Source organism: Limosilactobacillus pontis DSM 8475, assembly GCF_001435345.1.
Lineage (GTDB): Bacteria > Bacillota > Bacilli > Lactobacillales > Lactobacillaceae > Limosilactobacillus > Limosilactobacillus pontis.
In genome coordinates, this window is sequence record NZ_AZGO01000065.1 from 195,478 (window position 1) to 239,156 (window position 43,679).

Here is a 43,679-nt window from a genome sequence, read left to right on the forward strand (position 1 = left end):
TTTATCCCTGGCCCGGACTTTCCAACCGGTGGGATCGTCCAGGGGGTCGACGGGATTAAGAAGGCCTACCAGACGGGGCGGGGACGGATTGTCGTGCGCGCCAAGACAGCGATTGAGATCCTGCGCGGTGGACGCCAGCAGATCAACGTTACCGAGATTCCCTACGAGGTCAACAAGGCCCAGCTGGTCAAGCGGATCAACGACCTTCGCCTCGCCAAGAAGGTTGAGGGGATTGTCGAGGCCCGGGACGAGACCGACCGCAGTGGCTTACGAATCGCCATCGAGCTCAAGCGGGGCGTCAACGCCCAGGGGATCCTCAACTACCTGCTGAAGAACACCGACCTGCAGATCAACTATAACTTCAACATGGTGGCCATCGACGACCAGCGGCCGATGCGGGTCGGGTTGAAATACATCCTGGCCTCTTACCTGGCCTTCCAGAAGCAGGTGGTCCGGCGGCGGACCCAGTTCAACCTGACCAAGGCCCAGCACCGGCTCCACATTGTCACGGGGCTGATCAAGGCCCTGTCGATCCTCGATGAGGTCATCAAGACGATCCGGGCCAGCAAGAACCGCAAGGACGCCAAGCAGAACCTGGTTGACCAGTACCAGTTCACCGCCGAGCAGGCCGAGGCGATCGTCACCCTCCAGCTCTACCGGTTGACCAACACGGACGTTACCGAGCTGGAGGATGAACAGGCTAAGCTAAGCAAGCGGATCGACGAATTCAAACTGATCTTAAACGATGATCATGAGCTGGCGGCGGTTCTGCGCCGTGAGATGCGCTCGGTCAAGAAGGAGTTTGGTAACCCGCGACGGACTAAGATCGAGGACCAGGTTGAGAAGCTTGAGGTCGATACTAAGGTCACGGTGGCCAAGGAGGACGTCATGGTCCTGGTTTCCCACGCCGGCTACATCAAGCGTAGCAGCCTGCGGTCATTCAAGGCCTCGGCCCTGGATGAAAACGGCCTGCGCGAGGATGATTACCCGCTTCTAATCCAGCAGACCACCACCCTGGCCCACCTCTTCATGTTCACCAACCTCGGCCACGTCATCTACCGGCCCGTTCACGAGATTGCCGATGCTCGCTGGAAGGACACCGGGGAACACATCTCCCAGACAATTGGCCTGGCGGATGATGAGGAGATCATCACGGCAAAGATATTCGACCGTTTGGACCTGCCGGGGACCCTTTTGATGGGAACCAGCGATGGTCAGGTCAAACAGTCGGCCTTCACCGACTACCAGCCGGGTTCGCGCTACCGGAGTCATGCCAGCGTCGCTATCAAGCTGAAGAGCCCTAATGCGCGCCTCGTCAGTGTTGACTACTATGAACCAGCCGACAAGAACCAGTCGTTGCTGGCGATCAGTCGGGATGGGTACGCTGTTCGCTTCGACGTTGCCGACGTGCCAGTTACCGGGATTCGGACGGCCGGGGTTCGGGCAATCAACCTGAAGGACGATGATGTCATGGCCGACCTGGCCCTGGTCACTGACGGTCAACGGATCGCCACGATCACCCAGCGGGGAGCCTTCAAGGAGATGCCACTCGAAGAAATTGCGGTTGGTGCCCGGTCGCGGCGGGGTGAGCTAGTTCTCCACCGCCTGAAGCGCAACCCCCACCAGATTGCCGACTTCCTGGCCTACGATGCCGACTTCACCGGTAACCTCGAGGTGATCACCGACCGGCCGATGTTCCAAGACATTGCGATCAGTGACCACCACCTCGGCTCGGTTAAGTCGAATGGAACCTTCGTCATCGACACCGACACCCAGGGGACACCGGTCAAGATTCGCCGTAAGCAGGCGAACATCCTACAGGAAGTAGGCAGCGCGGTCGAGGATTCGGCCAGTAAATAACCACGCTAGTTGCGCAAGAGAAACGAGGGATGAGGATGAAACAAGCGTGTGAGGGCCCATTCCGTCTGCCCCGGTACGCGGAGTTGCCGACGATGGGCCTCTACTTAGAGCAGGTGACGGCCTACCTGAACACCCAGTTGGCACCCCTGGAGGATGTTCGATTGACCAGCGCAATGGTCAGCAACTACGTCAAGCACCACCTGATCACCGGACCGGTCAAGAAGCTGTACGGGCGTGACCAACTGGCTGACCTGATCTTCATTGCGGTGGCTAAGAACATCCTGCCGCTGGGCGATATTCGCGTGGCCGTTCGGGTCCAGCAGAACAGCCGCGGCGACCGGGCCAGCGCCCATGATGGTTTCTGTGAGGAGTTGGAGGCGGCGGTAGAAGTCGCTGGTAACGATCAACCGCTCTTTGTCCCGGTTACCCGGACTCCGGCCCAGCAGATGCTGCACGACCTGGCCCTGGAGGCGGCGTATAAGGCCAATGTTGACCGCTTCTTCGCCGTTACCCGGGAAGCGGGAGATTAAGGAGGAATTGTAATGGCATATATCAAGGAAATTCGTGATCTGGTGGGCCACCGACCGTTGATCTTGACCAGCGCGTCCGGGGCCCTGGTGACCAAGCAGGGGGCGGTCCTGCTCCAGGAGCGGGCCGATACCGGTGACTGGGGTTTCCCGGGCGGCTACATGGAGTTTGGTGAGACCTTTGCCCAGACTGCGGTCCGCGAATTCAAGGAAGACGCGGGGATCGTGGTCCAGCCGGTGAAGCTGCTGGGGATGTTTGATAGCGACACCTACACCTACCCAAACGGTGATCTGGTCCAGCCGGTCAATGCCTTTTACCTGGTCAACCGGGTCGATGACCACCAGTATGCGACTAAGCTCAGCGAGACGGTGACGACCCGCTACTTCAGCCTGCATGCGCCGGCACCGCGTTTCTTCAACCGGCAGCACGCCGAGATGTGGGCGGCCCTCAAAGAATATCTGGCCAAGCATTAGAAAGCTATGCACGTTTACTGTTATTCATGATAGAATGACTATTAGAGACTGGTTCACGCACGGAATGGATCGGTGCAAAATGTGAACAAACAGGAGGAATCTTTTATGGAAAAAGAGTTAGTTTTTGGACACCAGAAGCCGGATACCGATGCGATCACGGCGGCGATGGCGTTCTCATACTTCCAAAACCAATTGGGTTACGAGACTGAGGCCGTGGCCCTGGGCGAACCAAACGATGAAACCAAGTTTGCCTTAAACAAGTTTGGTATGCAGGCACCACGGGTAGTTAAGACCGTTGCTAACGAGGTCGACAAGGTAATGCTGGTTGACCACAACGAACCCCAGCAGAGTGTCAGTGATATCGACAAGGTTACGGTGACCCACCTGGTTGACCACCACCGCCTGGCCAACTTCAACACGGCCCAACCACTGTGGGCAACCCTGCGCCCATACGGCTGTGTCAGCACGATCCTGACGGAAATGTTCCAGGAAAAGCACATCAACATTCCGGCCAATCTGGCGGGGATGATGCTCTCTGCCATCATTTCCGATACCCTGTTACTAAACTCCCCAACGACCACGGACCACGACCGGGAAGCCGTTAAGTACCTGGCTAAGGTTGCCGGTGTTGCGGACTACAAGGAGTACGGGGTTGCAATGCTGAAGGCCGGTGCCAACGTGGATGCCAAGGATGATGCTACCATCGTTGACGGCGACGCCAAGACCTTCGAACTCGGCGGCACTAAGATGCGGATCGGCCAGGTCAACGCCGTGGAACTCGATGACGTCTTCAAGCGCCAGGACGACCTGGAGAAGAAGATGCACGAACTGATGGACGAAAACGGCTACCAGCTCTTCATCCTAATCGCTACCAACATCTTGAACAGCGACTCCGAGCTGCTGGTTGTTGGTGACGACACGGACAAGGTTGAAGAAGCATTCGGCCACAAGCTTGGCGACAACAAGCGGATGAATCTGCCAGGGGTTGTCTCCCGGAAGAAGCAGGTGGTTCCGCCATTGACCAAGGCCTTCGAAGGCTAATCAGATATTAAATAAGTGGTCTGTTAACGCAGGCCGCTTTTTTATTTGCGGCAAAAATTTGTGGAGTGTTTATTAAACGACTACAATAGGGGTAGTCACAAGTTAATTGGATAAAAAGGAGATCTTAAGATGGCATGTACAACAATCTTGGCCGGTAAGCTAGCCACCGCGGACGGCTCGACCCTGGTGGCCCGCAACGAGGACTTCGGTCACGCCTATAACCCGAAGCGCTTCGTCGTGGTCGAACCGGACCAGCAACCCCGTGCGTACCAGGCGGTAACCAACAAGGCCAAGTTCGCCTTACCGGCTAACCCGTTGCGCTACACGGCGGTGCCGGAAATCCCGGCCGTCGCCAAGAGGATGGGGGTCTGGGCTGAGGCCGGGATCAACGCCGCCAACGTCACCATGTCGGCCACCGAGACCAGTACCACCAACCCCCGGGTGCTCGGGATCGACCCGCTGGTCAAGCAGGGGGTCGGTGAGGAGGACCTGGTGACCCTGGTCCTGCCCTACATCCACTCGGCTAGGGAGGGGGTCCAGCTCCTGGGGAAGTACCTGGCCAAGTACGGGACCTACGAATCCAACGGGGTGGCATTCTCCGACAAGGATGAGGTCTGGTACATGGAGACGATCGGTGGTCACCACTGGGTTGCCCAGCGGGTCCCTGATGACTGTTACGTGGTGGCCCCCAACTGGTTTACGGTGACCGACTTCGACTTCCGGTCCCAGGACGCGATGGCATCCAATGACCTGGAACAGTTGATCCACGATCACCACTTAAACGTCGATGGTGGGGACCGTTACAACCTCCGCCATATCTTCGGCAGCCACAACGATTCCGACTACCGTTACAACATTCCGCGGCAGTGGTACGTCCAGCGCCTCTTCAACCCGGGTGCCAATGTCCAGCCTGATGATCCGGACCTGCCGTTTGCCCGCCGACCGGAACATAAGCTAACAATCGAGGACGTCAAGTACGCCCTGAGTTCGCACTACCAGCACACCCCATATGATCCGTACAGTGACCTGGGGACCCCGGCCCAGCAGCACGCCTTCCGGCCGATTGGTCTCCAACGCAACTCAGAGGTTCATATCCTCCAGATCCGGTCGGACGTGCCGGAGAAACTGGCCGGGATCTGCTGGCTGGCGTTTGGCCCCAACGCCTACAATGCTCTGGCGCCGTTCTACACGAACGTCACCGCCACCCCGGAGGCCTACCGGAACACCGAGGAACACTTCAATATCGCCAACATGTACTGGCTGACCCACGCCCTGGCGACGATCGGCGACGAGCACCCGAAGCGCTACGAGGCGGCCATCGAGGAGATGAAGCAGAACACCATCGCAGCTGGTCGGCATATTCTGCTGACCACCGATGTGGATGCTGCCGGGCTTGATGGGGAGGTCCTGGAAAACAAACTGACGGCGGCCAACGACCAGATCGCTGCCCAGGCCCACAAGCTGGCGATGAAGTGCCTGGGCTCGATGGTCGAGACGGGATCCCTGCAGATCCGGCTGAACTACTGAAAAGACTACGTTAACTTTTGCACAATAATTGTCAAGAGGGGCTTGGCTCCTGGCGAATAACAGGTATAATTATGTTGTAGGAGGGGATGCAGAATGTCATTAATGCAAAACACGTCAGATATTAACAAGACTGGCCAGCAGGTTTACCTGGTGACCCTGCTTCGGGAGAGCACCGACCAACCAATGTATCTTGACCAGATGGTCTACGAGTCCGCTGCGGCCGGTCAGAAGTTCATGGCTAACCTGGCCACGGCCTTTGTCCGGGCCGGCTACCGGAAGGAACAGGCTGACGCTGACCATTACAAGTTGAACAACGGTCTGGATAAGATTTCCCTGACTGGTAAGCAGCAGGATGTCTTTGAGGATTAACCTAGTTTTTGGGAGTGAAGCAGAACTAGCTTGCTAGTTCGTTTTCGAACCCCCGCAAGCACAAATAGGCCTCTCGTGTTCGGCTATGCCGGGCACGGGAGGCCATTTGTGTACTGCACTGTTTGTATTTTATCTAGGCTGTAGTGCTTATGTTACAACCCCTTTTAAAATTTCTCCTTGCAATTTATCCATGGATCATGCATAATAATACTTAATTTAGCAATACAATTAATTCCACTTGTATATTGTTAAGATAACTTGATTACGTAAGGATAGGTCCCCAAGCGGGCCGATTTTTTTTACGGCGAAATCAGCAAAATACTTGCATCCTACCCGCAACGTAGTAGAATAGTTGTCGTGGGTTGGTTAATGCCGCCCACGAAGCAGAATTACAAGTTAAAGAACCGTATTATGAAAGTTTTAGCGCGTCTTTTGGAACGCGTAGTTATGGAAGGGTTCAAGGAATAGATTTGCATGGCGGGTATCGTCTACCCTGATTAAAGTCCATGCAGGTTTGTTTTGTATACCTTCCATACCACTAAAGCTCTCATAATACGTTTTTTTGTGTAATTCTGCTTTTTTAATTGTTGCTAACGACTTCTGGGGAGGAAAAAACGATGAGAACACCAAAGATTGCCAAACTGATCTTGAATTCCGAGAACTTTGAATCCTTCACGATCCCGGTGAAGGCGATCATCGACCTGAAAATCGGCGGCATCACCATTGCGATCGCGGTTGATGATGCTGGCCAGCTGACGCGGTCCCGGGACTGTCGTGATCTTGTACTGCGGGTTGATCTGGCTTACCTGCACCAGTTACCCACTGATGCCTTCGATGACGAGGGGTGCCAGCTGATGCTGGATGACCGGCTCGCCCTCATGCCCGACCTGGTTGATGTTGACCTGGTAGACACAGCAGGGGAGACGACCACCGTGCGCCTCCCCTGGCGTGACGGGGATGTCGATGATATCAACGCGGCAATTAGGGTTCAGGTCAGCCCGGACCGGGGACAACTGGAGATGATTATTGAATAGGTACGAACGAGTTTGACGGTAACAAAACACGAAAGGATGGTTCTAGATATGCAAGCAATCGGTTTTCATAACACTGATAATCCACAGGTAACCCCCACACCATGGACGAAGGACTACCGGCAGGGCGCGACGATCTTTGGGGAGCAGACCTTCCTGCCAATCGACTATCACCAGGCGCGCAACGATAATACCCTGGTCGTTGGCTCCAGTGGAACCGGGAAGACTTATTCCTTTGTGGAACCCAACGTCCTTTCTGCCAATGCTAACTATGTGGTGGCGGACGCCAAGGGGGATATCCTCGCCGATACCGGGATGAGTTTGCGGGCCCAGGGCTACCAGCTTCAGGTCCTCAACCTAATGGACCTGAAGCACTCACAGACCTATAACCCCCTGCACTACATGCACGACCAGCTCGATGTGGTTGCCTTTGCCTATCAGGTGATCGGTGCCGACATCACGGGCAACGATAATCACCGGAGCTTCGACGATCCCTTCTGGACCAACGCTCCCGCAACCCTGCTGGAGGCACTGATCATGTTTACCAAGGAGTTTTTGCCGACCGCCGAGCAGACGATGGGGACGGTGACCCGGTTGTTTGAGCTCATCGACCGCACCGATGAGGACGTTAACGCGGTCCTAGCAAGCCTGGGGTACTCAGCGGCCACCCAGTACGCGTTCGACCACGACCAGGACGAGTACGGCAATGCCCTGCCAGTCAGCCTGGGTGAACGGCTCTTCGCCTGGGTTGCGGGGGAGAAACCGGACTCAGTGGCCTTGCGTCTCTGGAACAGTGTTGCCCGGAGCAAGGGGTCGGAGAAGACCTGGAGCAGCATCGTCGGCATCCTGGGAACGGCCCTGTCACCATACATGGTTGCCGATGTCGACAACCTGCTGGCCAGCAACCAGCTGGACTTTGCCCGCCTTCTCCAGCCCAAGGCGGCCCTATTTGTCCTGTACGACGATGCCGACCCGGCGAAGAACTTCCTGGCCAACGTCCTCTACAACCAGCTCTTCAGCTTCCTCTACCACCACGCCTTCCACCAGCCGGCGGGGCGGTTGCCCGTCAAGATGCGCTTTTTTCTGGATGACTTCAAGAACATCCAGGTGCCGCACTTTGACGACTACCTGGCAACGGCCCGGAGTCGGAACCTCTCCCTGTGCATGATGGTCCAGGACGAATCCCAGCTGCGGGCCAAGTTCGGGGAGAATGCTGGCAGCGTCATTGGTAACTGCGGGGCCTATCTGATGACGGGGACAACCGACCTGACGATGGCCAAGGTTGCGGCCGACCGCTTCAACCGCGATGTCCAGGCCATCCGTCAACTTGGGGCCACCACCTTCCTGGTTGACGTCAGTGGTCACCTGACCGCAACGCGGCGCTACGATTTTCACGACCACCCTAACTACCGGCCGGGGAAACTCGCCGTCGCCGCCACCTACCAGACCCCGCGGGCGGCCACCAATCGGGAAGCGTTGGTGCAGATCCTCCAGCAATTGCCGGGTGAACATCCGGTGACGCGTGGTGATGAAGCCGTCGACCTCTTCGATGGGCTGGACGACCTACCGATGTGAGTAAACGAGACCGGATTGGGAGGCCATTTGTGTGTTGCGCTGTACGTATTTTATCTAGGTTGTAGGGCTTATCCCACAGCCCCAATTTTTTGTTAGAAAATTATAATTTCTCCTTGCATTATCCAGATAACCGTTATATTATAATGATAATCAAATTAAGAAATGCTTAGAAAAGATGAGTAACATTCTAATGCAGTTACAGAGAGCCGCACCTGATGAGAAGTGGTACTGACGAGGGATGTGAAGATGGTCTTGGAGCAAGTGCGAGTTGCGAGCCGGTTGGTAAGCAGCTCCCGGGTGGCGCCCGGTACAGCGCCCGGGTCTACCAGTAGTGGTGTACCCAGTAAGGGTGTGGTCGTGAGGCTACACCGAATTAGGGTGGTAACACGTTAATCATTGAAAATCATTAACGTCCCGCGGAACAGTCAAGAATGGCTCGTTCCCCGGGACGCTTTTTTTATCCACCAGGATCTCATTTTATTCTCATTAAGCATTGAAAGGATGGCTTCAACATGACAGAAAACTTACGCGCACCATATCGTTACGACATTGTCGGCAGCTTCCTCCGGCCGGCCAAGCTTAAACACGCTCGGGCCCAGCTGGCAGCCGGCGAAATTGACCGGGCCGCATTGACTAAGGTGGAGGATGAATATATCACCGACCTGGTCAACAAGGAGAAGGCACTTGGCCTCCACGCGGTGACCGATGGCGAATTCCGCCGGAGCTGGTGGCACCTCGATTTTCTCTGGGGGTTGAAGGGGGTTGCCAAGTACGACTACCAGCAGAGTTATAAGTTCCAGGGGGCCAAGACTCGGACCGATAACGCCGAGCTGGCTGGCAAGGTGGCCTACAATCCCGACCACCCATTCTTCAAGGCCTTTGAATTCACCAAGCGATTGGCGGGGGACGACGCGGTGGCCAAGCAGACCATCCCGTCGCCGACGATGCTCTTCCGGGATAACCGGTCGGACAACTGGCCGGAATTCTACGACAGCCGGGCCGACTACCTGGCCGACCTGGCGAAGGCCTACCGGTTGACGATCAAACACTTCGCCGACCTGGGCTGCAAGTACCTACAGATCGACGATACCACCTGGGCTTTTTTGATCAGCAAGCTCAACGCCAGCAAGGATGACCCGGCTGCCCACGCCAAGTACGTCCAGCTGGCGGCGGATGCAGTGACGGTGATCAACGGGGCCCTCAAGGATCGGCCAGCGGGCCTGACGATCACCACCCATATCTGCCGGGGGAACTTCAAGTCGACCTTCCTCTTCTCCGGGGGCTATGGGCCGGTCGCCAAGTACCTGGCCCAGCTTGACTATGACGGCTTCTTCTTCGAATACGATAGCGACCGGGCGGGGGACTTCTCCCCGCTGGCCACCATCTGGAACCAGCGGCCGGATGTCCGGATCGTCCTCGGCCTGGTTACCTCCAAGAGTGGCGACCTAGAAGACCGGGCGGCGATCATCCAGCGGATCCATGAGGCGGCCGCCCACGTGCCGTTGGCCAACCTCTGCCTGAGCCCCCAGTGTGGGTTTGCATCAACGGAAGAAGGTAATATCTTAACGGAAGATCAGGAATGGCAGAAATTAAAGCTCATTAAAGACGTTGCCGATGAAGTTTGGAACTAGGAAATATACGAAAAGGAGATCATTATTATGACTAAAGTTGAAAGTTTTACGTTAGATCACACCAAGGTAAAGGCACCATACGTTCGTTTAATCACCGTCGAGGAGGGGGCCAAGGGCGACAAGATCAGTAACTACGACCTCCGCCTGGTTCAGCCAAACGAGAACGCCATCCCGACGGCGGGCCTGCACACGATTGAACACCTCCTGGCGGGCCTGCTCCGTGACCGGCTCGACGGGGTGATCGACTGCTCCCCATTCGGCTGCCGGACCGGCTTCCACCTGATCACCTGGGGCGAACACTCCACGACCGAAGTGGCCCGTGCCATCAAGTCCTCGCTGGAGGAGATTGCTTACAAGACCAAGTGGGAGGATGTTCAGGGGACGACCATCGAGTCCTGCGGGAACTACCGGGACCATTCCCTCTTCTCCGCCAAGGAATGGTCCAAGAAGATCCTCAGCGAGGGGATCTCGGACCAGCCGTTTGAACGCCACGTCGTCGATTAACGACAGCAACTAATTAGGAAAGGAGCGGGTTCTATGCGGAAATCACGAAAGAAACGCACGATTTGGTGGTGGGTAGTTGGGATCATTGCAGTGGTCGCCATCGGCCTCGGCCTGAGCAGCGCAGCCAACGGTGGCCCCCTGGGCAAAAAGACCATCACCCTGGGAACAATCGGCCCTGACGTCCAGATCTGGCAGCACATTGCCAAGTCCGACCAGGCTAAGAAGGCGGGACTGAAGATCCGGGTCAAGAGCTTTACCGACCCGGTGGCCCTGAACAAGGCCACGGCCAGCGGGGAGATCGACGTCAACGCCTTCCAGTCCTGGTCCTATCTTGAGACCTACAATAAGGAGAACAAGAAGGCCCAGCTGGCGGCCCTAGGGACGACCTACCTGGAGCCAATGGGGATCTACTCTGATCGCTACCACAAGCTGAGTCAGGTGCCGGACGGGGCGACGGTGGCAATTGCCAACAACCCGGCTAACACTGCCCGGGGCCTGCTCCTGCTGCAGAGTGCCGGTCTGATCACCTTGAAGAAGAGCTTTGGCCCGACCAGCGGTACCGAGGCGATTGCGTCCAACCCGAAGAACCTCAAGTTCAAGGAGATCGATGATACGACCGGCCCACGGGTACTAAAATCCACCGACCTCGTCCTGATCGGCAACACGATCGCCCTGACTGGGCACCTGAACGTACTCAAGGATTCAATCGCCCACGAGCAGGTTGACCAGAGTACCAAGAACAACATTAACGTGATTGCGACGGCCAAGAAGAGTCGTGATAACAAGAACTACAAGAAGCTGGTCACCCTCTACCACAACCAGCAGATCCAGCAGTGGATCAAGCAGAAGTATCAGGGGACCAAGGTGAACGTCGATAAGCCACTCAGCTACCTGACCGACTAGGGGATGATACGATGAACATTGCCCACAACCTCGATACCAACCTGTTGGAGATCAAGGAAGCCAGCGCCAAGCGCGCCCGGCCGCGACGTGGCTGGTTAGCCGCCTTATTCGGCTAAATCAATCCCAAAACAGCCCGACGAATGCGCTCGCCGGGCTGTTTTTTTGCAATTGAATGTCAAGTCGTGATTTACTCTAACCGAAAAACTAAACAAAATGGTCCCCCAAAAAGAGAACCATCAAAACCTTACTTCAGCTGGCGCGGATCGAAACGGATGGCCGTGCCCGCGATGATGAACGCAAAGACGAACATCAATACGAATGCGTGCTGGGTGCCCAGCGCGGTAGCGGCTGCACTTTTACCGACGCCGACCTGGCTCTTAGCGACGATCATCGCCACCAGGGAGGTCCCCATCGACCCAGCAAACTGTTGCAGGGTGTTGAGGATGGCGTTTCCCTGGGCCTGCTTGTCCCGGGGGAGGCTGGCGAGGGCGCTGGTCATGATCGTCCCCATCAAGGACCCCATCCCGGCCATGTAGAACATGTAGACGATCATGATGGTCAGGTTACCCATGGCCCGTGAACAGGTTGTGAAGACCAGGATAGCAACGGTCATCAGGAGTGCGCCGGCCAGAATGGGCTTCTTGGGACCGTACGTGTCCAGCAGGCGTCCACCGATTGGCGCGAGGATTGCACCGCAGAAGCCGGCCGGCATCACCACCAGTCCGGCAACCAGGGCCATGTTGCGGTTGACCAGCTGGATGTAGTTAGGTAACAGGAAGGCAAAGCCCAGCGAACACATCTGGGTCAAGAAGAAGATCAGGACGTGACCAGCGAAGCGGTGGTTGGCAAGCAGGTGCAGGTCCAGAATCGGTGTGGTAATGACGAGGGATCGCCAGCTCAAGAGTCCCATGGCAACCAATCCGGCGAGAATGGCCCCGCCAACTTGCCAGCTTAACAGCGGCAGGGCGGCCAGGTTGCTGAACCCGTAGACCAGGCCGGTGAACATGACAGCAATCAGCAGGCAGCTGAGGACGTCGAAGTGCTGCCGGGTGGTGGCGGACTTCTGCTGGATCCCCCAGGAGCCGAGTAGGAGAGCGACGATCAGGACGGGTAGGAGGGTGTAGAAGATCCACCGCCAGCCCAGGCTGGAGACGATGATGCCCCCAAAGGTTGGTCCAATGGCCGGGGCGATCCCGGTGATTAGGTTGCCGAAGCCCATCATCAGACCGATCCGCTGGCGGGGGACCTGCTCCATGATGATATTAAACATCAGCGGCAGGGAGATCCCCGTCCCGATCCCCTGAATCAGCCGACCGAGCAGGAGAAGCGGAAAACTCGGCGCCAGGGCATCAGTGACCGCCCCGACGATGAAGAAGGTCACCGCGGTCAAGAAGAGAGGCTTGGTACGAAAGGCCCGTTTCAATAGTGCCGACAGGGGGACGATGATGGCCACAATCAGCAGGTAGATCGAGGTCATCCACTGGACCACATTGGTTGTCACATTAAATTTGGCCATTAGCTTGGGGAAGGAGACGTTCATCGCTGTTTCAACGATGACCCCGCAGAACGACAGCAGGCCAGTGGCCACCACCGCCGCGATGACCCTTGCTGGAATCTTAACATTATCTTTTGCCATTAATTATTCATCCTCCTTGATGTACCTTAAGACCCGGGCGACGGTGGCCAGCTCCTGGTTGGTGAAGCGGCTGGTCAACCGGCGCTCCTGTTTTTGAATGTAATCGTGCACGACCGGGACCAGCTCCTGGGCGACTGGGGTCAGTTGAACCTGGCGCTTACGGCGGTCATCGGGGTCGACGATCCGCTGGATTAGGTCCCGCTTCTCCATTCGCTGGAGGACAATCGTGGTGGTCGACCGGCGAATGTTGAATTCGTGCTCGATGGCCTGCTGGTCGGCGGCCACGTTTTCCTGCCGGCTCAGAAAGTCAATGACGTTCATCTGGGTCCCGGTCAGGTCGTTTTGCCGCGCCAGGTCGTTCATCTGCCGGGTAAGACTGATGTCAGCCTGCTTGATCAGGCGACCGATGTTGATCATGGTGTTCGCCACGTTAATCATTCCTCTCCAATATTGTTCATCTGGAATTATATTTAGTAATTAGTTAGCTGTCAAACTAAAAATAGGTATCACCACTAGCACGTTAATTATTATAAAATTAAGCAGCTGCGAGCGGACGGGCTTCAGCGCCGCGAAGATCTTTCCAGGGCTCGGGAGCCTGTTTTACTATCGCTGATATTCAGATATAATGAGCCTCGTAACGTTTCTTATTTTATTTGCCACCGCCCCAGCCAGTACTTGGTGGGCACGACCGATTACACCAGGAGGAATATTTTATGGCAACGCTAGAAGTCAAAGACCTACACGTCTCCGTCCAGGACGAGGAGCAGAAACAAGCAAGGGAAATCCTCAAGGGGGTCAACCTGAAGATGCAGACTGGCGAGATTCATGCCATCATGGGGCCGAACGGGACCGGGAAGTCGACCCTGTCGCAGACGATCATGGGTCACCCCAACTACCACGTCACCCAGGGGGATATCCTGTTGGACGGGGAGAGTGTCCTCGACATGCCAGTCGATGAGCGGGCACGGCGGGGACTGTTCCTGGCCATGCAGTACCCCGCTGAAATTCAAGGGGTCACCAATGCCGAGTTCCTGCGGGCCGCGATCAATGCCCGTCGTCCAGACGATGACCAGATTTCGGTGATGGACTTCATCAAACGGCTTGACCGTAACCTCAAACTGCTTGATATGAGTGAGTCGATGACGGAGCGCTACCTCAACGAGGGTTTCTCTGGTGGGGAGAAGAAGCGTAATGAGATCCTACAGCTACTGATGATCAATCCCCACTTTGCCCTGCTCGACGAGATCGACTCCGGCCTGGATATCGACGCCTTGAAGGTGGTGGCCAAGGGGGTTAACTCGATGCGCGGCGACAGCTTCGGCGCTCTGATCATCACCCATTACCAGCGCCTGTTGAACTACATCGTGCCCGACACGGTTCACGTCATGATGGACGGCCGGATCGTCAAGACCGGGGGCCCTGACCTCGCCAAGAAGCTGGAGGACGAGGGTTACGCTGGCCTACGGGACGAGCTGGGGCTTGACATCAAGCTCGTCGATGACGAAGACTAGGGGGCGGCAATGATGACAGACGAAAAGCAACGACGGGTCCAGTTAGCGGCCGCCAGCCGGCAGAACAGCGAACCGGATACCCTGCGCCAGCGGCGGTTACGGGGGCTGGAACTGATGGGGCAGCTTCCCCGGCCACGGATGCAACGTTTTCGTTTCCAAGACTGGCCGCTGATTGCCGACCGGCCCCTGAACTGGTGCCAATCGTCGGCAACTAATTTGGCGTCAACCAGGCTGGACGAGGCGGTGGTTCGGGTGACCCAGCTTGGTCGGACCACGGTCAGCCTGTCCCTTCCCCAACCCCTACGCGACCAGGGGGTGATCCTGACTGACATCTTCACCGCGGCCCGTGACCACGCTGACCTATTTGATAAGTACTTCATGTCCGCCATCCGGGCCGATGAAAACAAGCTGACGGCCTACCACCAGGCCTACCTGAATGCCGGCCTCTTCCTCTATGTTCCGAAGAACGTGGTGGTGGAGCAACCGATTATGGCGGAGCTCATTCAGGACAACACCCAGGATGAGCCGCTAGTGTCACACATCCTGGTGGTTGCCGACCAAGGGAGTCGGGTCAAGTTTATCCAACACCTCACGTCGATTGGGGATCACACCAACCCGGCCAACATGATGGTTGAGCTGATCGCCCGCGATGGCAGTGAGATTGACTTCTCCTCCTTGGACGAGTTGGGCCCCACCACCCACACCTACTTCAAACGTCGGGCCGACATTGGTCGCGACGCCCACGTCGAATGGGCAGTCGGGGTCATGAACGCTGGCGATACGGTCGGCGACATGGATGCCGAGCTGCTCGGTACGGGCGGGTACGCTAATTCAAAGGTGATCGCGGTCACCACCGGTAAGCAGCGGGTTGGCATCAACAACCGAGTCACCAACCGCGGCAAGCACACAACCGGCCTGATCAACCAGCGGGGGGTGATCCTCGAACAATCTGAGCTGATTTTCAACGGGATTGGTCAAATCATCCACGGGGCACACGGCGCCCAGGCCGACCAGCAGAACCGGGTCCTGATCATGTCACCCCAGGCCCGGGGGGATGCCAACCCGATCCTGTTGATCGACGAGAATGATGTCCAGGCGGGGCACGCGGCCAGTGTTGGGCCCGTCGACCCTCAGCAGATATACTACCTGATGAGCCGGGGAATCCCGCGTCCCCAGGCCCAGCGGATGGTGATCCGGGGGTTCTTGGGAGCGGTGTTGGCCGCCATCCCCTCTCAGGACGTTCGGGATAAGATGATTGATGTCTTAGAAAGGAAGCTTACCGATGGCCTTCAATATCAATGATGTTTTAAGCGATTTTCCGATTCTCAGCCAGCGGGTCAATGATGAACGGTTGGCCTACCTGGACAATGCGGCCACTGCCCAGCGGCCCCGTCAGGTTCTGGCGGCCTTGCAGGACTTCTACATCCACGATAACGCCAACGTCCACCGGGGTGTCCACACCCTGGCCGAGCGCGCCACCGAGGATTACGAGGGTGCCCGGGTCAAGGTCCAGCACTTTATCAATGCCCGGTCCAGCGCCGAGGTCATTTTCACCAAGGGGTGCACGGATGCGCTGAACCTGGTCGCTGCTTCCTATGGGGAGGCCAACATCCAGGCCGGCGATGAGATTGTCATCTCGATCATGGAACACCACAGCAACCTGATCCCGTGGCAGCAGCTGGCCCGCCGCAAGCACGCCACCCTCAAGTACATCGGCCTGACCGCCCAGGGTCAGCTGGACATGGCCGCTGCCCGACGGCAAATCACTGATCGAACGAAGATCGTGGCCGTGACCCACGCCAGCAATGTTCTGGGCACGGTGAACCCACTCAAGGAGCTGGCCGTCCTGGCTCACCAGCACAAGGCGGTGATCGTCGGTGACGGCGCCCAGGCGGTGGGGCACATGCCCGTTGACGTTCAGGATCTCGATGTTGATTTCTACGCCTTCTCGGGTCACAAGATGATGGGCCCGATGGGAATCGGGGTCCTCTATGGCAAGGCCGCCCTCCTGCGGGCCATGCCACCGTACCAGTATGGCGGTGAGATGATCGGTGATGTCCACCGGGACGACAGCACCTGGGCCGATATTCCCTTCAAGTTTGAGGCCGGTACCCAGAACGTCGCTGGGGCGGTGGGTCTCGGGGCGGCGGTTGACTACCTGCAAGGGTTGGGGATGGATAATATTCAGGCCCGGGAACGGGAATTGGTTACCGCCGTCCTGCCGCGCTTGACCGCCCTGCCGTACGTGACGGTCTACGGGCCTCAGGATCCCCGTCAGCATACCGGGGTACTTGCCTTCAACCTGGCCCACCTCCATCCCCATGATGTTGCTACGGCCCTCGATATGGAGGGAGTCGCGATCCGCGCTGGCCACCACTGCGCCCAGCCCCTGATGGAAAAGCTGGGAGTGACGGCGACCGCTCGGGCCAGCTTCGCCTTCTACAACACCAGGGAGGATACCGACCAGCTGATCAGAGCAATCAAAGAGACAAAGGAGTTCTTTAACCGTGGGACTATCTAAACTAAATGGCCTATATCGTGAGGTGATCTTGGACCACGCCAGCCACCCACACAATAAGGGGAAGCTGCCCACGGCCACCAACACGATGACCCTGCACAACCCGACCTGTGGCGACACGATCAACCTGCAGGTCAACGTCGCCGACCACCGGATCAAGGATATCGCCTTTACCGGAGAGGGCTGCACGATCAGTCAGGCTTCGGCCAGCATGATGACCGCGGCCGTCAAGGGGAAGACGACGACGGCGGCCCTGGCGATGGCCAAAACCTTTTCCGACATGGCAATTGGCCAGCAGCATTCCCGGTCCGACCTGGACCAGCTCGGCGACGCCCAGGTCCTGACCAGCATCATGGAGTTTCCGGCCCGGATCAAGTGCGCCACCCTGGCGTGGTGGGCACTGCAGCGGGCTTTACTGAAGGATAGTGACGAGGAGGATGACAATGAGTAAGCAAACCGCATCCAGCACCATCGACGACGAGAACTATGAGTACGGTTTTCACGACGACGTCCAACCGGTCTATTCAACCGGGCGCGGCCTCACCGAAGAAATCGTCCGCAAGATCTCGGCAGAAAAGAATGAGCCCCGGTGGATGCTGGACTACCGCCTGAAGGCCTATCGCACCTACCGCCGGCTACCGATGCCCAAGTTTGGTCCGGACCTTTCCGGCTTGGACCTGGATAACATGCTCTATTACCAGAAGATGACCGACAAGAAGTTCCGTGACTGGAAGGACGTACCGGCCGACCTCAAGCGGACCTTTGACCGGCTGGGGGTTCCCCAGGCCGAGCGGAAGTACCTGGCCGGGACCGCGGCCCAGTACGAGTCCGAGGTGGTCTATCACAACATGAAGAAGGAGTTTGCCAAACTGGGGATCATCTTCACCGATACCGACACCGCCCTTAAAGAGTATCCGGACCTCTTTAAAAAGTGGTTCGGCAAGCTGGTTCAACCGACCGATAACAAGTTCGCGGCCTTAAACGCTGCCGTCTGGTCCGGCGGCTCCTTCATCTACGTGCCCAAGGGCGTCAAGGTCAAGACCCCGATCCAGTCCTACTTCCGGCTGAACGCGGAGAACACCGGCCAGTTTGAACGAACACTGATCATCGTTGATGAGGGGGCCAGTGTGGACTATGTCGAGGGGTGTACCGCCCCCAACTACTCGTCCGACAGCCTCCACGCCGCGGTGGTTGAGGTCAACGTCGCTCGGGACGCCTATTGCCGCTACACCACCATCCAAAACTGGTCCGATAACGTCTACAGCCTGGAGACCAAGCGGGCCGCCGCGGTTGCCCACGCCACGATGGAGTGGGTCGATGGCAACCTCGGCTCCAAGGTCACCATGAAGTACCCGAGTGTCTACCTTAACGGGGAGGGTGCCCGGGGGACGATGCTGTCAATCGCCGTGGCCAGCAACGGGATTCACCAGGATTCTGGGGCCCGGATGATCCACAACGCCCCGGACACCTCGAGCTCGATCGTCTCCAAGTCGATTGCCAGAACCGGGGGCTCAACCGACTACCGGGGGACGGTCCGCTTCGGCCAGCACGCCGATGGTTCCAAGGGCCACGTCGAATGTGATACCATCATCATGGATGACCAGTCATCGTCGGACACGATCCCCTACAACGAGATCGACAACGCCCACGTGGCCATGGAGCACGAGGCCAAGGTTTCAAAGATCTCAGAGGAGCAGCTCTACTACCTGATGAGCCGGGGGATCTCCGCGGCCAAGGCCACCGAGATGATCATCATGGGCTTCGTGGAGCCGTTTACGAAGCAGTTACCGATGGAGTATGCGGTCGAATTGAACCGGCTGATTAGCTTCGAGATGGAAGGGTCAATCGGCTGATGGGCCGGCATTCAGATGGGAGGAACAGTAATGGCAGATGAAGGAGCAACCCCGTTTTCACCGATCGAAAACCAGGTCATGGACGCCCTGAAGAAGGTGATCGACCCGGAGCTGGGTATCGACCTGGTCAACCTGGGCCTGATCTACGACGTCCGGGTGGATGATGCTGGGGTCTGCACCGTGACAATGACCCTAACGACCATGGGCTGCCCACTCAGTGACCTCTTAAACGAACAGATCACGCAAGCAGTCCTGAGCGTCGATGCGGTCGAGGAGTGCAAGATCAACCTCGTCTGGGAGCCGGCCTGGAACATCTCAAAGATGAGCCGCTTTGCTCGCCTGGCCCTGGGGATCCACGGCTAACCTGATACAACGCATAAAAAATAGGATCAACCGCAAAGTGAAGTGGCTGATCCTATTTTATTATTTGTTAATTTTCTCGGCGTAGGTGCGGGCGTTGTAGAGCTCGTAGACGACCCAGGTTTCAATCAGGGTGATCACGCAGATCACCAGCATTGTGTAGAAGTCGGGGAGGACGAAGAGCAGGAAGAGGAAGATCCAAGATATCCAGGACCACATATTCTCAATTCTGATGATCCGCTGTACCCGCGGCGTCGGGGTTACCCGGCCGGAACGGACAAAGATGTTGCGGATCTGGGCAAAGTAGCGAATCTCAACGAAGCTCTCGATGATAAAGATTGCAGTAAGGGTCATTAGAAAAACTTGTTCCATAATCAGTACTCCTTCAATAATAATCACCCTCTACTTTACCGGTCGCGCGGTATCTTGGCAACATTAATTTAGTGGGTGATTGATTATCAAATGATAGTGAAAATGGCAAGCACAGGCACTACCATTTTACGGGGCACTTTGTTATAATGAACGTGGAAACGCAATCATGGACAAATAGTCCGTATTTGTAAGCTGAGGAGGCTTTTCAAATGAAGATCGTTATCGTTGGCTGTACGCACGCCGGAACAATCACTGCTAATCAAGTGTTAAGCAATCACCCTGATGCGGAGGTAACTATCTACGAGAAGAACGACAATGTTTCATTCCTGTCGTGTGGGATCGCCACCTACCTCGGTGGGGTTACCAAGGACATTGACGACATGTTCTACTCCAGCCCAGCCCTCTTGACCAAGTTGGGGGCCGACGTCAAGCTGCGGCATGAGGTTACCAGTGTTGATCTGAAGAACAAGTCATTGACGGTCAAGGACCTCACTACCGGGACCAGCAGTGAGGACCACTACGACAAGCTGATGGTCACCACCGGTTCCTGGCCGATCATCCCGAACCTGCCGGGAATTGACAACCCGAATGTCTACCTTTGCAAGAACTACAACCATGCCAAGAAGCTGTTTGAAGTCGCCAAGGACGCCAAGAACGTCGTGGTGATCGGTGGTGGCTACATCGGGGTCGAGCTGGTTGAGGCCTACAGCAAGCAGGGGAAGAACGTCACCCTGATTGACGGCAACGACCGCCTGCTCAGTAAGTACTACGACGCCAAGTATACGGACATCGTCACCAAGGACTTTGAGGAACACGGCGTCAAACTGGCCTTTGGCGAGATGGTGGCCGGCTTTACGGACAATGGTCATGGGGTGACGGTCAACACCAACAAGGGCAGCTACCCGGCCGACATGGCGATCCTCTGCATTGGCTTCCGGCCCAACACCACCCTCTTCAAGGGTCAGCTGGAATTCAACCCGGACGGCTCCATCAAGACCAACGCCTACATGCAGACCTCGGATCCCGACGTTTACGGCGCTGGCGATGCAGTGGCGGTTCACTATAACCCAACCAACCATGAGGCCTATGTTCCCTTGGCCACCAACGCGGTCCGGCAGGGGGTCATTGCGGGGACGAACCTCTTTGGCAACACGATGACCTACATGGGGACCCAGTCAACGTCTGGCCTCCAGCTCTATGACCACGCGATGGCCTCGACGGGGATGACCCTGGCCAGTGCCAAGGCGGCCGGCTTCGATGCCGATGCCGTTACCTTTACCGATAACTACCGGCCGGAATTCATGCCGACCAACGCGACGGTGATCGGGACGGTGGTCTGGGACCGGAGCAATAACCAGATCCTCGGCGCCCAATTCATGAGCAGCTATGATATCTCCATGTACGCCAACGCCGTTTCAGTGATGATTCAGAACCGGAACACGATTGACTTCATGGCGATGGTTGACATGCTCTTCCAGCCAAACTTTGACCGGCCGTTTAACTTCATCAACCTTCTCGGCCAGCAGGCGGTGGCGAAAGCGACCAAGTAACCGCTCATTTAATTATATGTTTAGTCTATTGCGTAATTAAAAAATCACTGTTAAAATACAGGACAGGTAGTGATTGCCTACCTACTTACATGGGTGACCAGCGGAGAGCATCCCTCTTTGCTGGCCACCTTTTTTGACTAAAAAAACCGGGCTGCGGCGGTTAGGCTGCGACCCGGTTTGGTGATTTAAATGATAGCGTTGAAGATTACGACGACTGCCGGTACCCATGCAAGGGCGACCACCCCGCCGGTCAGGAGCAGGGTTTCCTTGCTACTTTGGGGTAGGAGGGCAAGCTGATCCAGGTCCTGGTGGTGGATCACTTGGGATCCGCTGGGGGTCGTCAGGGTGACCTTCTTGGTATCCGCGGCACTGGTCTGATCCGTGCTGGATTGATTAGTTACCGGTTGGTTGCTGCTGACGACCGGTACGGTAACTGTTGCCGTTGCCTGGTCATCACTGGCGGCATTGTTCGTGGTAGCCGAACTTGAGCTGCTGGCTGCCTTCTTATCACTGGCACTAGCGGTGTTTGAGCTATCGGTGGACCGGGATGATGAACTCTGGCTCGTTTTATTGGTCTTAGCCTTGCTGGCCTTAGTGTCGGTGTCCGCGCTGGCATTCTTATTCGTGTTGTTATCCTGATTGCTGGACGTGCTGCTGTCATCGACCGCAGAAACGTTCTTACTGCTCTGGCTGGTGTCGGGCACGGTGGTTACGTGATCCGCGGAGACCGGACTCGTCCAGAACAGGGTAAGCAATAGGGTGAACCCAATTGTAAAAAGTATTCCAATCTTAAATCGGCTTTTCATGCCAATTCCTCCAATTATCTTCTCATTCATTAATAATTATACCGGCCTATCAAACGTTTTCAACCACCAATTTGGTGACGATGAGTAGCGTGCTCCAGGGCGGTCGTGGCCAGGAGCCACCAGCCCGTGCCCAGGAACAGGCCGGCCAGGACATCACTGGTGAAGTGGTTGCGTAGGTAGACCCGGGAGGCCATCACCAGCAGGATCCAGACCGCCGTCAGAATTCCGCCGGTGACGCGCTGCCAACGCTGCTTAAGGTGGGGCCAAAGCAGGGACAGGATAGCGAAGAAAAAGACCGTGGTGGCGAAGGTGTGTCCGCTGGGGAAGCTAAAGCCGTTGGCGGGGATCAGCTTATGGTCAGGACGGGGTCGCAGGATGGTGTACTTCACGGCGATTACCAGGCAGTAGCCGCCGAGTTCGAGGCCGGCAAACCACAGTCCCCGGCCACGCTGGTGACGCCACCAGCAGATGGCGAGGACAACCAGGGAAAGGGGGAGGAGGAGGATCGGGTCGCCGAGGTGGGTGACCACCGTGAAGAAGTGGGTGTGCAAGGGCGTCGTGGGTTGCAGGAGCCGGTAGCCAAAGCGGTCGAGTCGGTGGACCCAGCCGGCGTTTTGCCAGACACCCCAAAGAAAGACGGCAAAGACCAGCCAGCAGCCGGTCCCCATTAATACATTCTGCTGTTTTTTCATCTTGTTGTTTTCACCTAGGATTTCGTCAAATTGCTTCTATTATAACGATTTGCGGGGGGATAAAACAAGAATGGACCTGTAAGTTATGGGCAAACGTGCTAAAATAATTACCGATTTAAATTAATGTTTGGAGAGAAGAGAATGGCAAAGATAATCAAGAACCTGCCACTGGCGATTGCGACGGTGGCCCTGGGCATCATCGTGGGCCTCAGCTCCCTGCTGGTCAGCGTGGCCCTGGATCTAACCGAAAAGCTGTTTCTGCACTTTCAGGAGAGCAACCTAGTTCCCGTCGACGTCTCGGCCGGGGGGATGCGGCGATTCACCTCGGTCCTGGTCGGGGGGATCATCGCCGCCATCGTCTGGTATCTCCTCCAGCGCCACTATAAGCCGGTCAAGCTGGGGAAGGCCGTCGACGGCCAACGCATGCCCCTGGTCAAGACCCTGATTCACGTCTACACCCAGATCTTCTTTGTTGGGACTGGTAATTCAATTGGTCGGGAACTGGCGCCACGGGAAGCCGGCGCCGCCCTGGCCCAGAAGTGGGAGGACCACTTCCACGACAATAAGTTCCTCGGCCTGGACGCCGAAGACCGGCGGATGATCACTGCCGCCGCGGCCGGGGCCGGGTTTGCCGGCGTCTATATCGCGCCGATCACCGGGGCCGTCTTCTGCATGGAGCTTTTGTACAAGAAGATCAACGCCCGGGTCATCGCCGTCAGCCTGACCATGTCGGTGATTGCGACGCTGATCGGGTCGATCGTCAAGGGCTACCAGCCATACTACCTGGTTGGCTCCAAGACCTTCCAGTTGCAGATCCTGCCGCTGGCCCTCTTCCTCGGCCTGGTCTGTGGCCTCCTCGGCACACTTTTCAAGAAGTACATTGGAATGGCCAAGGCACACCGGGCCACCACGGTCAACGTCCTGGCCCAGTTGCCGGCCGTGGCCGCCGTCACCGGTGGGATCGCGGCCTTCTTCCCCCAGATCATGGGTAACGGCCGGGGTCTGGCCCAGCTGGCGATGAATACGACCACCCACAGCAAGGCCGTGATCCTGGCCCTGCTCTTCGGCCTGGTCGCCAAGGTGCTGGTGACCCTGTTCGTCATGAAGTGCGGTGGTTACGGTGGTGTCCTGACGCCGTCAATCGCGGTCGGTGCGGTCATCGGGGCCTTCGCCGGGATGGTCTACGTCAGCTTCATCCCCGGGGTGACGATGGCTCAGGCAGCCGTGCTCGGCGCGGCCTTTTTGCTAGCGGCCTCCCAGCAAGCACCGCTGATGGCGATGTTCATGCTGTTTGAGGTCTGCCACCTGAACTTCTCCGCCTTCCTGCCGTTGGCGATGGGAGTCGCGATCTCAATCGCCCTGTCCAAGTGGCTGCAGACCAAGTCCTTTTTCGCATAATAAAAAATGGTGTCCATTTGGGCACCATTTTTTACTTCTGCGGGTCATCATCATGGATGGTGATGTTCTCGTCCTGGCCGACGTTGTAGCGGGCCAGCAGGATCTGCTGGTACTTGTCCTCGATGACCTTGTCAACAGCCGTGTCGTCAATCTTCGGTAGCTCCTGGCGGACACGGTCGAGGACCTGGTCGTTGAACTGCATGTCCGGCTTGACGGCCGCCTTGTCGGTCAGGACGGCGACTGTCTGGTCATAGTCCAATTCGTGGATTTCCCACTGCGACCGGTCGGCGTCCGGCTGGTGGAGGACGTCGTCGCGGTCCTTCAGGTCTTCACGGAAGCCCTGGTCGTCGTATTGGTATTGATCTTCTGCCATCATTTCTCCTCCTTCTATCCTAATTTAGCGCATTCCCTTTTGGCTGTCCACCATTTGTCCGGCGAGCCTTATAATGGTGGGAAGGGGGTGATTGACATGAAAAAGGATCCGCAGAAGCGCTACGTCCTCCTGCTGGTGACCTTCATCGTCGCCTGCTTTATCCTCCTGACCCTGTCAGAGGAGGTCGCTAAGCTATAGGAAAACTGGGTTGCTGGCCCAGCTTTTTTATTTGCTTTGGTAGGCGACCCGCATCGCCTTGACCGTGGCAGTAATGTCAGGGCTAGCGAGGATCATCGAAATGACGGCGACCCCGGCGACCCCCGTCTGCAGGGTGGCAGGGAGGTTGGCCGCGCTGATCCCGCCGATGGCCACCAGGGGATGGTGACTGGCGGCGTTCAGCCGGGCCAACTCACTTAGGCCGAGGGCCGGGTCGGCATCGGCCTAAGTGAGTTGGTCGGAAAGACTGGGCCGGCCCCCACGTAGTCCACGGCTGGCAGCTGGTTAGCCCGGGCGATCTCGGCGGCGGTGTTGCAGGAATAGCCAATCATCAGCTTGCCGGCCGCCCGCCGAATGACCGTCTCGATCCGCTGGTCCTTCTGGCCGACGTGGACCCCATCGGCCCCCACCTGGAGGGCGAGTTCTTCGTCGTCATCGATGAAGTAGGGGACCCGGTACTGACGAGTGAGGTTGCGGAGCCGGGTAGCCATCTTCACCGTGGCCGCGTGGTCGAGCCGGGAGCCACCCTTCTCCCGGTACTGGAAGGCGGTGACCCCCGCCGCCAGGGCCGTTTCGACGTCGTAGAGGAAGCGGTCGGGGTCGTTGCCGACGTCCTGGCTGCCGCCGACCAGGTAAAACTTGAGTATATTAGGAGCGAACTTCATCATTGCACATCCCCCTCGATCTGGGCCCAGTGGTTGAGGGGCCCGTGACCGTGACCGACATTGATCCCGTCACGAATTGTCGCCTCGACGTAGGCCTTCCCGGTCCGGATGGCCTCCTCCATCGAGCGGCCCTTGGCCAGTTCCGCCGTGATACAGGCCGAGATGGTGTCCCCGGTCCCGTGGGTGTTGTGGGTGGCCACCCGGGGCGCCGTCAGCCAGAAGTGGCGGCCGTCGGCGAGGAGGACAAAGTCGTTGGCCGCGGCCTCACTATTAAAGTGGCCGCCCTTGACGATGACGTTCTTGGCGCCCATGTCCTGGAGCCGCTTACCGGCCGCGACCATTTCGTCTTCGGTGGTGATGGTCATCCCGGTCAGCTTCTCGGCCTCGGGGAGGTTGGGGGTGACCAGGTCGGCCAGCGGCACCAGTTCGTCGCGGACGACGCTGATGGCATCCTCACTGAGCAGGGGGGCACCACCCTTGGCGATCATCACTGGGTCAACGGTCAGGGGACCAAAGTCGTACTTCTTTAGGTTCCGGACCACGGCCCGTACGTGGTCGGCATCCGCCAGCATCCCCGTCTTGCAGGCGCGGATCTTCAGGTCGCTGGCCAGGGCGGCGTACCATCTTGATTGGCATTGGGAAGGCATCCTGGACGCCCAGGGTGTTCTGGGCGGTCACCGCGACCACCACCATCGTTGCGAAGACGTGGCGCTCCTGCATCGTCTTGAAGTCGGCGGTGATTCCGGCACCGCCACCGCTATCGGTCCCGGCAATTGTCAGGGCCTGGGGAAAATCATTCGTCATTGTTATCATCCTTTCCGTAATTCAGCTGGGCGGCGAAACGGTCGCTGGTCAGCTGACTTAGTTCATCAAAGAAATGGGCCTGCCAGCTCCCGAGCCCGGCGGCGTGCTGAGCGGCGACCGCCCCGGCCAGGCTGAAGGCCGTGGCCACCAGGGCGCTGCTGGCAAGGGGGTTGTCACCGCTGGCCAGGTAGGCGGCGGTCAGGCTGGGGAGCATGTCGTCACGACGTCGGTGGCCCCGGTGAGGAGGACGCAGGTGTGGTAGGCGTGAGCGCAGAGCTTGGCCACCATGACCGGGTTGTCCTGGTCATTCCCGGTGTCGATGCCGTGCCCGCTGGCGGCGAAACCGGCCAGGGCCGCGATTTCGCTGGCGTTGCCCCGGATGACGGTAAAGTAGTAGTCGGCCAGCAATTGCTTGGCGATCGTCAACCGGTAGGCGCTGCTGCCAACGGCGACCGGGTCGAGGACCACCGGTCGCTGTCCCGCGTTGGCGTCCAGAATTGCCTGGATCAACGTCAGCTGGGCCTGGTCGATGGTGCCGAGGTTGATGGTGATGGCGTCGGCCAGGTTGACCATCGCCGTGGCCTCCTCAGGTGCCTGGGACATGATTGGGCTGACCCCGCTGGTGCTCAGGGCATCGGCCACCTTGCCGGCGGTGACGCTGTTAGCGACCGTCAGCACGACCGGGTTTTGCGCCCGCACCCGGTCGATAAGGGGGATGGGGGGATGGGGAGGTTAGTAATCTTCATCTTGTAACCACTTCTTCCTAAAAAATAAACCGGCAATCAAGTCTTCCCTGATTGCCGGTTCTTGCGACTGCATTTCCCTACGCGAGTACTAGCTCACAGGTTCTAGGATCCACGCTTACTGAGCGTATCTCAGTCCGGTCCACGGACACTCCTAATGCGACTGTTCAATTGCTGACCTAAGTATAACACTTATCGGTCCAGATATTTAATTAATTGGGGTAGGTTGGCTGCTCGCTTGCATTAACCCTGGTAGCAAAAATAAGCCCTTGATTAATCGTCGTTTAGTCTTGTTTACCTATTTTGTTAACAGCTAAATGATGATTTCTTCAGTGAGTGACAGAACTTTCTTGTGGTCAAGGACTTTTGATTGTTTAGATACTATAATAAATAGTGTAATAATTAACACATTCGTGAGGGAGATATTATTATGACATATAACAGATCTAATTCAATTAAGAAGAGTGTTATGCTCACTACTGCCGCTTTAGCCGCTGTAACACTGGGGGGTACACAATGCCCATGCTGCCGGCGTTTCTAAGCCTCTAACTACCGATCAAGCACAAGCGCAGGTTTCCGAAGAGCAACAGGCCCAACAAGCAGTCAACCAAGCGCAAACTAACTTGAACAGCGCCCAAGCTGCACAGTCTCAAGCGCAAGGTCAAGTTGACTCTGCAACGACGGCCCAATCCAATGCCCAAACCGCGGTTAGCCAGGCCCAAGACGCCATGAACCACACCAACAACTTGTACAGTCAGGCTCAGTCCCAAGCTCAAAACGCCACCGAAGCTAACATGACCAGTGCTAGTCAAGCGGTTACCACCGCTCAAACCACGGTCAACCAAAACAGTCAAGCTGTCACTTCAGCACAGACGGCTGCATCTAATGCTGATCAAGCCGTTCAAAGTGCTCAAAACAAGGTCAACGCTGACCAAGCCCAAGTTGACAATTTGAGCAAGGGCACGCCAGCCGACACAACGACGCAACAAAACGCGGTCAACACGGCAAAGACTGCCCTTGATAATGGCCAAGTTACGATTGCTACTAACAATGTTACTACGACCCAAAGTGCTAAGACGACGGCTGATCAAAACGTTACGACCGCTAAGATAGCACTGGATAATGCGAAGAGTGAAGAAGCTAATAAACGGGCAGCGCTGAGCAAAGCGGAGGAGACTGTTACGAGTGCTCAAAATACATTAAAGAGTGCTCAGAATACATTAACGAATGCACAAGATGCGCAAAAGAATCAAAATTCTGTTATTAATTTGCCTGATTCTTGGTACCAAGAAGTAAAAGAAAAGGGGGACGATGCAGAAGTCGATAAAAATTACGAAGACGAAGGCAATAAGTTGCTGAACTCCTGGGTGAATAATCCAGCAGATGAAAAGATTAAATACACCATTGGCCCAGGCATAAAATTACCAGAAAATTTGATGATTCAATTAACCCGGTATTTTGCAAGTCTAATTAATCCTATTCGTGAGAGGTTTGGACATAAACCATTAATAGTTAATCGTGGGGCTGTTGACTATGCAATTGACTGTTCATATGTGTTTGAGTGAGGAGATAACGATGATGAACAGGTTGCGCGTAAATATGGCGTGACCTCATATAGTCCCTTTTTTAGTGGTTTTCTTCAGGATATTAATGGTAATTTTTTAACTTATCGAGATGGTCTTAAAACTCGTACTTTTACCTTAAATGCTTTAAAACGTGCGATCTATCAAGGAGTCGTTAATTGTTGCATAGGTGACTTTAATTCATTTGGACAGGATGGCGAAGTAGCACTTGGTGTTAATCCCTTTGCACTTGCCTATCAATTGATGCATATGAAAGATGATAAATTTGATGAGCAGGCACTAGGAATGGGTATATTAAGCGATGGGCAAATGAATTATTACCTATTTAATATATCTGACGGTGTGGTTAAAGTTAAAGATGGTGAAGATAAGTATAATTACTTGGGACTTCACGATCCAAATGGTCTTTATATGCAGCTAGCAAAAACAACATATTCTACTGATCCATCATCAGTTGCACCAGATCCAGTTAAGTTGCAGCAAGCTGTTACTGATGCACAACAAGCTGTTACTGATGCACAACAAGCTGTTACTGATGCACAAAACACCTTAAGCGCTGCTAAAATTCAGGAAGCAGTTGCAGAGGCTGCTCATACTGCCGCTCTAAATGCCTTGAATGACGCTCCAATGAAATTATATCGTGCTCAACTCAAACAGTCTCAGGCCACTGAGCAGGTTGTAACGGCCCAAAACGCAGTTACCAGCGCTAAGATGGCTCAAGATGATGCTCAGCTTGCTTACGAGCAAGCTGTATCAGCTCTGCACCAAGCTCAGCAACCTGGTGTAACTGATCAGAACACCTTGAAAAATGCTCAACAAGAGCTCGCCACTGACCAAACGGCCTTGGTCAATGCTAAGACGGCCCAAACTAAAGCTAAGGTAACATTGGGTAACGCCAAGGCTCAATTAGCTAACAGTCAGCAGGCTTTGTCCGACGCTCAGGCTAAGTACAACAACTTAGTTCACGCTAGCCAGAACTTGAAGGTCGCTCAAAACCAAGTTAAGCAGACCACGCAGTTAGTTGCGACGACTAAGTCCCGGCTCCAGTCTGCTAAGCAGGCGCTCTTGAACAAGGCCAACGCAGCTCTTGCTACAGCAAAGTCATTACTAACTCAGGCAACGGACCAAGTTAAGAGTGCCACGGACGCTCTCACAACGGCCCAGAACAAGCTGGCCGCTATCAAGTACCACAACAGTTCGGCCTCATCCAGTGCTACCAGCTCAGCATCGAGTTCGGCTTCAAGCTCTGCAGTTGCACCATCATCAAGTACCGCTTCCAGTGCTAACTCTGCCGCACCTAGTGCAAGCCCTACTGTAGCTCCATCCAAGAACGCCACTTCCAACGCTACGACAGCAACTAGGTTAAGTACTTCAAATACTAGTTCCATCAACAACGCAGCTATGCGTTCAGCAACTAAGGACGCTACTGCTAACTCAGCTGTTGCACCTACTAAGAATACCGCTGTCGCACCAAGTGCACTCATTCAGGCTGAATCGACTGCATCGGTCAACACCGACTCGGCAAGTACTAATGGCGAGTTCTCTGAAGTAACAAACTCAAGTACTCAGGAGTTGCCACAAACGGGTAGTGACAATGGTGCCGCGTTAGTTGGTCTCGGTTTAATTGGCGCGTTGATGTCGATGTTCAGCTTCCGTCGTCGTCATAACTAAAGTCAATCGCCTCCCTGGCGGCTGGAAAATAAGCTTCTTGGCGCCCTGTACGGCTAGCCTAGAATGGAGGCTGACGCTAGAGGCGTCGGCCTTCGTTCGTAGCTAGACGCTAAGGGCGCGCTTATTTCCCAGCCTTTTGTTTTGCCTGGTGGGGGACAAAAGTGGGGCAAAGTAAAACCCGTAAGTCGCCGATTAGACTTACGGGTTTTACGACCTGAACGGGCATCCCTCGTTGGGCTCCCCTTAGCGGTCTAGATATTTAATTAATTGGGGCAGGATGAGGTTGGCCTCCTGCTTGCCGATCTCGTACAGCTTGACCAACTTCTTGGTGTTGCCCTCAATCCGACTGACCTTGACTGGGTGCTGGGGGGCGATGGTGAAGAACTCCTTCTCCTTAGTGCGGCGGTTGACCTCCTCGACCTGCTGATTGTAGACTGCCGGCCGGGCGATCGCCGCCTTGACGAAGGCCGAGTAGTCGGGGTAATAGCGGTGGAAGAGCCGGTCTAGGGCGCGGCTGGTCGGCTTCTTCCGGTAGTTGATGTCCCGGGTCCGAACGATGACGATCTTCTTATAACCTTGCCGCTCAGCGACGTCGTAGGGGATCGAGTCGGTCACCCCGCCGTCCATGCAGAGGCCCTGGCTGGTCCGCTGGGGCTTGGAGATGATCGGCATCGACGAGGAGGCCTTCAGGACCCGGGTCAAGTCGTCGCCGACCGGGTCGGTGAAGGTGACCGCCTTACCATCGGTTAACCTGGTGGCGACCGCCGTGAAGTGGGAGGCGGAACGCCGGTAGGCCTCGTCGTTGAAGTTCAGCCACTGCCAACCGTGGCCCTCAAACAGGTAGTCGAGGTTGATGATACTCTGCCGGTGGAGGAGGTGGGTGATCGAGATGTAGTCGCGGTCGTGGCGGTGGTGGATGTTGATCATCGCCGGCCGCCCGTACTGCTTGGAGACGAAGTTGGCCCCGCACAGCGACCCGGCCGAGACCCCGATCACGCTGCGAAATTCAATGTGGTGGGCCAGGAAGGCATCGACTACGCCGGCGGTATACTGTCCCCGAAATGCCCCGCCTTCCAGGACCAAAGCTGCATCATATAACATTAGATTCTCTCCCTTGAAAGTGCTAGTTAGTATTATACAATAATAGGCCGCGGGCAGGTAATAACTGATTACATTCACCAGCCCTAATGTTGGTCGGGGTGGTCGCTGATCTCCTGGAGGGCCTGGCGTTGCTGTTTCTGATCCACGTGGGTGTAGAGGTCGGTTGCCGAGGTCCCCTTCTGTCCCAGCTGCTGGGCAACCAGGACCTGGTCCTTGGTGACGTCGTAGAGCTCCGAGGCCAGGGTGTGGCGGAGCTTGTGGGGGGTCAGGGGGTGACCAAAGGCGGTCGAGTACTTCTTGACCATTCGCTCGATCGCGTTGGCGGTCATCCGCCGGGTCTCCCCGTGGTAGACGGTTAGAAAACAGGCAACGTCCTTTTTGACGGCGTGGTAGCGCTGGGCCCGAATCGCCAGGTAGCTCTTCAGGTAGGGAACGGCCCAGGGGGCAATTGGTACGGAATCACGCTGGCCACCTTTTCGGGTGACGTCGAGCAGCTGCTGTTTGAGGTTGAGGTCACCAAGATTGACGTTGGCGGCCTCGGAGACCCGGACCCCGGTACCAAGGATCAGGGTGATGATGGCGATGTCGCGCTCCCGGTTATGTTTGAATGGTTCCCGGGCCCGCTTATCGCAGCGCTTGGGGTATTCATTTTCGATGAAGTGGATAAAGTCGAACTTCATCTGCCCCCGGTACATGTGCGAGGCCAGGGTATGGGCCCGGTAGTTCAGGGTCTTGGTGTCGTTGAGCGAGTCGATCTTCAGCATGACGTTGCGGTAGAAGTAGGGCTCGCCATCCTTGACGTCGGCGGTGACCGTCAGGAACTTGAAGAGGGAGCGCAGGGCGTTGATCGACCGGTTGATCGAGGTTGGTGAGTTTAGGTGGCCCTGGGCGTTGGTGCTGTGCTTGAGCTGGTCGATGTAGAGCATGATGTCGTTGCGCCGCAGCTGGGCCAGGGCATCGACGGGGATGCTCCGGTTGTCACTGGCCTTGACCAGGCCACTGACCCGCAGCCAGTCGAAGAAGCGGCGGATCTCGGTCAGGTACTGGTAGGTGGTCGTGACCGCATGGCTGGTGCCGAGGTAGTATTCATTGACGTAGTCGGGGAGCTTGGCCAACTCCTCATTGATCAGTTTGAGGTACTTATCTGCTTCCAATCTTCTCACTCCATTGTTGGTAATATGTCTATTATACCGTATCCTGACAACCGCGTCGTTATTCACGCCCTATACGACAAAAGTGATATAATAAGAGGTAAAATTAAATGAGAGGGAGTCTTAATAATGCGGATGGAGAAGAATAAGGCCTACGCCGAGGTCTTACGGCAGCTGTCCACGACGGAACTGCTCGATCGGTACTATGATAACCCGGACCTGGTCGACCGGATCCTGAAGGGCAAGGTGGATGCCACCGAGCTCAACGACGGCCCGGTAATGATCAACGGGGTCAAGATGTCGGAGAAGGATGCCAGAGACTACTTGATCATGCAGCTGGTCAAGCGGGCCGATCCGGACCCACGATAAGAACATTAGCCGTCATTTCGCGTGCGAGGTGACGGCTTTCTTTGTCTGTGCTAAAATAATTAATGATTGATGAGAAAAATGTTAGAGAAAGCGTGATTGATTAGATGGTAGATTTGAACCAAGTCAAGCAAGCAACTAAGCAGGGGCTGAGTGAACTGCTCGACCAGGCCCACCTGCAGGCCGGCGACATCTTCGTCCTTGGCCTAAGTACGAGCGAGGTCCAGGGAGAGCAAATCGGCAACGACTCCAGCATTGAGATTGGCCGGGCAATCGTCAAGACCATTCTCGATACCCTGCGACCGCTGGGCATTCACCTGGCTGTCCAGGGTTGTCAGCACATCAACCGGGCCCTGGTAGTTGAGCGGGCGGTGGCCAAGGAACACGGCCTCGAGCAGGTCATGGTCTACCCGCAGATCCACGCCGGTGGTGCTGGGCAGATTGCGGCCTTTGAGAACTTCGAAGACCCGATCGAGGTCGAGCACATCCAGGCCCAGGCCGGGATGGACATCGGCGACACCGCCATCGGGATGCAGGTCAAGTTCGTCCAGGTTCCGGTGCGAACGTCGGTGAAGACGATCGGCGCGGCCCATACGACCTACCTGTCTTCACGGCCGAAGTACATCGGTGGTCCTCGGGCCAAGTACAGCTGGGACCCCTTCAACCAGCGTGAGGAGGGTGGCCAATGAGAAACGAACGCTTACGGCGGTTGACCCTGGCGGCCCTCCTGCTGGCCCTCTCGGTGGTGCTGGGCCGCTTCTTCGTTATCCCGATTCCCTGGACTCACGGCTACATTAACCTCTGTGACGCCGGAATCTTGATTGCGGCGCTGCTGCTGGGTCCCGCTTACGGAACGGCCGTCGGGGGCTTCGGGGGGATGTTTCTGGACCTTTTGTCCGGCTATCCCCAATATGCCCTCTTCTCCCTGACTGCCCATGGGCTGGAGGGGCTGACGACCGGCTACCTGGGGCAGCGGGCCGGTAGCTGGCGCGGCTACCAGTGCCTGGCCCTGGCCTGCGGGGTGGTGGTCATGGCCGCCTGCTACTTCTTCAGTGACTCCCTCATGTACCACACCTGGATGGTCGGGATCCTGAGTATCGGTGGCAACCTCCTCCAGGGAGTCATCGGTGGGGCCCTGGCCCTTTGGCTGACGCCGCACCTGCGTAAACGAATGTAATGAAAAAGCGCCTGACTGCTACTGCGGTCGGGCGCTAATTTCGTTTAAAAATAAAAAATCGGAAAAACAGGATTCGAACCTGCGACCCCCTGGTCCCAAACCAGGTGCTCTACCAAGCTGAGCTATTTTCCGAAGTTATATCCGTTCGCAACGAACGAATATTATATTATCAAGAAAAGGGGGATTCGTAAAGCCCTTTTCTAGGAATTTTCTGATTTTTTGGCCAACCATGCAAAAACCGGGCCGGAATTTCGTCGGCTAGCCAGACCTGGTCGTTACCGACGTAGAAATGCACCCCCGCCGCCCGGGCCGCCTGGGTATCGACCATCAGAATCACGGGCTGGCTGTCATGGCGGGCGCCGACCTGCCGCGCCGTCTGCGTATCCGTCGAGAGGTGGACGAACTGCCGCTGCATCGGCAGCAGCCCCAACTCCTTGATACTAGGCAGGAAACGGCGGGCGGTTCCGTGGTGGATGATGCCCGGGATCGAGTGGCCATACAGGGCGCAGATCCGGTCGCCCCTGATCGCAAAGCGCTGCTTATCGCTGTGGGTGAGGACTGCTGTAATGCCATCCCGGGTCAATGCCAGGTGGTGGACCCGGTTGAGGGCGGCAATGAAGTGGGCAAGGTCCGTGTAGCCGTACTCGTCGAGCTGAATGCCGTACTTGTCCGGGTTGTGACGGAGAGCGTAGGACATCTTCTTGCTGATGTATTTTAAGTGTTTGTCTGTCATCCAATCACCTTCCCCTGCCATGGTACCATATTCCCCGTTTCCGGTCCGGGGAATGGTATAATTAAGTTATCAAATGAACAAAGGGGTGTTATCAGATGAAGCTAACAGACATCAAAACGATTACCAATGTTGGTGCTGGGACGATGGGCCATGCGACGGCCCTCCAGTTTGCCCTAGCCGGCTACCCGGTCCGCCTGTATGACCACTCGCAAGCCGGACTCCAACACGGTCAGGCGGCGATTGCCCATGACCTGAAAACCTTTCAGGGGGCCGGGTTGCTGAATGAGGAACCGGAAGCTATCCTGAGCCGGATCACGCTGACCACCGACCTGGCGGCGGCCTGTCGGGATACTGATTTCGTGATCGAGTCGATCGTCGAGGACCAGCAGGTCAAGCAAGCGGTCTGGCAGGAAATCGAGGATCAGGTGGGCCCAGAAACGGTCTTAGCTACCAACACGTCGGGGTTGAGCCCAACCGCCCTGCAGAGCGTCCTCGCCCATCCTGAGCGGTTCGTGGTCGCCCACTTCTGGAACCCCGCCCAGCTAATGCCACTGGTAGAGGTGGTCCCCGGTAAGGACACCAGTCGGGCGACCGTTGACCTGACGGTGGCGTTGATGAACAAGATCGGTAAGCACGCCGTACCACTCAAGAAGGAGGCCCTCGGCTTCGTCGGCAACCGGATTCAGTTGGCCGTCCTCCGGGAAGCCTTCCACATTGTTGACGAGGGGATCGCCAGCCCGGAAGCCGTCGATGACATCATCAAGTACAGCCTCGGCCGGCGGTGGAACCTGGTCGGGCCGATTGCCAGTGCCGACCTGGGAGGCCTGGACGTCTTCAAGAACATCAGCTCTTACCTCTACGCGGACCTGGCCAATTCGACCGGGACCGACCCGACCCTTGCAAAGCTGGTTGACCATGGTAAACTGGGGATAAAATCCGGCCAGGGCTTCTATGACTGGCAGGGGGATGCCGGGCAGCGGGTTGTCACCGATCGTGACCGGGAACTCCTCGCCCAGCTCAAGCACGACCACGAGGAAGGGGAGCACTAGATAATGCAACAAGAGATTAAACAATCAACCACTACCGGTCAGGTGACGTTGGAACGAGCCGACGGGACCACGGTACAGTTTAGCAACGGCGGGGTCGATGGTGAATTTGAGGTGATCATCACCGACCAGGAGCTCATCCCTGCCCTGTTTGAAAAGGTGGGAGAGTGCGACGGCGATTACCTTGTTCGGGGCCTGAAGCTCGGCGCGGCCACCCCGGTCGTCAAGCTCAGCGGCAAGTACGTCGTGTACGGTAATCCCGCCAACGGCAACGTGATGCTGGCCAAGCAGAAGTAAAATTAACGCCACCCGTTAACACTCAATGGTGCTAGCCGGGTGGCATTGCTTTTTAAATGGTGGCCAGCGGTTGCTTACTGGTCGGCTTTGGGAAATGTTTGGCCAGGGCGTCCAGTTCGTCAGGAGTAAAGCTAATATCTCCCGCCTCAACATTGGCGATGGCATGCGTGGGGTTTCCGGCCTTGGGGATGGTCAGGACGCCCCCATGACGCAGGGTCCAGGCGAGCATGATCTGGTAGATGCTGACCTGGTGGTTGGTCGCCAGCTCCTGCAAGAGGGGGTCGCTACTCAACCGACCGGAGATGGTATCGGCTTGGGCCAATGGTGAGTAGGCAATCAGGGGCAGGGCATGCTTTTTCATTAGGGGGAGGAGGTCAAACTCGATCCCCCGCTCGTCGAGGTTATAGAGGTCCTCGTTGGCAACGCAGTGCTGGCCAGCGGGGAGCCGCCAGAGTTCCTCCAGGTCGGCGACGTCAAAGTTGGAGACGCCCCAAGAGCGGATCTTCCCCTTGGCCACCATCCGTTCCAGCTCCGTGACGGTCTCCGCTAACGGGACCGTTCCCCGCCAGTGGAGGAGGTAGAGGTCAAAGTAGTCAGTACCGACCCGACGCAGGCTCTGGTCGAGGCTGCGCTCCAGGAGGTGGTGGCTGGCGTTCTCCGGGAGGACCTTGTCGATGATGTAGAGCTGGTCGCGCATATAGTCCTCGATGGCTTCCTTGACAACCTCCTCGGTGCGGCCCATCCCGTACATCTCGGCCGTGTCGATTACCCGAGCACCGTGATCGATGGCGCTTCGGATCGCCTGGACCTCGGCGGGGCGTTTGACGGGATCATCCCCGATATGCCAGGTACCGATCCCGACGGCGGGCAGGGTTGTTGTGCCAATCTTAACTGTTTGCATTGCATTTCCTTCCTCGTAAGACTATTTAGTACCATTGTAACATAGTTGGGTGAAGCGTTTACTAGAGATGCATTAAGGCAAAGATTACAAATATTAATTCTAAATGACAAAATATGGGATGCTTGCCTGCCATGGTCGACTGGTGTATAGGTGATAAGGTAATTGTGATATAAATTAGAGGAGTTTGAAAAACAATGGGGACGCTATTGAAATTATTAACTAAAAAAGAATATTTTGTGTGTCCAAACTGCCATGAGCACTACGAATTCAGTCATAGCCAGGTTAAGGGCATGCTGAAGAAGTATGGTCACATCAATTGCTACTATTGCCGAACTGAGCTTAAGCAGATCGACGAATAGTAGCCTAAGAGTCGCGCTGACGAGCTAATCGTTGCGCGGCTTTTTTGATTACCTTTAAGGAACTGCCAGGGTACGATAGCGCTTTCAGAAAAAGTGTTACAATGATAATAGATACTTTAGAAAGGAAATGATCATTATGGGCTATTATTCTGATACACACCGGGTAACGCATTATCCCGACGTCCTCGCCGAAAACGCCGCCAACGAAGTGACCCTGTTCAAGAATACCGGCGATACGGCTAAGGGCTTCATGGCTATGCACAAGGATGCGGTCGCTGATGGTGCCATTGATTCCAAGACGAAGGAACTGATGGCGCTGGCCGTATCGATTGCCATTCGTTGTGAGGGCTGTATCACGTCGCATACCGACAGCGCCATTAAGAAAGGCGCCACGGAACAAGAAATCATCGAAACGATCAAGGTTGGCATGATGATGAGTGGTGGTCCGGGGATGATCTACGGCAGCAAGGCAATCGCGGCGGCAGAACAATTCTTCGGCAAGCACCTTGCGTAAACAGTACAGATTCGTTATAAAAGGAATGGCAGCAAAGTCATTCTCTTTTATTTTAGGGGTTTTAATATGCGAAAGATTCACCGATCACCGTTAGAATACGGTATTTCAGCATTTGCTGGTAAGTATAAGACACGGATAATCTGCTCGTTGATGACACACGGGCCAATGCGCCATAAGGAACTTCGTCAGCTGACAGATGCTAATGACCAGGCCTTGTCGCTGGCGTTGAAGGAATTGCTTGACTACTCGATCGTTAATCGTCACCAGTACAATGAAATGCCGCTCAAGGTTGTTTATTCGCTGACGGAGAAAGGAAAAACAATCGCACCAATCTTGCACCAGGTTAGTTTGTGGGCGATTAAACACCACGAAGATGATGTGACGTTTGAGCATGATAATTCACGGCTTGGCTAGGGCTTTTTCATTTCTGTCACATTAAAACTATAATTTTAATGACAGGTTGCTAACGCGAGCGCGGGCTTCCCTAATAATCATATATGTGTGTTTAAATGCTAAAAAGATCGTCAAGTAATTTACACGGACGATCTTTTTTGATTTGGCTAGCGGCTCAGTATTAATAATGATCCCTGCATGAATAAATGTAGATGTTTTCTTTGTCGGCCGTATAGATCAAACAGTGCTCAAGATTGATCCTTCGTGACCACTTTCCCGAAAGGTTATATTGCAGTGGCTCGGGCTTCCCCAGACCCTCAAAGGGATGGCGGTCGATATCCCTGATTGACTTATTAATCTTCTTGATGACTTTTTTCTGACCCTGGTCATGCCAATACATATAGTCATTCCAGGCGTCATCAGACCAACATTTAATCATTGTCATCCTCTGTAATTAACTCATGCTGCTTAAAGCCACCGTTTTTGAATTGTTCATCCCCACGCGCGAGCTTTCGCATCAGGTAGTCGTTTGAGTTCACACTGAGGGTTTCCATGATGGCGTCATAGTTATCTTTAGACATGACGACGACATTATCTGCGGTGTTCTTATATGAAAATGTATTAAACATGAAAATAAAACCACCGCTGATTTTCATCATTGGTGGCTTTAACCTGATATTAGTTTTGAATGTTCTTTCAAAAATTCCGCAACCTTCAGCATGACTTTTTCGGTATCATCTTGAGTAGTGATACCAAGCATTAAGGCAATCCCTTCATTCTTTGTGACCATAAGGTGGTAGTCGTTCTTCATCAGGAATAATTTTGTGGCAATGTAAGCCGTTCTTTTATTGCCGTCTGCGAAAATATGCTTTTTAGTAATCTTCTGCATTATGTATGCTGCCTTGAGCCAAATCGTTGGGTATAGCTCCTTACCAAAAATAATCATTTGTGGCTGCTCAGTAATGAGGCTTAAGCCTTCCTGGTATTGTAGTCCATTGCTCCCCTCGCCAGCTCGCTTAATCACCTGCTCGTTGATCGTCAGAATTTTTTTCGGTTAGGTATTTCATGTTATAAGTCTTTTAGTGCTTCGATTAAGTCAGCATCTTCATTAAAAATACTGTTTATCATCTCTTGGGTGTCCTTACTGATACTTTTCTTTTTGGTAAAAGTTATTACACGACCATCAGGAGAAATGTTTTTTTCATATTCATCCCCTGGTTCAGCATGCATTTTTATTTTGTCCTTCTTGGTTAATCGTAAGCCGAAAGAGTTACCACTTTTAAAAAATTTTGATTCTCCGCTGATCTCTTGCATGATATCACCTCGTAAGTACATTATAGCATGTTGGTAATGACGAAGCTGCCTACTTACTTGGTCGGGACCAAAAAGAGCGCCCCACCATGGAGTCGCTCTGACAGTTTAATCGTTAGTCTTTTCCTTGATCGTCGCTGCCGACTTGTCTAACAGTTCCTCTTCTGCCGGGGTCAGCTTGATCGGATGGATCGCCTCGATCCCCTTGGCCCCGATCACGGCCGGGTAGCCGATGTAGCAGCCGTACCGCTCCATGAAGAGTGAAACCGGTAAGAACACGTGCTTATCGGTAAAGATAGATTCGACGAGTGTGATGGCGCAAGAAGCCACCCCAAAGCAGGTGTAGCCCTTCCCGACCATAATCGTGAAGGCGCCCTGGCGGATCTTGTCGGACAGTTTATCCAGGTTGATCTTACCCTCATCGGCCAGCTGGGTCAGTGGGATCCCGTCGATGTGGATCGTCGACCAGGCGGTGAACTGAGTATTACCATGCTCCCCAAGGACGTAACCGTCGACGTTCTGCGGTGCCTCGTGGAAGTGTTCACCAACCGCCCGCTGCATCCGGGCCGTGTCCAGGAGGGTCCCGGTACCGAAGATCCGGTCATAGCGCAGGCCGGTCGCTTGTTGGAGGACACCCAGGATGGCGTCACATGGGTTGGAGATGTTGATCAAGATACCGTTGAAGCCACTCTCCTTGATCTTTGCGCCCACCTCCCGGGCATTCTGCTTGTTGATCGGCAACTCGGCAAAGCGGTCACCGGTCCGGTTGGTGGCCTCAATGTCCCCAAAGGCGGTAATGATGATATCGGTATCGGCCAGCTCCCGATAGTCGTTTTGCTTGATCACCGCCGAGTGGGCTGTCCGCGGGAAGGCGTCGGCAAAGTCATTGTACTCGGCGGCTACCTTCTTCTCGTTCTTGTCGATCAGGACCAGTTCGTCGACCAGGCCCGCCATCAGTAGCATGTGGGCGACCGTCGTCCCAACGTTCCCCAAACCAATCACAGCAATCTTGTGCATTAAAATCACTCCTGTCTGATATGTAAGCGGTTACGTTACATAATCATTCTATCATAAAAGGGAACCGTCGTGGTGACGATTCCCTAAAAGTCGATTGGATTGAGCGCGCACACTGCATCTGCCCTTGGTGGCCTAGTCAACCTGGACGCCCAGGTAGTCGGCCACCTGGTTGACGTCTTTGTCACCCCGTCCGGAGACCGTGACCACCACAACTTGGTCCTTAGCCATCCCCGGCACCATCTTTACTGCCTGGGCGATAGCGTGCGAACTCTCCAGGGTGGGGATGATTCCCTCAAGGCGGGACAGCAACTGGAAGGCACGAACGGCCTCGTCATCGGTAATGGCGTAATACTCGGCGCGGTGGGTGTCCTTCAGGTAGGAGTGTTCTGGCCCCACCCCGGGATAGTCCAGGCCGGCCGAGATAGAGTAGGCTGGCTGGACGTGGTCGTGGTCATCCATCAGGACGTAGGACCGCATCCCGTCACTGATGCCGACCCGGCCGTTGGTCATCGTGGCCGCGTTGTCTGGAGTATCTGCCCCCTTGCCAGCCGCCTCGGCCCCAATCAGGCGAACCCCGGAGCTATTGATGAATTCCGCAAACGACCCGATTGCGTTTGAGCCACCGCCGACATAGGCGATTACCGCATCCGGCAGCCGCCCCTCCTTGGCAAGAACCTGCTGCTTGGTCTCGCGACCGATGATGCTCTGGAAGTGGCGCACCATCTGGGGATACGGGTACGGGCCCACCGCCGAGCCGACGATGTAGAAGGTATCGTCAAGATGGTGGGCGTAGTCATCGAGGGCGGCGCTGACGGCATCCTTGAGGGTCCGGGTGCCAGACTGAACCGGGTGGACCGTGGCTCCCAGGAGGTTCATCCGAAAGATATTGAGCTTCTGCCGCTCACAGTCCACGGCGCCCATGTAGATCTCGCACTTCAGGCCAAACCTGGCGGCAGCCGCTGCTGTGGCTACCCCGTGCTGGCCAGCCCCCGTCTCGGCGATGATCCGGGTCTTCCCCATGCGCTTAGCAATCAGGATCTGGCCAAGGACGTTGTTCAGCTTGTGGGCGCCGAGGTGGTTCAGGTCCTCCCGCTTGAGGTAGACCTTGGCCCCACCTAGGTAGTTAGTCAGCGCCGTCGCGTAGTATAGCGGTGTGGCACGGCCAGAGTAGTCCTTGAGCAGGCCGGCCAGCTCGTTGTTAAATTCGGGGTCATCCCTGTATTTCAGGTACGCCGCCGCCACCTTATTCAAGGCCACCTTGATATTGGCCGGTACGTACTGGCCACCGAATTCACCGTAGTACATGTTCTGTTCAACTGGATTTGTCATGTTAATTCCCCCATTTTAATTTTTCCTGGGGCGTCCACATAAACAAAAAGAGCTGAATGACAGGATGCCACTCAACTCATCATTTATTGATAAAATGATTGTCTGGCATCGGCCCCGTTTGATATTAACCAAATCAAAGTAAGCCTACACCAGTGATGTAAACCTACTCAGTCATGCCAGCCTTGTCAAAGAGTTGTTTTCATCATTACAATCATTTCCTTTCTTTAATGTTGCTCTAATCTTATCTTAATAATCAACCACTGTCAATCATTTTCTGGTATTTGCGTATCCTCAAGTGAGGGGTTAATCATCGTGAGTAACCGTTCACCCAGTTCCCGATTACGGAAGTGGTATTGGCTGTGTAAGGACTGGTGACCGAGTAACCCCTTCAAGATTAGGGCCTGGTCAATATTTTCATCGATCGTGTCCAACAGGATGCTCAGGTCCTTGATCTTACGCCGCTGCTGCCGCATTTGGTGGAGAGATGCAACAAAGGCATCACCGTCGATGTGGCTACCAACCAGCTCGGCCGTATGCAGGTAGTCCTGGAGAATCAGCTTATCATAGACGCTTAGCAGCTCGTTGACGGCGGGACGCTGGTCGAGGGCTGCAATCAGGTAACACAAGGCATCAAAGACCTTCCGGGCATCGTAGCGTTCCAGATCGACCTCTGGTGGGTTGAAGCGAAAACCCTGGTCATTCTGAATTGACTCCTGCTTATCCGGGTTGAAGTGATCACTGAGCTGTTGCTTGACCTCCGCAAGCAGGGCGGCGTTCGTGGCAACATCCTCCTCTGCCTGCTCAGGAGTTGTCGGTTGGTCGAGATTATTTATCGGCCACACGGCGGCCCCGGTCCGCGCGTTGATCACCGTCAGCATCGCGGGTTGCAAGCCCGGTAGCCGGTGAAGAAACTTGGCGTTGACGCTGAGGGCGCGAACGGTTGCCATCGCCTTGGCAAGGTCGCTCTTCTTCCAGAAACGAATCTCACCGGCCTGGGGGCCAATCATCGCGCCATTGGCCCCGGTCTTACTGCTGTAATAGTACATGGTGCCGCCGACCCGGGCAGCAATGGCGTAGCAGCCCTTCGGTGGGACGGCCAGTAGCGACGATTGCTTTGGTGTTGCGGCTGACTGCGGTATTGGTGCGGCGGCTTTCTCGGTATCGGCAAGTTGGGCAACAAGCTGACTCACCTCCTGGGCATCGTCGGTATAGATATAGAAGCGGTCATCACGCTTGTTGGCAAATAGGGTTGGGAATTTCTTCTTGAGGTGGGAAAATTCATCATACAGTTGTTCCAACTGGTCCCAATAGAAGTGCTGATTATCCTTGTGGGTGAAGTAATTATTAACGGTCCAGTAATTCTTGTTCCCGCTCTTGGGCAGGTAGACTAGTTGGAAAGACATGATGCAGACCCTCTTTTCACTATTTATTTACCCTTATTGTACAGTAAACCGTCCCTTTCTGGACAAGTTTGTGAACTACTCGGCCATTAATGACCGCGCTTCTGGGAATATGGGAATAGTATTTAGGATGTTACACCTGACGTATGTTCGACTAACAGCTAAAAAAATGGGCAATTCATCACGCCCTTAAAAGAACATGATGAATTGCCCATTTTCAAAAAAAGCCTTGCCGCTAAGCAAGACTCAAGTAAGCGGTCCGTACGAGACTCGAACTCGTGATCTCATCCGTGACAGGGATGCGTCCTAAACCAACTAGACCAACGGACCAAATATTGGGCTAGCTGGATTCGAACCAGCGCATGACGGTACCAAAAACCGTTGCCTTACC

Annotated in this window: 47 protein-coding genes, 2 tRNA genes, 2 pseudogenes and 1 riboswitch (1 of these 52 running past the window's edge); of the genes and pseudogenes, 28 read left to right on the forward strand and 23 right to left on the reverse strand. The window is 55.6% G+C overall.

The features are described from left to right. The 11 genes from parC to FD34_RS07910 all read left to right on the forward strand — a co-directional run. On the forward strand, positions 1–1,860 hold the 3' portion of the coding sequence (gene parC / locus FD34_RS07860; protein WP_057808278.1) for a DNA topoisomerase IV subunit A. 624 nt of this gene lie to the left of the window's left edge; only the last 1,860 of its 2,484 coding nucleotides appear in the window; its start codon lies off the left edge, out of view; the stop codon is at positions 1,858–1,860. A gap of 35 nt (positions 1,861–1,895) precedes the next feature. Then, positions 1,896–2,390 carry a DUF1836 domain-containing protein gene (locus FD34_RS07865; protein WP_057808279.1) on the forward strand — a complete coding sequence of 165 codons (495 nt, stop codon included), beginning with the start codon at positions 1,896–1,898 and terminating at the stop codon, positions 2,388–2,390. Positions 2,391–2,402: 12 nt separating this feature from the next. After that, on the forward strand, positions 2,403–2,861 hold the full coding sequence (locus FD34_RS07870; RefSeq protein ID WP_057808280.1) for an NUDIX hydrolase: 459 nt from the start codon (positions 2,403–2,405) through the stop codon (positions 2,859–2,861). A 105-nt stretch (positions 2,862–2,966) separates the two neighbouring features. After that, a complete protein-coding gene (locus FD34_RS07875; RefSeq protein ID WP_057808281.1) occupies positions 2,967–3,902 on the forward strand; it encodes a manganese-dependent inorganic pyrophosphatase in 936 nt (311 codons plus the stop codon). A gap of 129 nt (positions 3,903–4,031) precedes the next feature. Further along, positions 4,032–5,429, forward strand: coding sequence for a C69 family dipeptidase (locus FD34_RS07880; RefSeq protein WP_057808282.1), 1,398 nt, complete (start codon positions 4,032–4,034; stop codon positions 5,427–5,429). A 93-nt stretch (positions 5,430–5,522) separates the two neighbouring features. Then, on the forward strand, positions 5,523–5,798 hold the full coding sequence (locus FD34_RS07885; protein WP_057808283.1) for a hypothetical protein: 276 nt from the start codon (positions 5,523–5,525) through the stop codon (positions 5,796–5,798). A gap of 617 nt (positions 5,799–6,415) precedes the next feature. Further along, entirely contained in the window at positions 6,416–6,832 is a 417-nt protein-coding gene (locus FD34_RS07890; RefSeq protein WP_057808284.1) for a hypothetical protein, read from the forward strand. A 48-nt stretch (positions 6,833–6,880) separates the two neighbouring features. After that, complete coding sequence (locus FD34_RS07895; protein ID WP_057808285.1) at positions 6,881–8,404, forward strand: VirD4-like conjugal transfer protein, CD1115 family; 1,524 nt, start codon at positions 6,881–6,883, stop codon at positions 8,402–8,404. 512 nt (positions 8,405–8,916) lie between these two features. Beyond that, positions 8,917–10,035 carry a vitamin B12 independent methionine synthase gene (locus tag FD34_RS07900; RefSeq protein WP_057808286.1) on the forward strand — a complete coding sequence of 373 codons (1,119 nt, stop codon included), beginning with the start codon at positions 8,917–8,919 and terminating at the stop codon, positions 10,033–10,035. Positions 10,036–10,062: 27 nt separating this feature from the next. After that, a complete protein-coding gene (locus FD34_RS07905) occupies positions 10,063–10,539 on the forward strand; it encodes an S-ribosylhomocysteine lyase (protein WP_057808287.1) in 477 nt (158 codons plus the stop codon). 33 nt (positions 10,540–10,572) lie between these two features. Continuing rightward, positions 10,573–11,442, forward strand: a complete 870-nt coding sequence (locus tag FD34_RS07910) for a MetQ/NlpA family ABC transporter substrate-binding protein (RefSeq protein ID WP_057808288.1) — start codon at positions 10,573–10,575, stop codon at positions 11,440–11,442. A gap of 244 nt (positions 11,443–11,686) precedes the next feature. On the opposite strand, the gene FD34_RS07915 is transcribed toward FD34_RS07910, so the two are convergent. Continuing rightward, on the reverse strand, positions 11,687–13,078 hold the full coding sequence (locus tag FD34_RS07915) for an MFS transporter (RefSeq protein WP_057808289.1): 1,392 nt from the start codon (positions 13,076–13,078) through the stop codon (positions 11,687–11,689). A gap of 3 nt (positions 13,079–13,081) precedes the next feature. Further along, positions 13,082–13,507: a MarR family winged helix-turn-helix transcriptional regulator gene (locus FD34_RS07920; protein ID WP_162255401.1), complete on the reverse strand. Its 426-nt coding sequence runs from the start codon at positions 13,505–13,507 to the stop codon at positions 13,082–13,084. Between the two features lie 284 nt (positions 13,508–13,791). Between FD34_RS07920 and sufC the strand changes: the two genes are divergently transcribed. From sufC to FD34_RS07950, 6 genes are read left to right on the forward strand one after another with little or no spacing between them, the layout of a single operon-like run. Continuing rightward, the gene (gene sufC, locus FD34_RS07925; RefSeq protein WP_057808290.1) at positions 13,792–14,589 is read left to right on the forward strand and encodes a Fe-S cluster assembly ATPase SufC; all 798 of its coding nucleotides are present in this window, start codon (positions 13,792–13,794) and stop codon (positions 14,587–14,589) included. Between the two features lie 12 nt (positions 14,590–14,601). Continuing rightward, on the forward strand, positions 14,602–15,891 hold the full coding sequence (gene sufD / locus FD34_RS07930) for a Fe-S cluster assembly protein SufD (RefSeq protein ID WP_057808291.1): 1,290 nt from the start codon (positions 14,602–14,604) through the stop codon (positions 15,889–15,891). Next, entirely contained in the window at positions 15,872–17,110 is a 1,239-nt protein-coding gene (locus FD34_RS07935) for a cysteine desulfurase (RefSeq protein WP_057808292.1), read from the forward strand. The genes sufD and FD34_RS07935 overlap by 20 nt, the downstream gene beginning before the upstream one ends. Continuing rightward, on the forward strand, positions 17,097–17,558 hold the full coding sequence (gene sufU, locus FD34_RS07940; protein ID WP_057808293.1) for a Fe-S cluster assembly sulfur transfer protein SufU: 462 nt from the start codon (positions 17,097–17,099) through the stop codon (positions 17,556–17,558). Before FD34_RS07935 ends, sufU begins: the two co-directional genes overlap by 14 nt. Then, a complete protein-coding gene (gene sufB / locus FD34_RS07945; RefSeq protein WP_057808294.1) occupies positions 17,551–18,960 on the forward strand; it encodes a Fe-S cluster assembly protein SufB in 1,410 nt (469 codons plus the stop codon). Before sufU ends, sufB begins: the two co-directional genes overlap by 8 nt. Positions 18,961–18,990: 30 nt before the next feature. Continuing rightward, complete coding sequence (locus tag FD34_RS07950; protein WP_057808295.1) at positions 18,991–19,323, forward strand: metal-sulfur cluster assembly factor; 333 nt, start codon at positions 18,991–18,993, stop codon at positions 19,321–19,323. Between the two features lie 60 nt (positions 19,324–19,383). On the opposite strand, the gene FD34_RS07955 is transcribed toward FD34_RS07950, so the two are convergent. After that, positions 19,384–19,692 (reverse strand): hypothetical protein, encoded by a 309-nt coding sequence (locus FD34_RS07955; RefSeq protein ID WP_057808296.1) that lies wholly within the window; start codon positions 19,690–19,692, stop codon positions 19,384–19,386. 209 nt (positions 19,693–19,901) lie between these two features. Between FD34_RS07955 and FD34_RS07960 the strand changes: the two genes are divergently transcribed. Then, positions 19,902–21,242, forward strand: coding sequence for an FAD-dependent oxidoreductase (locus FD34_RS07960; protein WP_057808297.1), 1,341 nt, complete (start codon positions 19,902–19,904; stop codon positions 21,240–21,242). A gap of 185 nt (positions 21,243–21,427) precedes the next feature. Here FD34_RS07960 and FD34_RS07965 read toward each other — a convergent pair whose 3' ends face one another. Beyond that, a complete protein-coding gene (locus FD34_RS07965) occupies positions 21,428–22,048 on the reverse strand; it encodes a hypothetical protein (RefSeq protein WP_057808298.1) in 621 nt (206 codons plus the stop codon). 59 nt (positions 22,049–22,107) lie between these two features. Next, a complete protein-coding gene (locus FD34_RS07970; RefSeq protein WP_083479945.1) occupies positions 22,108–22,740 on the reverse strand; it encodes a phosphatase PAP2 family protein in 633 nt (210 codons plus the stop codon). Between the two features lie 141 nt (positions 22,741–22,881). Here FD34_RS07970 and FD34_RS07975 point away from each other — a divergent pair, with 141 nt between their 5' ends. Continuing rightward, on the forward strand, positions 22,882–24,138 hold the full coding sequence (locus FD34_RS07975; RefSeq protein WP_057808300.1) for a chloride channel protein: 1,257 nt from the start codon (positions 22,882–22,884) through the stop codon (positions 24,136–24,138). Between the two features lie 31 nt (positions 24,139–24,169). On the opposite strand, the gene FD34_RS07980 is transcribed toward FD34_RS07975, so the two are convergent. The 5 genes and pseudogenes from FD34_RS07980 to FD34_RS08000 all read right to left on the reverse strand — a co-directional run bounded on the left by FD34_RS07980 (position 24,170) and on the right by FD34_RS08000 (position 26,895). Further along, positions 24,170–24,511, reverse strand: a complete 342-nt coding sequence (locus FD34_RS07980; RefSeq protein WP_057808301.1) for a hypothetical protein — start codon at positions 24,509–24,511, stop codon at positions 24,170–24,172. Between the two features lie 225 nt (positions 24,512–24,736). Next, positions 24,737–25,392: pseudogene (gene thiE / locus FD34_RS07985) on the reverse strand (thiamine phosphate synthase). Beyond that, positions 25,392–26,196 (reverse strand): annotated as a pseudogene (thiD, locus tag FD34_RS07990) (bifunctional hydroxymethylpyrimidine kinase/phosphomethylpyrimidine kinase). The pseudogenes thiE and thiD overlap by 1 nt, the downstream one beginning before the upstream one ends. Beyond that, positions 26,186–26,410 carry a carbohydrate kinase family protein gene (locus tag FD34_RS07995; protein WP_057808302.1) on the reverse strand — a complete coding sequence of 75 codons (225 nt, stop codon included), beginning with the start codon at positions 26,408–26,410 and terminating at the stop codon, positions 26,186–26,188. The pseudogene thiD and the gene FD34_RS07995 overlap by 11 nt, the downstream one beginning before the upstream one ends. Next, positions 26,395–26,895, reverse strand: coding sequence for a hydroxyethylthiazole kinase (locus FD34_RS08000; RefSeq protein WP_162255402.1), 501 nt, complete (start codon positions 26,893–26,895; stop codon positions 26,395–26,397). The genes FD34_RS07995 and FD34_RS08000 overlap by 16 nt, the downstream gene beginning before the upstream one ends. A 104-nt stretch (positions 26,896–26,999) precedes the next feature. Beyond that, positions 27,000–27,105, reverse strand: a riboswitch (TPP riboswitch). A 457-nt stretch (positions 27,106–27,562) separates the two neighbouring features. Here FD34_RS08000 and FD34_RS08005 point away from each other — a divergent pair. Both FD34_RS08005 and FD34_RS08010 read left to right on the forward strand, forming a co-directional pair. Further along, positions 27,563–28,504, forward strand: a complete 942-nt coding sequence (locus tag FD34_RS08005) for a hypothetical protein (RefSeq protein ID WP_057808304.1) — start codon at positions 27,563–27,565, stop codon at positions 28,502–28,504. A gap of 39 nt (positions 28,505–28,543) precedes the next feature. Then, positions 28,544–30,193 (forward strand): LPXTG cell wall anchor domain-containing protein, encoded by a 1,650-nt coding sequence (locus FD34_RS08010; RefSeq protein WP_057808305.1) that lies wholly within the window; start codon positions 28,544–28,546, stop codon positions 30,191–30,193. A gap of 243 nt (positions 30,194–30,436) precedes the next feature. Here FD34_RS08010 and FD34_RS08015 read toward each other — a convergent pair whose 3' ends face one another. Together FD34_RS08015 and xerS are read right to left on the reverse strand one after the other, a co-directional pair. After that, positions 30,437–31,294, reverse strand: a complete 858-nt coding sequence (locus FD34_RS08015; protein ID WP_057808306.1) for a patatin-like phospholipase family protein — start codon at positions 31,292–31,294, stop codon at positions 30,437–30,439. Positions 31,295–31,377: 83 nt separating this feature from the next. Continuing rightward, positions 31,378–32,448: a tyrosine recombinase XerS gene (xerS, locus tag FD34_RS08020; protein WP_057808307.1), complete on the reverse strand. Its 1,071-nt coding sequence runs from the start codon at positions 32,446–32,448 to the stop codon at positions 31,378–31,380. A 126-nt stretch (positions 32,449–32,574) separates the two neighbouring features. Here xerS and FD34_RS08025 point away from each other — a divergent pair, with 126 nt between their 5' ends. The 3 genes from FD34_RS08025 (at position 32,575) to FD34_RS08035 (ending at position 33,988) form a co-directional block, all read left to right on the forward strand. Continuing rightward, positions 32,575–32,814 (forward strand): hypothetical protein, encoded by a 240-nt coding sequence (locus tag FD34_RS08025; protein WP_057808308.1) that lies wholly within the window; start codon positions 32,575–32,577, stop codon positions 32,812–32,814. A gap of 104 nt (positions 32,815–32,918) precedes the next feature. Continuing rightward, a complete protein-coding gene (locus FD34_RS08030; RefSeq protein ID WP_057808309.1) occupies positions 32,919–33,500 on the forward strand; it encodes a TIGR01440 family protein in 582 nt (193 codons plus the stop codon). Continuing rightward, the gene (locus tag FD34_RS08035) at positions 33,497–33,988 is read left to right on the forward strand and encodes an ECF transporter S component (RefSeq protein ID WP_057808310.1); all 492 of its coding nucleotides are present in this window, start codon (positions 33,497–33,499) and stop codon (positions 33,986–33,988) included. The genes FD34_RS08030 and FD34_RS08035 overlap by 4 nt, the downstream gene beginning before the upstream one ends. Before the next feature lie 58 nt (positions 33,989–34,046). Here the strand turns inward: FD34_RS08035 and FD34_RS08040 are convergent. Both FD34_RS08040 and FD34_RS08045 read right to left on the reverse strand, forming a co-directional pair. Next, positions 34,047–34,120, reverse strand: a tRNA-Pro gene (locus FD34_RS08040). Between the two features lie 37 nt (positions 34,121–34,157). Beyond that, positions 34,158–34,721 (reverse strand): RNA 2'-phosphotransferase, encoded by a 564-nt coding sequence (locus tag FD34_RS08045; protein ID WP_083479949.1) that lies wholly within the window; start codon positions 34,719–34,721, stop codon positions 34,158–34,160. A 95-nt stretch (positions 34,722–34,816) separates the two neighbouring features. Between FD34_RS08045 and FD34_RS08050 the strand changes: the two genes are divergently transcribed. Together FD34_RS08050 and FD34_RS08055 are read left to right on the forward strand one after the other, a co-directional pair. Then, positions 34,817–35,770, forward strand: coding sequence for a 3-hydroxyacyl-CoA dehydrogenase family protein (locus FD34_RS08050; protein WP_057808312.1), 954 nt, complete (start codon positions 34,817–34,819; stop codon positions 35,768–35,770). A 3-nt stretch (positions 35,771–35,773) separates the two neighbouring features. After that, a complete protein-coding gene (locus FD34_RS08055) occupies positions 35,774–36,064 on the forward strand; it encodes a hypothetical protein (protein WP_057808313.1) in 291 nt (96 codons plus the stop codon). A 52-nt stretch (positions 36,065–36,116) separates the two neighbouring features. Here FD34_RS08055 and FD34_RS08060 read toward each other — a convergent pair whose 3' ends face one another. Continuing rightward, positions 36,117–36,965: an aldo/keto reductase gene (locus FD34_RS08060; RefSeq protein ID WP_057808314.1), complete on the reverse strand. Its 849-nt coding sequence runs from the start codon at positions 36,963–36,965 to the stop codon at positions 36,117–36,119. Between the two features lie 495 nt (positions 36,966–37,460). On the opposite strand from FD34_RS08060, the gene FD34_RS08065 reads away from it, so the two are divergent. Together FD34_RS08065 and FD34_RS08070 are read left to right on the forward strand one after the other, a co-directional pair. Then, positions 37,461–37,838: a carboxymuconolactone decarboxylase family protein gene (locus FD34_RS08065; RefSeq protein WP_057808315.1), complete on the forward strand. Its 378-nt coding sequence runs from the start codon at positions 37,461–37,463 to the stop codon at positions 37,836–37,838. A gap of 66 nt (positions 37,839–37,904) precedes the next feature. Continuing rightward, positions 37,905–38,252: a winged helix-turn-helix transcriptional regulator gene (locus FD34_RS08070; protein WP_057808316.1), complete on the forward strand. Its 348-nt coding sequence runs from the start codon at positions 37,905–37,907 to the stop codon at positions 38,250–38,252. Positions 38,253–38,412: 160 nt separating this feature from the next. Here FD34_RS08070 and FD34_RS08075 read toward each other — a convergent pair whose 3' ends face one another. The 8 genes from FD34_RS08075 to FD34_RS08110 form a co-directional block, all read right to left on the reverse strand. Then, complete coding sequence (locus FD34_RS08075) at positions 38,413–38,670, reverse strand: Txe/YoeB family addiction module toxin (RefSeq protein WP_057808317.1); 258 nt, start codon at positions 38,668–38,670, stop codon at positions 38,413–38,415. After that, entirely contained in the window at positions 38,663–38,812 is a 150-nt protein-coding gene (locus tag FD34_RS08080; protein ID WP_152936730.1) for a hypothetical protein, read from the reverse strand. Before FD34_RS08080 ends, FD34_RS08075 begins: the two co-directional genes overlap by 8 nt. 86 nt (positions 38,813–38,898) lie before the next feature. After that, positions 38,899–39,255 carry a type II toxin-antitoxin system death-on-curing family toxin gene (locus FD34_RS08085; RefSeq protein WP_420814148.1) on the reverse strand — a complete coding sequence of 119 codons (357 nt, stop codon included), beginning with the start codon at positions 39,253–39,255 and terminating at the stop codon, positions 38,899–38,901. Positions 39,256–39,299: 44 nt separating this feature from the next. After that, positions 39,300–39,545, reverse strand: a complete 246-nt coding sequence (locus FD34_RS08090) for an AbrB/MazE/SpoVT family DNA-binding domain-containing protein (protein WP_057808320.1) — start codon at positions 39,543–39,545, stop codon at positions 39,300–39,302. A gap of 105 nt (positions 39,546–39,650) precedes the next feature. Then, entirely contained in the window at positions 39,651–40,559 is a 909-nt protein-coding gene (locus tag FD34_RS08095; protein ID WP_057808321.1) for an L-lactate dehydrogenase, read from the reverse strand. A 132-nt stretch (positions 40,560–40,691) separates the two neighbouring features. Next, positions 40,692–41,888, reverse strand: coding sequence for a tryptophan synthase subunit beta (gene trpB / locus FD34_RS08100; RefSeq protein WP_057808322.1), 1,197 nt, complete (start codon positions 41,886–41,888; stop codon positions 40,692–40,694). Between the two features lie 263 nt (positions 41,889–42,151). Continuing rightward, complete coding sequence (locus FD34_RS08105) at positions 42,152–43,291, reverse strand: hypothetical protein (protein WP_057808323.1); 1,140 nt, start codon at positions 43,289–43,291, stop codon at positions 42,152–42,154. Between the two features lie 252 nt (positions 43,292–43,543). Then, positions 43,544–43,618, reverse strand: a tRNA-Asp gene (locus FD34_RS08110). Positions 43,619–43,679: the final 61 nt, after the last annotated feature.

Coding starts and splice junctions, on each gene's coding strand:
- FD34_RS07870 (WP_057808280.1), top strand. CDS start 2,403: ATGGCATATATCAAGGAAATTCGTGATCTGGTGGGCCACCGACCGTTG.
- FD34_RS08070 (WP_057808316.1), top strand. CDS start 37,905: ATGCGAAAGATTCACCGATCACCGTTAGAATACGGTATTTCAGCATTT.
- FD34_RS08045 (WP_083479949.1), bottom strand. CDS start 34,721: ATGACAGACAAACACTTAAAATACATCAGCAAGAAGATGTCCTACGCT.
- FD34_RS08065 (WP_057808315.1), top strand. CDS start 37,461: ATGGGCTATTATTCTGATACACACCGGGTAACGCATTATCCCGACGTC.
- FD34_RS07965 (WP_057808298.1), bottom strand. CDS start 22,048: ATGAAAAGCCGATTTAAGATTGGAATACTTTTTACAATTGGGTTCACC.
- FD34_RS07905 (WP_057808287.1), top strand. CDS start 10,063: ATGACTAAAGTTGAAAGTTTTACGTTAGATCACACCAAGGTAAAGGCA.
- FD34_RS08060 (WP_057808314.1), bottom strand. CDS start 36,965: ATGCAAACAGTTAAGATTGGCACAACAACCCTGCCCGCCGTCGGGATC.
- FD34_RS07885 (WP_057808283.1), top strand. CDS start 5,523: ATGTCATTAATGCAAAACACGTCAGATATTAACAAGACTGGCCAGCAG.
- sufD (WP_057808291.1), top strand. CDS start 14,602: ATGACAGACGAAAAGCAACGACGGGTCCAGTTAGCGGCCGCCAGCCGG.
- FD34_RS07975 (WP_057808300.1), top strand. CDS start 22,882: ATGGCAAAGATAATCAAGAACCTGCCACTGGCGATTGCGACGGTGGCC.
- FD34_RS08050 (WP_057808312.1), top strand. CDS start 34,817: ATGAAGCTAACAGACATCAAAACGATTACCAATGTTGGTGCTGGGACG.
- FD34_RS07890 (WP_057808284.1), top strand. CDS start 6,416: ATGAGAACACCAAAGATTGCCAAACTGATCTTGAATTCCGAGAACTTT.
- FD34_RS08035 (WP_057808310.1), top strand. CDS start 33,497: ATGAGAAACGAACGCTTACGGCGGTTGACCCTGGCGGCCCTCCTGCTG.
- FD34_RS07875 (WP_057808281.1), top strand. CDS start 2,967: ATGGAAAAAGAGTTAGTTTTTGGACACCAGAAGCCGGATACCGATGCG.
- FD34_RS07955 (WP_057808296.1), bottom strand. CDS start 19,692: ATGGAACAAGTTTTTCTAATGACCCTTACTGCAATCTTTATCATCGAG.
- FD34_RS07895 (WP_057808285.1), top strand. CDS start 6,881: ATGCAAGCAATCGGTTTTCATAACACTGATAATCCACAGGTAACCCCC.
- FD34_RS07995 (WP_057808302.1), bottom strand. CDS start 26,410: ATGCTCCCCAGCCTGACCGCCGCCTACCTGGCCAGCGGTGACAACCCC.
- sufC (WP_057808290.1), top strand. CDS start 13,792: ATGGCAACGCTAGAAGTCAAAGACCTACACGTCTCCGTCCAGGACGAG.
- sufB (WP_057808294.1), top strand. CDS start 17,551: ATGAGTAAGCAAACCGCATCCAGCACCATCGACGACGAGAACTATGAG.
- FD34_RS08075 (WP_057808317.1), bottom strand. CDS start 38,670: ATGATTAAATGTTGGTCTGATGACGCCTGGAATGACTATATGTATTGG.
- FD34_RS07915 (WP_057808289.1), bottom strand. CDS start 13,078: ATGGCAAAAGATAATGTTAAGATTCCAGCAAGGGTCATCGCGGCGGTG.
- FD34_RS08095 (WP_057808321.1), bottom strand. CDS start 40,559: ATGCACAAGATTGCTGTGATTGGTTTGGGGAACGTTGGGACGACGGTC.
- trpB (WP_057808322.1), bottom strand. CDS start 41,888: ATGACAAATCCAGTTGAACAGAACATGTACTACGGTGAATTCGGTGGC.
- FD34_RS07865 (WP_057808279.1), top strand. CDS start 1,896: ATGAAACAAGCGTGTGAGGGCCCATTCCGTCTGCCCCGGTACGCGGAG.
- FD34_RS08090 (WP_057808320.1), bottom strand. CDS start 39,545: ATGCAAGAGATCAGCGGAGAATCAAAATTTTTTAAAAGTGGTAACTCT.
- FD34_RS07910 (WP_057808288.1), top strand. CDS start 10,573: ATGCGGAAATCACGAAAGAAACGCACGATTTGGTGGTGGGTAGTTGGG.
- FD34_RS07935 (WP_057808292.1), top strand. CDS start 15,872: ATGGCCTTCAATATCAATGATGTTTTAAGCGATTTTCCGATTCTCAGC.
- FD34_RS07970 (WP_083479945.1), bottom strand. CDS start 22,740: ATGAAAAAACAGCAGAATGTATTAATGGGGACCGGCTGCTGGCTGGTC.
- FD34_RS07960 (WP_057808297.1), top strand. CDS start 19,902: ATGAAGATCGTTATCGTTGGCTGTACGCACGCCGGAACAATCACTGCT.
- FD34_RS07980 (WP_057808301.1), bottom strand. CDS start 24,511: ATGGCAGAAGATCAATACCAATACGACGACCAGGGCTTCCGTGAAGAC.
- FD34_RS07880 (WP_057808282.1), top strand. CDS start 4,032: ATGGCATGTACAACAATCTTGGCCGGTAAGCTAGCCACCGCGGACGGC.
- FD34_RS08105 (WP_057808323.1), bottom strand. CDS start 43,291: ATGTCTTTCCAACTAGTCTACCTGCCCAAGAGCGGGAACAAGAATTAC.
- FD34_RS08030 (WP_057808309.1), top strand. CDS start 32,919: ATGGTAGATTTGAACCAAGTCAAGCAAGCAACTAAGCAGGGGCTGAGT.
- FD34_RS08015 (WP_057808306.1), bottom strand. CDS start 31,294: ATGTTATATGATGCAGCTTTGGTCCTGGAAGGCGGGGCATTTCGGGGA.
- FD34_RS08080 (WP_152936730.1), bottom strand. CDS start 38,812: ATGTCTAAAGATAACTATGACGCCATCATGGAAACCCTCAGTGTGAAC.
- FD34_RS07950 (WP_057808295.1), top strand. CDS start 18,991: ATGGCAGATGAAGGAGCAACCCCGTTTTCACCGATCGAAAACCAGGTC.
- FD34_RS08055 (WP_057808313.1), top strand. CDS start 35,774: ATGCAACAAGAGATTAAACAATCAACCACTACCGGTCAGGTGACGTTG.
- FD34_RS08025 (WP_057808308.1), top strand. CDS start 32,575: ATGCGGATGGAGAAGAATAAGGCCTACGCCGAGGTCTTACGGCAGCTG.
- FD34_RS07900 (WP_057808286.1), top strand. CDS start 8,917: ATGACAGAAAACTTACGCGCACCATATCGTTACGACATTGTCGGCAGC.